General features: G+C 70.7%; 43 protein-coding genes and 1 pseudogene. 27 read left to right on the top strand and 17 right to left on the bottom strand.

The window, feature by feature from the left end; all coding sequences use genetic code 11:
- On the bottom strand, positions 1–3,631 hold a 3,631-nt coding region (locus C1J01_RS12730; protein ID WP_111179150.1), incomplete at its 3' end, for a non-ribosomal peptide synthetase.
- A gap of 328 nt (positions 3,632–3,959) precedes the next feature.
- On the opposite strand from C1J01_RS12730, the gene C1J01_RS12725 reads away from it, so the two are divergent.
- Positions 3,960–4,646 carry a FecCD family ABC transporter permease gene (locus tag C1J01_RS12725; RefSeq protein ID WP_220039879.1) on the top strand — a complete coding sequence of 229 codons (687 nt, stop codon included), beginning with the start codon at positions 3,960–3,962 and terminating at the stop codon, positions 4,644–4,646.
- Entirely contained in the window at positions 4,643–5,536 is an 894-nt protein-coding gene (locus C1J01_RS53025) for an ATP-binding cassette domain-containing protein (RefSeq protein WP_111179148.1), read from the top strand. Before C1J01_RS12725 ends, C1J01_RS53025 begins: the two co-directional genes overlap by 4 nt.
- Before the next feature lie 15 nt (positions 5,537–5,551).
- Here C1J01_RS53025 and C1J01_RS12715 read toward each other — a convergent pair whose 3' ends face one another.
- Positions 5,552–5,860, bottom strand: a complete 309-nt coding sequence (locus C1J01_RS12715) for a hypothetical protein (protein WP_111179147.1) — start codon at positions 5,858–5,860, stop codon at positions 5,552–5,554.
- A gap of 292 nt (positions 5,861–6,152) precedes the next feature.
- Positions 6,153–8,717: an ATP-binding protein gene (locus C1J01_RS12710; RefSeq protein WP_181448720.1), complete on the bottom strand. Its 2,565-nt coding sequence runs from the start codon at positions 8,715–8,717 to the stop codon at positions 6,153–6,155.
- 218 nt (positions 8,718–8,935) lie between these two features.
- Here C1J01_RS12710 and C1J01_RS12705 point away from each other — a divergent pair, with 218 nt between their 5' ends.
- On the top strand, positions 8,936–9,292 hold the full coding sequence (locus tag C1J01_RS12705) for a hypothetical protein (protein WP_111179145.1): 357 nt from the start codon (positions 8,936–8,938) through the stop codon (positions 9,290–9,292).
- A gap of 76 nt (positions 9,293–9,368) precedes the next feature.
- On the opposite strand, the gene C1J01_RS12700 is transcribed toward C1J01_RS12705, so the two are convergent.
- The 5 genes from C1J01_RS12700 to C1J01_RS12675 all read right to left on the bottom strand — a co-directional run bounded on the left by C1J01_RS12700 (position 9,369) and on the right by C1J01_RS12675 (position 13,559).
- On the bottom strand, positions 9,369–9,998 hold the full coding sequence (locus C1J01_RS12700) for a cysteine hydrolase family protein (RefSeq protein WP_111179144.1): 630 nt from the start codon (positions 9,996–9,998) through the stop codon (positions 9,369–9,371).
- Between the two features lie 93 nt (positions 9,999–10,091).
- Positions 10,092–10,790, bottom strand: a complete 699-nt coding sequence (locus tag C1J01_RS12695; protein WP_111179143.1) for an SDR family oxidoreductase — start codon at positions 10,788–10,790, stop codon at positions 10,092–10,094.
- Positions 10,791–10,982: 192 nt separating this feature from the next.
- Positions 10,983–12,047: an LLM class flavin-dependent oxidoreductase gene (locus tag C1J01_RS12690; RefSeq protein WP_220039878.1), complete on the bottom strand. Its 1,065-nt coding sequence runs from the start codon at positions 12,045–12,047 to the stop codon at positions 10,983–10,985.
- A 92-nt stretch (positions 12,048–12,139) separates the two neighbouring features.
- Complete coding sequence (locus C1J01_RS12685; RefSeq protein WP_111179142.1) at positions 12,140–12,703, bottom strand: NADPH-dependent FMN reductase; 564 nt, start codon at positions 12,701–12,703, stop codon at positions 12,140–12,142.
- A gap of 433 nt (positions 12,704–13,136) precedes the next feature.
- Positions 13,137–13,559, bottom strand: coding sequence for a winged helix-turn-helix transcriptional regulator (locus C1J01_RS12675; protein WP_111179140.1), 423 nt, complete (start codon positions 13,557–13,559; stop codon positions 13,137–13,139).
- 119 nt (positions 13,560–13,678) lie between these two features.
- On the opposite strand from C1J01_RS12675, the gene C1J01_RS12670 reads away from it, so the two are divergent.
- A complete protein-coding gene (locus C1J01_RS12670) occupies positions 13,679–14,893 on the top strand; it encodes a serine/threonine-protein kinase (protein ID WP_181448719.1) in 1,215 nt (404 codons plus the stop codon).
- Between the two features lie 40 nt (positions 14,894–14,933).
- Here the strand turns inward: C1J01_RS12670 and C1J01_RS12665 are convergent, their stop codons facing one another.
- On the bottom strand, positions 14,934–15,398 hold the full coding sequence (locus C1J01_RS12665) for a winged helix-turn-helix transcriptional regulator (protein WP_111179138.1): 465 nt from the start codon (positions 15,396–15,398) through the stop codon (positions 14,934–14,936).
- Positions 15,399–15,858: 460 nt separating this feature from the next.
- On the opposite strand from C1J01_RS12665, the gene C1J01_RS12660 reads away from it, so the two are divergent.
- The gene (locus C1J01_RS12660) at positions 15,859–16,299 is read left to right on the top strand and encodes an ester cyclase (RefSeq protein WP_111179137.1); all 441 of its coding nucleotides are present in this window, start codon (positions 15,859–15,861) and stop codon (positions 16,297–16,299) included.
- A gap of 40 nt (positions 16,300–16,339) precedes the next feature.
- Here C1J01_RS12660 and C1J01_RS12655 read toward each other — a convergent pair whose 3' ends face one another.
- Positions 16,340–17,347: a LacI family DNA-binding transcriptional regulator gene (locus C1J01_RS12655; protein ID WP_111179136.1), complete on the bottom strand. Its 1,008-nt coding sequence runs from the start codon at positions 17,345–17,347 to the stop codon at positions 16,340–16,342.
- Positions 17,348–17,501: 154 nt separating this feature from the next.
- Here C1J01_RS12655 and ureA point away from each other — a divergent pair, with 154 nt between their 5' ends.
- From ureA to C1J01_RS12575, 16 genes are all read left to right on the top strand, one after another.
- Positions 17,502–18,197, top strand: coding sequence for an urease subunit gamma (gene ureA, locus C1J01_RS12650; RefSeq protein WP_111179135.1), 696 nt, complete (start codon positions 17,502–17,504; stop codon positions 18,195–18,197).
- Complete coding sequence (locus tag C1J01_RS12645; RefSeq protein ID WP_111179134.1) at positions 18,194–19,867, top strand: urease subunit alpha; 1,674 nt, start codon at positions 18,194–18,196, stop codon at positions 19,865–19,867. Before ureA ends, C1J01_RS12645 begins: the two co-directional genes overlap by 4 nt.
- A gap of 29 nt (positions 19,868–19,896) precedes the next feature.
- Positions 19,897–21,525 (top strand): amidohydrolase, encoded by a 1,629-nt coding sequence (locus tag C1J01_RS12640; protein ID WP_111179133.1) that lies wholly within the window; start codon positions 19,897–19,899, stop codon positions 21,523–21,525.
- Positions 21,526–21,535: 10 nt separating this feature from the next.
- Entirely contained in the window at positions 21,536–22,921 is a 1,386-nt protein-coding gene (locus C1J01_RS12635; RefSeq protein ID WP_111179132.1) for an APC family permease, read from the top strand.
- 57 nt (positions 22,922–22,978) lie between these two features.
- On the top strand, positions 22,979–23,161 hold the full coding sequence (locus C1J01_RS12630) for a twin-arginine translocation signal domain-containing protein (RefSeq protein ID WP_111179131.1): 183 nt from the start codon (positions 22,979–22,981) through the stop codon (positions 23,159–23,161).
- A gap of 552 nt (positions 23,162–23,713) precedes the next feature.
- Entirely contained in the window at positions 23,714–24,412 is a 699-nt protein-coding gene (locus C1J01_RS12625) for a hypothetical protein (RefSeq protein WP_111179130.1), read from the top strand.
- Positions 24,413–24,523: 111 nt separating this feature from the next.
- Positions 24,524–25,297, top strand: coding sequence for an IclR family transcriptional regulator (locus C1J01_RS12620; protein WP_111179129.1), 774 nt, complete (start codon positions 24,524–24,526; stop codon positions 25,295–25,297).
- Positions 25,294–26,022 carry an IclR family transcriptional regulator gene (locus C1J01_RS12615; protein ID WP_111179128.1) on the top strand — a complete coding sequence of 243 codons (729 nt, stop codon included), beginning with the start codon at positions 25,294–25,296 and terminating at the stop codon, positions 26,020–26,022. Before C1J01_RS12620 ends, C1J01_RS12615 begins: the two co-directional genes overlap by 4 nt.
- A 151-nt stretch (positions 26,023–26,173) precedes the next feature.
- Positions 26,174–27,547 (top strand): MFS transporter, encoded by a 1,374-nt coding sequence (locus C1J01_RS12610; protein WP_181448718.1) that lies wholly within the window; start codon positions 26,174–26,176, stop codon positions 27,545–27,547.
- Positions 27,548–27,657: 110 nt separating this feature from the next.
- Complete coding sequence (locus C1J01_RS12605) at positions 27,658–28,095, top strand: carboxymuconolactone decarboxylase family protein (protein WP_111179126.1); 438 nt, start codon at positions 27,658–27,660, stop codon at positions 28,093–28,095.
- On the top strand, positions 28,092–28,835 hold the full coding sequence (locus tag C1J01_RS12600; RefSeq protein WP_111179125.1) for an alpha/beta fold hydrolase: 744 nt from the start codon (positions 28,092–28,094) through the stop codon (positions 28,833–28,835). The genes C1J01_RS12605 and C1J01_RS12600 overlap by 4 nt, the downstream gene beginning before the upstream one ends.
- Positions 28,836–28,899: 64 nt before the next feature.
- Positions 28,900–29,778, top strand: a complete 879-nt coding sequence (locus C1J01_RS12595) for an NAD(P)H-binding protein (protein ID WP_111179124.1) — start codon at positions 28,900–28,902, stop codon at positions 29,776–29,778.
- 11 nt (positions 29,779–29,789) lie between these two features.
- A complete protein-coding gene (locus tag C1J01_RS12590; protein WP_220039877.1) occupies positions 29,790–30,761 on the top strand; it encodes a 3-hydroxyacyl-CoA dehydrogenase in 972 nt (323 codons plus the stop codon).
- Positions 30,758–32,269: an NAD-dependent succinate-semialdehyde dehydrogenase gene (locus tag C1J01_RS12585; protein WP_111179122.1), complete on the top strand. Its 1,512-nt coding sequence runs from the start codon at positions 30,758–30,760 to the stop codon at positions 32,267–32,269. Before C1J01_RS12590 ends, C1J01_RS12585 begins: the two co-directional genes overlap by 4 nt.
- Positions 32,269–33,510, top strand: a complete 1,242-nt coding sequence (locus C1J01_RS12580) for an iron-containing alcohol dehydrogenase (protein WP_111179155.1) — start codon at positions 32,269–32,271, stop codon at positions 33,508–33,510. The genes C1J01_RS12585 and C1J01_RS12580 overlap by 1 nt, the downstream gene beginning before the upstream one ends.
- Positions 33,507–34,286: an SDR family NAD(P)-dependent oxidoreductase gene (locus C1J01_RS12575; protein ID WP_111179154.1), complete on the top strand. Its 780-nt coding sequence runs from the start codon at positions 33,507–33,509 to the stop codon at positions 34,284–34,286. Before C1J01_RS12580 ends, C1J01_RS12575 begins: the two co-directional genes overlap by 4 nt.
- 72 nt (positions 34,287–34,358) lie before the next feature.
- Here the strand turns inward: C1J01_RS12575 and C1J01_RS12570 are convergent, their stop codons facing one another.
- Positions 34,359–34,679: a hypothetical protein gene (locus tag C1J01_RS12570; protein WP_146615570.1), complete on the bottom strand. Its 321-nt coding sequence runs from the start codon at positions 34,677–34,679 to the stop codon at positions 34,359–34,361.
- A 258-nt stretch (positions 34,680–34,937) separates the two neighbouring features.
- Here C1J01_RS12570 and C1J01_RS12565 point away from each other — a divergent pair, with 258 nt between their 5' ends.
- Positions 34,938–36,236 (top strand): MFS transporter, encoded by a 1,299-nt coding sequence (locus C1J01_RS12565; RefSeq protein ID WP_111179120.1) that lies wholly within the window; start codon positions 34,938–34,940, stop codon positions 36,234–36,236.
- A gap of 182 nt (positions 36,237–36,418) precedes the next feature.
- Here C1J01_RS12565 and C1J01_RS12560 read toward each other — a convergent pair whose 3' ends face one another.
- Positions 36,419–37,111, bottom strand: a complete 693-nt coding sequence (locus C1J01_RS12560; RefSeq protein ID WP_111179119.1) for a TetR/AcrR family transcriptional regulator — start codon at positions 37,109–37,111, stop codon at positions 36,419–36,421.
- Between the two features lie 53 nt (positions 37,112–37,164).
- Here C1J01_RS12560 and C1J01_RS12555 point away from each other — a divergent pair, with 53 nt between their 5' ends.
- Positions 37,165–38,313, top strand: a complete 1,149-nt coding sequence (locus tag C1J01_RS12555) for an FAD-dependent oxidoreductase (RefSeq protein WP_111179118.1) — start codon at positions 37,165–37,167, stop codon at positions 38,311–38,313.
- Between the two features lie 519 nt (positions 38,314–38,832).
- The gene (locus C1J01_RS12550) at positions 38,833–39,609 is read left to right on the top strand and encodes a maleylpyruvate isomerase family mycothiol-dependent enzyme (RefSeq protein WP_181448717.1); all 777 of its coding nucleotides are present in this window, start codon (positions 38,833–38,835) and stop codon (positions 39,607–39,609) included.
- Between the two features lie 168 nt (positions 39,610–39,777).
- On the opposite strand, the gene C1J01_RS12545 is transcribed toward C1J01_RS12550, so the two are convergent.
- Positions 39,778–40,419, bottom strand: coding sequence for a TetR/AcrR family transcriptional regulator (locus C1J01_RS12545; protein ID WP_235854402.1), 642 nt, complete (start codon positions 40,417–40,419; stop codon positions 39,778–39,780).
- Positions 40,420–40,769: 350 nt separating this feature from the next.
- Here C1J01_RS12545 and C1J01_RS12540 point away from each other — a divergent pair, with 350 nt between their 5' ends.
- Positions 40,770–41,261 (top strand): FAD-dependent oxidoreductase, encoded by a 492-nt coding sequence (locus C1J01_RS12540; RefSeq protein WP_111179116.1) that lies wholly within the window; start codon positions 40,770–40,772, stop codon positions 41,259–41,261.
- Positions 41,262–41,437: 176 nt separating this feature from the next.
- On the opposite strand, the gene C1J01_RS49775 is transcribed toward C1J01_RS12540, so the two are convergent.
- Both C1J01_RS49775 and C1J01_RS12535 read right to left on the bottom strand, forming a co-directional pair.
- Positions 41,438–41,578 (bottom strand): hypothetical protein, encoded by a 141-nt coding sequence (locus C1J01_RS49775; RefSeq protein ID WP_181448716.1) that lies wholly within the window; start codon positions 41,576–41,578, stop codon positions 41,438–41,440.
- Positions 41,579–41,718: 140 nt separating this feature from the next.
- Positions 41,719–42,327, bottom strand: a complete 609-nt coding sequence (locus C1J01_RS12535) for a TetR/AcrR family transcriptional regulator (protein WP_235854401.1) — start codon at positions 42,325–42,327, stop codon at positions 41,719–41,721.
- 119 nt (positions 42,328–42,446) lie between these two features.
- On the opposite strand from C1J01_RS12535, the gene C1J01_RS12530 reads away from it, so the two are divergent.
- Together C1J01_RS12530 and C1J01_RS12525 are read left to right on the top strand one after the other, a co-directional pair.
- Positions 42,447–43,361, top strand: coding sequence for an NmrA/HSCARG family protein (locus C1J01_RS12530; RefSeq protein WP_220039875.1), 915 nt, complete (start codon positions 42,447–42,449; stop codon positions 43,359–43,361).
- 135 nt (positions 43,362–43,496) lie between these two features.
- Positions 43,497–44,225, top strand: a complete 729-nt coding sequence (locus tag C1J01_RS12525; protein WP_220039874.1) for an LLM class flavin-dependent oxidoreductase — start codon at positions 43,497–43,499, stop codon at positions 44,223–44,225.
- Between the two features lie 89 nt (positions 44,226–44,314).
- Here C1J01_RS12525 and C1J01_RS12520 read toward each other — a convergent pair whose 3' ends face one another.
- Both C1J01_RS12520 and C1J01_RS12515 read right to left on the bottom strand, forming a co-directional pair.
- Entirely contained in the window at positions 44,315–45,244 is a 930-nt protein-coding gene (locus C1J01_RS12520; RefSeq protein ID WP_235854400.1) for an SPFH domain-containing protein, read from the bottom strand.
- A gap of 79 nt (positions 45,245–45,323) precedes the next feature.
- Positions 45,324–45,624, bottom strand: a pseudogene (locus C1J01_RS12515) (FAD-binding oxidoreductase); the annotation flags it as partial.

The raw sequence follows: 45,624 nt of genomic DNA, 5'->3' as shown, positions 1-45,624 counted from the left end.
CCCCGGCCCCGGCCTCGTGCCCCACCGCCCCCGGCCTACCGGGCGACGACCCGATCCCGTCCCCGACCTCGTGCCACGCCGGGCCCGGCGTGCCGGGTGGTGACGCCTGGCCGGCCCCGGCGTCCGGGTCCGGTGTGTCTGGTGGGGCGTCGGGCCGTGCCGGGGTCGGCGTGCCGGTCGGGGTCGGCTCGGAGGGCAGGACCGGCAGCTCGATGAGCGCGCCGTCGGTGGCCAGCCGTTCGCCGAGCGTCAGGCCACCGGCCGCCGCCGCGCGCAGTCGCTCTGCCCAGCCCCCGGCCGCGGCCATGGCGCGGGCCGGGGGCAGCGTCCCAGCGGCGATCCGCAGGGTGATCTCCAGGCCGTCCTCGGCCGCCTCCCTGATCAGCGCGGCGAGGTCCCGCTCAGCAGCCCTCGGGCCAAGCGTCGCGGCAGGCGGCGCGGCCGCCACAGGTGGCAGGGGCGGCGCGGGTGCCGTAGGCGGCGCGGCCGTCTGCCGCTGGTACGGGTTCGGCAGCGCCTTGTAGTCGATCTTGCCGTTGTCGGTGAGGGGGAACTCGTCCACGAGCACGAACCGGCTCGGCACCATGTAGTCGGGCAGGCGCTCGCGCAGGCAGGCGACGATCTCCTCGTCGGCGGGCGGCCGCGCGGGGTCGGCCGCGGCCACGTACGCCACCAGCCGCGGCCGGTCGTCGGGGCCGCGCACCGACAGCGCCACCGCGTGCTGGACGCCCGGCACCCGGCGCAACGCCGATTCCACCTCGCCGAGCTCGATGCGATGCCCGCGGATCTTGACCTGGCGGTCCATCCGCCCCAGGAACTCGATGGTGCCGTCGGAGCGCCAGCGTCCCAGGTCGCCCGTGCGGTACAGGCGCCCGCGCAGGACCGGATCGGTGATGAAGCGCTCTTCGGTCTGCCGTCGGTCACCGACGTAACCACGCGCCAGCCCGTCCCCGCCGATGTGCAGCTCACCGGCCCGTCCCACCGGGCACGGGCGCGCCTGGTCGTCGAGGATGTGGAAGCTCTGGCCGGGCAGCGGGCGGCCGTACGGGATGCTCGCCCAGGACGGGGACACCTCGCCGATCGGGTGGCAGATCGACCAGATCGACGCCTCCGTGGCGCCGCCCAGGCTGATCACCTGGGCCTCCGGCGCCAGGGCACGGATGCGGTCGGGCAGCGTGACCGGGATCCAGTCACCCGACAGCAGGACCAGCCGGAGCGGCGCGAGCGCCCGGCGGGCCCGGTCCGGGTCGATCTCGGCGTACTCGACGAGCATCTCCAGCAGCGCTGGGGCGGTGTTCCACACCGTCACCCGGTGACGCTCCATGAGGTCGAGCCAGTGGCCGGGGTCGCGCCCGCGGGCGGCGTCCGGCAGGACGAGCGCGGCGCCCGCGCCCATCATCCCGAAGAAGTCGTGGACGGAGAGGTCGAAGCTGAAGGCCGACAGTGCCAGCACGCGGTCCTCGGGGCCGACGGGGAACCGTTCGGTCATCGCGTCGATCGTCGTGCGCGCGGCCCGGTGCTCGATGCCCACGCCCTTGGGCCGCCCGGTCGAACCGGACGTGAAGATCACGTAAGCGAGGTCGTCCGCGCGCGGCCGGCGCACCGGTGCGGACCGCTCCTCCTTCTCCAGTTCGGGCAGCCGGTGCACGGTCACCGTGCCGGGCCAGGCGGCAGGCCCGCCGTCCACCGGCACCAGGGCGTGGCGAATGCCCGCCTGCTCGCAGACGGAGGCGATCCGGCTCTGCGGCCAGGACGGTTCGACCGGCACGTATCCCGCGCCACTCGCGCAGACGCCGAGCAGGGCGACCACCTGGTCGACGCTCTGCGGGAAGGCGACCGCGACGAGATCGCCGGGGCCGACGCCGAGCGCGGACAGGACGGCGCCGATCCGCTCCGCCCGTTCGGCCAGCTCTCCATGGGTGAGGCCGCCGCCCGTGGCCAGCAGCGCCGCCCGCTCGGGCATGGCGCCGGCCGTGGCACGCAGGGGATCGGTCAGGAGGGGCCCCACGTCGCTGCGGCCGTTCAGCGGCTCGTCGGCCAGGAACGACGGATCCCAGCCGAGCGCGGGGTCGTGCCAGGAGCCGGGTTCGGCGGCCAGGCGGCGCAGCAGCCGGTGGTGCGCGTCCCGCATGCCCTCGACGAAGCCGTCGGCGAACAGCCCCTCGACCGCGTCCCAGCAGATGCGCAGCCGGCCGTCCTCGTCGTGGACGATGTGGTCGAGCGCCACCTGAGGGGTCTGGGAGACGCCGAAGACCTCCTCGCCCAGCCAGCCCGCGGGCGAGCCCTCCGGCGTCAGGCCGATGCCGCTGGTGAAGACCACCGGATGGGTGGGGGTGAGGCCGGCGGGCGTCGCGGTCTCGCGCATCACCTCGATGGCGGAGACGGCACGGTGCTCCAGGTCGGTCCAGAAGCGCCGGTTGACCTGGCTCGCGAACTCCTCGAATCCCTTCCAGCGCCGCAGGTCCGCCTGCGGGAGCTCGACGAGCACCGTCGTGGTGAAGTCGCCGACCACGTGCGTCAGCTCGGGATCGTCGGGGCGGTCGAACAGCGTGGTGTTCAGGCAGAACGCCTCGTCGGCGCCCCACCGGGCCAGCACCAGCCCGAACGCGGCCAGCAGCACCCCCGTGGCGCTCAGCCCGCGCCGCGCCGCCTGCTCCTTCAGCGCTCGCCATTCCCCGCCGTCCAGCTCGGCGTACGTACGGGTGAAGCGGTGAGCGTGCACGTGCGCCAGGTCCTTCGCCCACGGCAGGCGCGGGCCGGGCGGCAGCGACGCGGCCCGCCCCCTCCAGTACTCCAGGTCGTGCTCCCGGCGTCGCGCCTCACCGGGATCGGCCTGCCGGCGGCGGACGACATCGGCGAAGGTCGTCGGCACGGGAGCCGGCTCGGCGTCCGGATCGGCGACGAGCCGCCCCCATTCGGACACGATCTGCATCCACCCGGTCATGTCCAAGGCGAGGATGTCGGTGCCGAAGAAGATCCGGGTACGGCCATCGGGCAGGAAGGCCGCCCGGAGGTCGAACAGCGGCCACCGGTCGGCGGGGCGCACCTGGTGGGAACATTCGTGCCGCAGCAGGCGCAGGCGCTCGCGCACCTCGTCCCGTCCGGCACCCCGCAGGTCGTCGACGGCGATCTCGTACGGGCCGGCGTCCGGCAGGACGTGCTGGCGTCCCTGCCGGTCGACGGTCATCCGCAACATGGGATGGCGTCGCACCAGCCGGTTCCACGCCTGCGCCAGGCGCGCAAGATCGGCCTCGGGATCGTCCGTCTCGCGGTCGTACTCCCGGTAGTAGTACGTGGCGACGCCACCCAGCGGGAAGGCCGGATCCCTGCCGATCCAGTACGCGGTCTGCAAGGGCGTGAGGGGGAAGCCCTCCTCTTCGGCCGTTCCTTCCGGGTCAGCGATGCCCGCCGCGACGGTGCGGACCGTCGCCGCCCCGAGAAAGGCCGTCATCGGGAGGTCAAGGCCGAGGTCGCGCAGCCGTCGGCGCAGCCGGACGGCCGTGAACGACTCCAGTCCCAAAGCGGTCAGCGCGGTGTCGGCGGCCACTTCCGAGGCCGGCAGTCCGAGGACCTCTGCGACGAGATCCGTGACGTCCTCGACGGATACAGGGGAGGGGGGCGCTTCCGGCATGGGTCTCCTTCGGATAGACGCACGAACAGCCAGTCCCACTCAGATGTGCAGTGATAATCATTATCATGTTCTTTTGCCCGGCTCCATAGCCTGCGCCCGTTATCACCCGGTTTGGCGGAGATGTGTCGGTTGGCGCCGAGGCCCCCGCGTCGGGTGTCGGGCATCTCACACCGCGAGCGGCTCGTGGATCGGCTGGTGCCCCATGAGTATGATTTTGACAATCATTTCCGTTCTGCGTCGAATGTGGTCCATGTCGGAGGAAGTAGTTTCTGCTGCCCGGGCTCCAGGGGCGGCGCCGTCCCGTGGGAGAGCGGTCACCAGGCTCGCCGTGGTTCTCGGTGGGCTGGCCGCGCTGCTGCTGCTGCCCGCGGCCGCGTTCGCCGGCGCGCTGATCACCGTGGTGGCGATCTACGCGATCGCGGCGACCGGCCGGGGCCGCGGCATGGCCACGGTGCTGCTGGTCGGGATCGCGCTGAACGCGCTGCTCGGCGCGGTGGTCTCGGCGCTGGTGGCCAACGCCCTTGACGAGCAGTCGTTACGGGGGATCGTGTTCTGGCTGCAGGGCGACCTCGACGCCCGCACATGGCAGCATGTCAGCCTCGTCCTGCTGCCGGTGCCGGTCGGTATCGCGGCCACCCTGGTGTTCGCCCGGGATCTGAACGTCATGCTGCTCGGCGACGACGCGGCCCGTACCAGTGGCGTGAACGTCGCCCGTGCCCGGCACGTGCTGCTGGTGCTGGCGTCCCTGCTGACCGGGGTGGCCGTGGCGGTCAGCGGGGTGATCGGCTTCGTCGGGCTGGTGGCCCCGCACGTGATCCGGCTCGTGGCGGGGCCGGACCATCGGCTGCTGCTCCCGGCCGCCGCGCTGCTGGGGGCGATCTTCCTGGTGTCGGCCGACACCGCGGCCCGGCTGCTGCTGGCCCCGGTCACGCTGCAGGCCGGGGTGATCACGGCCTTCGTCGGCGCGCCTGTCTTCCTGCTGCTGGTGCTCTGGTCCCGAAGGAGCACGCCGTGATCGTGATCGACGACGTACGGGTCCAGATCGACGGAGCGGTGCTGCTCGACGGAGTCGACCTGACCGTGCCACCCGGGCGGATGCTGGGCCTGGTCGGTCCGAACGGCGCCGGCAAATCCACGCTGCTGCGGACCATCGCCGGTCTGCGACGGCCCACCGGGGGACGGGTGCTGCTGGACGAGCGGCCCGTACACACCCTGCGACCTCAGGCGCTGGCCCGCCGGATCGCGTATGTGCCGCAGGACACCGCGCTGTCGTTCCCGTTCACCGCCTACCAGGTGACGCTCATGGGACGGCACGCGCACGGCGAGCAGGACGCCCAGGCGGTGCTCGCCGAGGCCGGCATCCCGATGATCGCCATCACCAACAACTGGGGCACCTTGGAGGAGGTCAAGCAGAACCTCACCCTGCTCGGCCGGGCTCTCGGCACGGAGGCCAAGGCCGCCGAGATCACCGCCGAGCTCGACCGGCGCGCGGACGCCGTGGCGGAGCGGATCGGCGCTGTCACCGACCGCCCCAGCGTGGCGATCCTGTCCAACCAGGCCGGGCGGCCGTTCATCAACACCGCCGACGTGCTCACCTCCGACCTGGTCAAGCGGGCGGGCGGTGACCTGGTCGCCGACCGGATCGGCCTGGGCGCCACCGGCCCTGTCGCCGCCGAACAACTCATCGCCGCCGATCCCGACGCGATCCTGCTCGTGGACGTCACCGGCAAGGGCCGCGCTTCCTACGCACCGCTCCTGGACAACCCGGCCGTGGCCGACCTGGCCGCCGTCCGGGACGACAGGGTCAAGCTGCTGCCGGCCCGGATCAGCTACGGAGTGGGCGGCGTCCACCTCGCCGACGGCCTGGAGGAGATCGCCCGCTGGCTGCACCCCGAAACGTCCTGACGAGACCGGACCGTTCTACCGGTAGGTCGCGGACGCCTGGTACATGGAATACACGGCCGTCACCGAGGTGGCCAGAATCTCGTAGTTGAACGCCCTGAGGAGCTGGGCTTGATGGTACAGAGCGAGTTCGGCCGCTTTCCTGTCCGCGTACAGACTCGAATTCCACGTGCAAGAGGGATGACAGGCCAGCGCGGCGGAACGCGCCGGGGTCGTGGACGTCGTGGGCGTCGCGGTCGCCGCACCGGCCGTCGACGGGACCACGACCGCGCCGGCGACGCCCGCGGTGAGCAGAACGATCCCGGGGACGGTGAGTCGTGCGCGCATGGCAGATCCTTTCGCTCGATGCATCCTGCGACGGATGGTCAATGGTGAGTTTCAAGGTGATCTGGGCCGGCCTCGGCCGGGCGTGTACCAGAGCGCCCACGCTCCCGCCATGATCGCCCCACCCGCCGGTAGGAGACCACTGTGCATCGCCGGAAGACGGGGTTGACAGGACGCATGGCGGACATTCGCTGGACATTCGCTTCTGGCCGCTGGACGGGGTGCCGGGAAATGTCAGGTCAACGTTCCGGACCGGGGTGTCAGCGTCCCCCCGCCGACCCCATGCCCTGGAAGGTCAGCGGCTGCGACCGTCTCCGGACGCCGTCGCGAGATCCGCCATGTGGGCGCGGATGCCGGCGACGTCGACACCTGGTTCGTCGGTGTGGTCGGTGCCGAGCTCGGCCAGGATGGCCAGGGCCCGGGACCAGTGGTGACGGGCGTCCTCGTGCCGACCCAGCGCGGCGTGGGCGTGGGCGAGGCCGTCGTGGGCACGGGCCTGGTCGCCCGGCTGGTCCAGGTCCGCGGCGAGCTGCAGGGCCTCGCGGTGGCTGTCGATTGCCTGGTCGTGACGGCCCTGCTCGTGCCGCAGCCGGCCCATGCCGTGGATGGCCTCGTACTGCCAGTTGCGGTTGCCTATCTCGCACGCGAGGTCGAGAGCCTGCTCGTAGCAGGCATGGGCCTGCTCGTACCGCCCGCCGATGCGGTGCATGTCGCCCAAGGAGATGAAGCCGTCGAGTTGGCCGAGCCGGTGCTCGGTGCCGTTGGCCAGTTCCAGTGCCCGGGTGAACCGGTCTGTGGCCAGTTCGTGTTCGTCGCGACCGAGATGGAGGTGACCCAGCGCGAGAAGCGCGCGCACCTCGCCGGTTCGGTGGCCGATCTCCCGAGCGATGTCCAGAGCCTCGGCCAGAGCGTCCGCCGCCTCGCCGTGCCGTCCCACCATCCGGTGGATGTGCCCGCCGCCGATCAACGCGTCCAGCTGACCGGTGCGGTGGCCGACCGCTCGGGCGATGACCAGCGCCTGCGCGAAGTTCTCGATCGATCGTTTGTGATCTCCATGGACGGCGCGCAGCAGGCCGAGGGTGTTCAACGCCCGCAGTTCTCCCGAGGGGTGCTCGATGGCGCGGGCGATGTCCAGGGCGCGCAGGTTGTCGTCGATCGCGGTCTCGTAGCGGTTCTGCCGGTGGCGGATCTCGCCGAGCGCGAGGAGAGCCTCCATCTCTCCCGTACGGTCGGCGGTGGTGCGGGCGGCCGCGAGCGCCCGTGTGCCGAGGGTTTCGGCCTCGGCGTTGCGGCCGCGGATGCGCAGGCACCGGTGCAAGGTGGCCGACAGGTGCCGGATGTGCCGCACATGGCCATGTTCGGCCGCGTACTGGGCGAGGGCCAGCAGGTTGGGCAGCTCCGCCTCGAGCCATTCCTCGGCGTCGGCCGGCGCGGGGGAGGGCGCGTCACCCGGCGGAAGACGCGGCCGCATGTCGGCCTCGTACGGGTAGAGGTGGTCCATCGCCGTCGTGGTGGCCCGGCTGTAGTGGTCCAGCAGCCGGGTCACCGCGGCGTGCCGTTCGGCCTCCGGTTCCTGGCCGGCCAGGGCGGCGGCATGAACCCGGACCAGGTCATGAAACCGGTACCTTCCGGGAACCGGCTCTTGCAGGAGGTTGCCCTCCAGCAGCCGGTCCAGCAGGCCGGATGCCCGGACCACGGAGGTGCCCAGCAGCGCGGCCACCGCGTCCGAGGCGATGTCCGTGCCAGGGTGCGACCCGAGCAGCCGGTACGCACGCTGCTCAGCGAGGGCCAGCCCGCGACAGGAGAGATCGAGCGCCGCGGTGACGCTGCGGTCCCCGGCGTGCAGCTCGCTCAACCGGCGCCGATGCTCCTCCAACCGTGCCAGGAGATGCGCCACGCTCCACGCCGGATGCGCCTTCAGCCGGGCTGCGGCCAGCCGGATCGCCAGCGGCAACAGCCCGCATCGCCGGGCCAGCTCTGCCAGCGCCTCCGGCGGCTCTCCGTCGACCCGCTCGGGGCCGGCGGTACGCACCAGCAACGCGACCGCTTCCGCCGGCGGTAGCACGCCGACCGACATCGTGCGCACATCGTCCAGACCGACCAGCCTCCGCCGGCTGGTGATCAGGACCAGGCAACCACCCGCGCCGGGCAGCAACGGCCGTACCTGCGCCTCGTCGGCGGCGTTGTCCAGCACGATCAGCATCTTCCGATCCGCCAGCACGCTCCGGTACAGGGCCGCCCGGTCCTCGGCGTGCCGGGGGATCGACTCTCCCGGCACGCCCAGGGCCGTCAGAACCCTGGCCAGCGCTTCCGCCGGATCGACCTGGGGCATCCCGTGCGTGTATCCGTGCAGGTCGATGAAGAGATCGCCATCGGGAAACCGGGGGGCGAGCCGGTGTGCGGCGTGCACGGCCAGCGCGGTCTTCCCCACGCCCGCCATGCCGTCGATGGCGGTGACCACCACCGTGCCCGGCGTGCTCAGATCACCGACGTCGTCAAGCGTCGCCAGTTCGTGTTCCCGCCCGACGAACGCCACCGCGTCGGCGGGCAACTGCCGTGGCGGCACCCGTACGGGGCCCGGGCTCTCCGGGGCGTCCTTGGCGGCACGTGTCAGCATCGCCAGCTCCGCATCGTCCAGACGCAGCGCCTCGGCCAGCAACCGCACGGATGTGCTGCGCGGCCGTCGCAGCTCGCCGGTTTCCAGCCGGCCGATGGTGCGGGCACTGAGGCCCGCCTGTGCCGCCAACTCCTCCTGGGTCAACAACGCCCGCTCACGCCAGGCGCGCAACAACCCTCCGAACGTCGTCGGCCATTCCTTCGCAGTGTCGGCGTTGGCAGCGTCACGTTCTTCTGAGGGCATCAACGCGTCTCCGATGTTCGCCGCTGTGAAGGCCATTGTCATACGCCGAAGAAGCGCGGCAAAAGCCGTGCCGCCGATCGGCGGAACGGAGTCGCGACGAGGTCTAGGCCGTCAATGACGCTCGAATGTCCGGCTGCTGTCCTGGGCCGTTCCACGCGCTGATCCCATGATTTCTCGTAAGAGAAAGGGGCTTCATGCGAAGACAGCTACTCACGGCTGTGGCCGGCGCCGCGCTCGCCACAGGACTGGCCGCGGCGCCTTCGAGCGCGGCCACGGCGGCAACGGACACCACGCCGATCGTCAAACCCCTCATCAACCAACGGCCGTGCAACTCCAATGAGCTGCCGCGCCAGATCTGGCTGTATCCGCCGCCGAGCAGCATCTGGCCGACACGGTGTTACGGCGGGACGGTCGGCACCATGTCCCTGGGCACTTTCCCGGTGCAATGGCTCTCGTCAGGGGATTACACGGGCACCATCGAATGTGTCAACGGCCTCGTCTGGCATTTCAATCCAGGCGAAGATCGCCTGCTGAACACCTCATGCGTCCGGCTCACGATCCGTCACGGGAGCTGATGCCGCCACGCCATCCTGAAGCCCGAGCCGGCGTTTCCCGTCATGGCCGGCTCGGACTTCAGGTCTCCGGTCGGTTTCATGCGCGTGTCCCCACGAACGCGGTGGTGAGCTCCTCGGTGGTGGTGATGGCGTGGGCGAAGGTGGGGCCGTTCAGCTCGTGCGCGGCGTGCATCATCTCGGGGAGGAACGCCGCGGTGGCGTCACGCACGAGCGTGACGTGGTAGCCGAGTTCCATGGCGAATCGGCCGGTGGACTCGACGCAGGTGTTCGCCAGCAGGCCGACGAGCACGACATGGGTGATGCCGTGCTGCTTGAGCTGGAAGTCGAGGTCGGTGTTGGCGAACCCGCTCTGTGCCCAGTGCTCCCGGGCCACCACGTCGCCGGGCCGCGGCTGGAAGTCGGGGTGGAACTCCCCGCCCCACGTTCCGCGGGCGAAGCTGTGCCGCTCCATGATGGCGCGCTGGGTGGGGTTGGGGTGATCCCAGGTCTCGTAGTCGCCCGGCTCCCAGCGACGATGCGGCACGATCATCAGACGCATGCCGGCCTCCCGGGCGGATGCGATCACAGCGCGCAGGTGATCCAGCAGTCCGACCTGCCGCGCCACACGCTCTACGCGCGGCCAGATCTTGCCGCCCTCGGACAGGAAGTCGTTGTAGGGGTCGACCAGCAGCACCGCCGTGTGGCGGGGGTCGTACGCCTGGGACATGGCTCCTGCTCCTTGCTTCGGACGGCAAGTGCAGGATTGTTCTCATCGTTCACGGAGTCAAGAAAGCGCTGGTCAAATGCCACTTTGCGGGAATCAGAGAGCGGACGGCGCTCCGACCGGCTTCGACAGCGCCGCCTTGGCGCTCCGGCTCTGCTCGTCGGCCAGCACCTCGAATCGGTCACGGATCAGCGCGTCCATGGTCAGCTCGGCCACCGTGTCCGCACTGATCTTCGGCGCGTCGGTCCAGGCGCTGAGATCCGTGTCCACGAAACCCGCATGCACCCCGACCACCAGGGTTCCCTGCCCGCGCAGCGCCTTGCGCAGGGCGTCCGTCAGTGACCACTGGGCGGCCTTGGAAGCCGCATACCCGGGGAACTGCGGCTGACCGACCCAGGACGCCACCGAGAGCATGTTGACCAGGGCTCCACCACCGTTCCGGGCCAGGATGGGAGCGAAGGCCCGGGCCACCGCCCAGGTGCCGAAGTAGTTCACCTCCATCGCCTGGCGAGCGCCGTCGAAGGCGCCCTCCATCAGCTTGGTGCTCGCACCACCGACCCCCGCGTTGTTGATCAGAATGGCGACGTCACCCGCGGCGGCCGCGGCCGCCGCGACGCTCTCGTCGTCGGTGACGTCCAGGCGCACGGGAACGACGTCGGCATCCGGCACGCTCGCCGGGTCGCGGACGCCGACGTAGACCTTCGCCGCGCCGTGGTGGACGAGTGCGCGGGCGAACGCGCGGCCGATACCGCGATTTCCGCCCGTCACCAGGGCGACTGATCCCGTGATTCTCATGTTTCTTCCTCGTCGTGCAGGCGTCATGCCCGATCGCCGGGCTGAACGGCATCCCTTGCGGGCCGGCTCGAACCGTTCGCCCGGCACCGATGCACCGCGGTCATCCTAACCTCTGAGTTTAGTTTTGCAACTCAGGTGGGCGTGCCGGCCTGGCCCGCGCCCAGGATGCCGATGGTGCGAACGTCGGCGTCGTCAGGAGCCGACCGGGTCCGAGGCGAGCAGCTCGCGTACGCGCGGGGCGACCTCGCGGCCGAGCAGCTCGATGGTGCGGGCACGGACGTCGCGAGGAAGGTGCATGATGTCGTACTTGAGATCGAAGCGGCTCAGGCGGAGGTCGCGGGCCATCCGGGCGATCTTGCGGGCGACCGTGTCGGGTGATCCGACGAACAGCGCGCCGTTCTCGAGTTCGGCTTCGTACCGCTCCCGGCTCGGCGCGTAGAAGCCGCGCTCGGCCGCGAGCGCCGCGACGACGGGCTGCCAGTACGACCACCAGGTCTCGACGGCCTCCTCGTCGGTGTCCGCGACGAGGCCGAGCGAGTGCTGACCGATCGGCAGCTCGGAACGGCCGAAGCGTTCGAGCGCCTTGAGGTACAGCGCGACGTTCCTCGCGAAGCGCTGGGGCCGTCCGCCGATGACGGCCATCATGAGAGGCAGGCCGTGACGGGCGGCGCGCACCACGGAGTCCGGGCTGCCGCCCACGCCGACCCAGGTGGGGATGCCGCCCGGCCGCATGCGGGGGTGTAGCCGCTGCCCAGTGAGGGGCGGTCTGACCGTCCCCGACCAGGTCACCTGCTCCTCGCGTTCGAGCCGCAGGAAGAGGTCGAGCTTCTCCTCGAACAGCCGCTCGTAGTCGGCCAGGTCGTAGCCGAACAGCGGGAAGGACTCCGTCGCGGAGGCACGCCCGAGCACGATCCGGGCGCGGCCGTCGGACACCGCGTCAAGGGTGGAGAACTCGTGGTACAGCCGGACCGGGTCGTTGGTGCTCAGCACGGTCACCGACGTGCCCAGCCCGATGTGTCCCGTGGCGGTGGCGATCGCGGCGAGGAGCACCGGAGCCGCGGAATCGTTGTGCCCGTCCCGGTAGTGCTCGCCCACGCTGAAGACGTTCAGCCCCACCGCCTCGGCGAGCCGGGCCTCCTCCACGAGCAGGCGCACGGTCTCGGCATCGCTGAGCACGCGTCCACCGTCCGTCGCGACCTCTCCGAACGAGTTGAGCCCCAGCTCGAAATATGGATGTTCGATCCTGCCGACGCTCACGGTTCCTCCTGCTCTGTGGTGTTGCCAACTGATCGACGCCGACGGTGCCGTGCCGGCCGGGCGTGTGTGCGGGAAGTCCCGGCCGGCACGGGTCAGGCGGCCTGGCGGAGCGGGGCCAGGGCCCGGCTCCAGGAGATGACCTCGTCGAGCATGGTCGTGAGGGCCGCCACCTGGTGATCGCCGGCTGCGAGCTTGCTGAAGTCGCGGAAGTCGGTGAACAGCGACAGGGCCACGTTGGTGCGCACGGCGGCGAGCTTGAGCTCGCCGCCGATCAACCGCAGGTGCTCCGCCGCGCGGGCGCCCCCGACGCTCCCGTAGGACACGATGCCGAAGGCTTTGTGGTTCCACTCGGCGAACAGGTAGTCGATGGCGTTCTTCAGCACACCCGAGGTGGAGTGGTTGTACTCGGGCGTCACCATGACGAAGCCGTCGTAGGAGCCGATCTTGGCGGCCCACGCCTTGGTGTGCTCGTTCTGGTACTGGCCGTAGGTCGGCGGCATGGGCTCGTCCAGGTGCGGGAGCGGGTAGTCCAGCAGGTCCACGAGCTCGAAGGCGGCGTCGGTGCGCCGGGAGGCGTGCTCCAGCACCCAGTGCGCCACCTGTTCGCCGTTGCGGCCGGGGCGGGTGCTGCCGAGGATGATGCCGATGCGGGTCATTGCGGGGTCCTTTCAACAGGATGTGTGCACGGCGGTACGCACGTGCGAGAAGGGTCGCCGGGGAAGCCCCGGAACAGGGCAGGGGAGCATCACGTGGCGAAGTACGCGGCACGACGGCTCGCCGTTCCGTAGGTGATGCCGTCGGAATCTGGAGAGCCCCGTCGTCCCGAAGATGTTCGGGGCGGGCCTCGCGGTTACTCACCTCAGCGAGGGCTCGGCGGGAACTCTGGGTCACCTGCCCGATCGGCAGGTCATCGCTGAGCGGCGATCGGCTCAGCGGATGGGCGAAAACATACTGATCATCTCCCGTACGTGCGCCGACGGCCTCGAGCAAGGCTCGCCGTCGGCCTCAGTGACTTACGAGTACTGAGTACACGCCGGTGATCGGTAACTTCAACTGAACCCTGGTCACATCGGGTGAACCGACCAGGGCTCAGTCGAGATCGTCGGTGTTGTGGCCGGCCGCCACGTCGAAGGCGTGGCGGTTGGCGCGGATCGTGTCCTGGTTGTCGGCCGCCCACCGGGCGAGCACCAGGACGGGCTCGGTCAGGGTGCGTCCGAACGGGGTGACCTCGTACTCGACCCGGGGCGGGACCTCGGGGTAGATCTCCCGCCTGACGAGCCCGTCACGCTCCAGGCTGCGCAACGTCAGCGTCAGCATGCGGCGGGAGATGCCGGGCGCCGTGCGCAGCAGCTCGGTGAAGCGCATCGGCTCCTTCTCGAGCAGCCCGATGAGGATCAGGCTCCACTTGTCACCGACCCGGTCCAGTACGGACCGGAGAACATCGGGGTCGTGCTCAGGGCATGTCCTGTCCAACGAACGCAGCACCCTGTCCGCCTCGGTCTGGTGCGACATGGGCTCCCCCCTCCGTCACCCGAAGGTGACCAGGTCACATTGCTGTTACCGGTTATCGAAGAGTACATCTGTAACCAAAAGTAACTTTCGGAGGAGCCCCGCTCATGCACGATCTTCCTGTGCCTGACCCCGGAGACCCGGCACACGTCAGTGGCTATCAGGTGGTGGCACGGCTGGGCCAGGGCGGCCAGGGCGAGGTCTTTCTCGGCGAGTCACCCGGTGGGCGGCGGGTGGCGATCAAGATGTTGCACTCGTCCTTCGCGGCCGACTCCCACATCAGGGAACGGTTCCGCTGCGAAGCGGAGATCGCACAGCGGCTGGCCACCTTTTCCACGGCCCGCGTGCTGGAGACCGGCTTCACCAGGGAGCGTCCGTACATCATCAGTGAGTACGTCCCGGGGCCGTCGCTGGAGACGTTGGTCAAGGAGGGTGGGCCGCGGAGCGGCAGCGGGCTGGAGCGGCTGGCGGTCACCACGCTGACCGCGCTGACCTCGATCCACGCGGCCGGGATCGTGCACCGCGACTTCAAGCCGAGCAACGTGATCATGGGCCCGGAAGGTCCCGTGGTGATCGACTTCGGGATCGCGTTCGCGCTGGACGCGCCCACCTGCGCAACCGGGCCGGTGGGCACGCCGGCGTACATGGCGCCGGAGCAGTTCGACGACCAGCCGCTCACTCCCGCCTCCGACATGTTCTCGTGGGCGGGCACGATGGTCTTCGCGGCGACCGGCCGACCCGCGTTCTCCGCCGGTACCGTGCCGGCGACGCTCAACGCCGTTCTGCACGCCGAGCCCGACCTGTCCGGCGTGCCCGCCTCGCTGCGCCGGCTGGTGGCGGCCTGCCTGACCAAGGATCCGGCGGCCCGTCCAACGGCCGTGGAGGTGCTGTGCGATCTCGTCGGCGGCGACCGCGTGCCGTCATCAGCCGTCGGCGGCACCGTGCCCGATGCCCTGCCTGCCGGTCGGCACCGTCAGCGGTATCGTGTCGCCGCGCCCGGCGGCAACCCTGGGCGCGCCCGGGCGCAGGGCAGGCATGCGGTCTCGCCGGCTTTCGCGGCCACGGCGCCCGCCGCTCCCGCACGATCGAGGGCCGATCGCCGGCGTCGCGGCGTCGCGGTGTTGAGCGCCGGCGCGGCCATGGCGGCGACGGTCGGCACGCTGCTGTTCTCATCAGCGCTCGGCAGCCCGGCGGACGCACAGGACCGCTGGACGCGCGGTTCCGTCACGCCGCTGACCTGCGCGAGCGGCGGTTCTGCCGCTCATCCGCGCGGGCAGGCCCCGGGCAGTTGTGCCGAGGGGAGCGGCCCAGGTGGGGCGGTGCCGTGGGCCCCATGAGGCCGTCAGGTGTCCTCACCGAGGCGTTCAGCGACCGGCCTCAAGGGCGGACGTCGAGAAGGACGTCCGCGCCGGCCACCTCGCGGCCGGCGCCGTCGACGAACGCGACGCGCACCGGCTCGCCGGTGGAGCGGGCCCTGCGCAAGGCAGACGGCCCGGCCGACCGGGCACGGTGGACGTCGCCCCACTGCTGCAATGCGCCCAGCACCACCCGCAGATCCGCGCCGGCCTTGGTGAGGTGGTAACTCTCCCGCTGCCTACTGCCGGGCTCCCGGTAGGTGAGGGTTCGCAGCACCCCTGCACCGACAAGGGTCTTCAGCCGGGCGCTCAGGAGATTGGGAGCGATGCCCAGGGCGTCCCTGATCTCCGCGAACTTGTGCCTGCCCTGGAAGATCTCACGCAGGATCAGGAACGTCCATCGCTCTCCCAGGACCTGCAGGCTCCGTTCGATCGAGCAGGTCGGCTCCTCCGCGGGGGACGAGCTCTTCTGATGGACGGTCATCATGCCCCCTTCTACCGATGAATATTGTTAATGTACTCAGGTGTGCACGCGCGAGCACATCGTCGCCTGTTCCTGCAGAACAGAACGAGGCGGGAATCGTGTCCCCGGGTTTACCCCTCGCTCAGGGATCAGCTTGCCGTGGGTGACGATTTGGAGGGCGCTTGGCAGCGCCGTTCCTCTTGTTGCGCGGAGACTGAAGGGAGCGATGAAGCCGTCGGGCGAAGACGCGAGGCGGTGGCGGGGATTCTGGTCCGCGCGTACCAGCCGGCCACCCGACCGAGTGCAGAGGAACGATCGCGACCATGTCCCATCGTGAGGACCCGCGTCCGCGCGGCCGGCGGCCGATCAACCGGGCCGGGTCGCATCACGCCCCGGTCCACGACATGGAGCTGTACGGCCGTACGTTCCGCGCCCCCATGACGTCCGCTCAGTACTCGACCCGCTGGGGGTGTGAGCCGTGTCCATGTACTGGGATCTGAAACACCGGCTGGCCGACGCGGTCAACGCTCACGACGTGCCGGGTGTGCTGGCCTGCTACAGCCGGGACGCCGTCTATGTCACGCCGTGCGGCGTCGCGGAAGGGCACGACCAGATCAGATGGATGTACGAGCAGCTCTTCCGGGCGTTTCCCGACTTCCACGCGGCAGCGTGGTTCGAGCTCGGTGACTGCGACAACCCCGCCGTCACGGAATGGACCTACACCGGCACCCATGACGGGCCGTTCCTGCTACCGGACGGGCGGGAGATAGCGGCGACGCACCGCCGCATCACGGTCCGCGCCACCTGCAGCGCCCACGTCACCGAGGGGAAGATCGACTCGCACCGCGAGTACTACGACCAGCTGGAACTGTTCAGCCAGCTCGGCTTCGGCCTGCTGGAGCTCGACCGCATCCCCGCTCCATGACACCTGTCCGCGCGCGGCGGCCTGTATGCCGGCGGCTCGGTCACCTGCCCGTCGTCGGTGATGTGCTGGCCCGGACCATGAGTTCGAGGGGGAGGACTTCCACCGCGCCTGCCGCGATGGTGCCGGCGAGCAGGTCGGCGAGCATCTTCGCCGCCCGGCGGCCCATCTCGCGGGGGGCGATGTCGATCGCGGTGATGGGTAAGGGCAGGCCGCGCAGGGAGGGGCTGTCGACGTAGGAGGCCACGAGCAGGTCTCCGGGCACGTGGCGTCCATGCTGGAAGGCGGCCTGCACGGCGCTGTTCGCGCCGCCGTCGGGGACCGAGATGATCGCGTCCACGCCCCCCGGCGCTCGCAGGGCCTCGGCCACCGCGCGGCTGACGTCCTGGGGTTCGCAGACGAGCGGCACGTCGTAGATCAGCGGCTTCCGGCCGGTCTCGGCGCACCAGGCCTGGTAGGCGACGCGGACGTCCAGCCCGAACGAGGTCTCCTCGCCGGGGCAGAGCAGCGCGATCTGAGTGCTGTGGTGAGCCAGGTGGTCGAGCAGGGTACGGGTGCCCGCCACGTGATCTGACTCGATCCGGCCCGCGTGCCGGGCGCCCGGCGTCAGGTCGCGCTCGCAGGTGACGACCGGCACGCCGAGGCCGGTCAGCGTCTGCAGCATCGGGTCGCCGAGCACCGGATCGGAGACCACCACACCGTCGAGGTGAAGCGACGGTGTGCGTCCGAGGCCCCGCGTGGCGGGGATGAGCGTGAGCGCCAGGTCGTGCGCGAGGGCCTCCTCGGCGGCGCCCATGGCGACGTCCATGTAGTACTCGAGACCGATGGTCCGTTCGGGGAAGTACAGGCCGATGGCTCCTGTGCGGCCGCTCCGCAGGTTGCGGGCACTCCGGTTGGCGACGTAGCCCAGGTCGCGGGCGATCGCGGCCACCCGCTCGCGGGTCGCCGCGGGCAGTCGGCCGCGCCCGCTGAGGGCGTCCGACACCGTCGTCGTCGACACTCCCGCCGCACGGGCCACGTCGCGCAGGGTGATCAGTCGAGGCGCGTTCATCAGGGTTCACCGTACTTCGGCGGGCCGTCATGCCGTGCCCGAGGGGTTCGGGGCGAATTAACAGGAACGTTTCTTCACTCCATTGCAGGAACGTTCCTGCACATGTTCTAATCGCACCCACCTCGCTGATCCCCCAGTCCTGGAGGCGATCGTCGTGCACCTCACTCCTTCGGAACGTGATCGGCTGCTGCTGTTCACCGCGGCGGAGCTGGCTCGGGCACGCCGGGCCCGCGGGCTGCGGCTGAACGTGCCCGAGGCCACCGCGCTGATCGCGGACGCGGTGTGCGAGGCGGCGCGGGACGGCCGGCGGCTGAGTGAGGCGATCGCGGCCGGCCGGTCGGCGCTGACCCATGACGACGTGTTGCCGGGCGTGCCGAACGTGGTCACCGAAGTGCAGGTCGAGGCGGTCTTCGACGACGGCACCCGGCTGGCCGTGGTCACCGACCCCTTCGGCCCGGCGGCGTTCGATCCGTCGGGGCCGGGTGCGCTGCTGCCCGGGCCGGCGCGTCCCGAGCCGTACGGCGACGACGTGGTGACGGTGGAGGTCACCAACACGGCGGCGGTGCCGATCAGCGTCACCTCCCACTTCCACTTCTTCGAGGTGAACCTGCGGCTGCGCTTCGACCGTGCCGCCGCCTACGGGCGGCACCTGGCCGTACCCGCGGGAACGGCCGTGCGGTTCGAGCCCGGCACGACCACCGCGGTGCGGCTGGTGCCGATCGGCGGCGCACGCGTGGTGGTCGGCTTCGCCGGTCTGGTGGACGGGCCGCTGGACGCCCCGGGCGCCCGGGAGGCGGCGCTGGAGCGGGCTCGTGCCTGCGGCTACCTGGTGACGGAGGAGCCGGCGTGAACGGCAGGGACTACGCCGCGGTGTACGGGCCGACGACCGGGGATCGGGTGCTGCTCGGCGACACCGGGCTGGTGGTGGAGGTCGAGGCGGACGCGCAGCGGTACGGCGAGGAGTTCCTGGCCGGGTTCGGCAAGACCGCCCGCGACGGCCTGCACCTGAAGGCGAGCTCGACCCGCGACACGTGCGACCTGGTCGTCTCCAACGTGCTGATCCTCGACCCCCTGCTGGGGGTGCGCAAGGCCTCGATCGGGATCCGGGCGGGCCGGATCACCGCGATCGGGCGGGCGGGCAACCCCGACACCCTCGACGGGGTCGATGTGGTGGTCGGCACCGGGACCACGATCGTCAGCGGGGAAGGCCTGATCGCCACCGCGGGAGCGATCGACACCCACGTGCACCTGATGTCCCCCCGTGTGATGGAGGCGTCGCTCGCCTCCGGGGTGACCACGATCCTCGGCCAGGAGTTCGGCCCGGTGTGGGGGGTCGGAGTGAACTCGCCGTGGGCGCTGCGGACGGCGTTCGCGGCGTTCGACGCCTGGCCCGTCAACGTCGGATTCCTCGCCCGAGGCTCCTCGTCCCGGCCGGAGCCGCTGGTCGAGGCGCTGGTCGAGGGCGGCGCCTGCGGGTTCAAGGTGCACGAGGACATGGGCGCGCACACCCGGGCGCTGGACACCGCGCTGCGGGTGGCCGAGGAGCACGACGTGCAGGTGGCGCTGCACACCGACGGCCTGAACGAGAGCCTGTCGGTACGCGACACCCTGGCGGTGCTGGACGGCCGGACGATCCACGCCTTCCACATCGAGGGATGCGGCGGCGGGCACGTGCCCGACGTGCTCAGCCTGGCCGGGCAGCCGCACGTCATCGGCTCCTCCACCAACCCGACGCTGCCGTTCGGCAGGGACGCCGTCGCCGAGCACTACGACATGATCGTCTCCTGCCACGGCCTGTCCCCGGAGCTGCCGGGCGACGCGGCGATGGCCCGCGACCGGATCCGCGCGCAGACCATGGGCGCCGAGGACGTGCTGCACGACCTCGGCGTCATCCCGATCACCTCCTCCGACGCCCAGGGCATGGGCCGGGCCGGGGAGACGGTCCGGCGGACCTTCGCCCTGGCCGCCAAGATGAAGGCCGAGCGGGGCGCCGAACACGACCGCCACGACAACGCGCGCGTCCTGCGTTACCTGGCCAAGCTGACCGTCAACCCGGCGCTCGCGCACGGGCTCGGCCACGAGGTCGGCTCGCTGCGGCCGGGCCTGCTCGCCGACATCGTGTTGTGGGAACCGGCCCGGTTCGCCGCCACCCCGCAGCTCGTGCTCAAGGCCGGGTTCCCCGCCTGGGGCGTGACGGGCGACCCCAACGCGGCGGTGGACCAGGCGCAGCCGCTGGTCCTCGGCCCGCAGTTCGGCGGCCACGGCGCCGCCCCGGCCGAGCTGTCCGTCGCCTTCGTCAGCCGAGCCACCCGCGACCTCGGAAAGGACCGGCTGCCCACCCGTCGCCGCCGGGTCGCCGTACGCGGCACGCGCGGCATCGGCCTGCCGGACATGGTGCTCAACAGCCGCACCGGTCAGGTCGGCGTCGATGCGCGCACCGGTGCGGTCGACCTGGACGGTGAGCCCATCAGCTCCGCACCGGCCGAACGGGTGTCCCTGTCCCGCCTCTACTTCCTCTGACCGACCCTCTCCCGGAAGGCGCACACCGAGTGACCCCATACGCGAGTCTCGTCATCACCGGAGCCGACGTCTGCACCATGGACGCCGCCCGCAGCTGGTCCGACGCGGTGGCCGTACGCGGGGACCGGATCGTCGCGGTGGGCGGGCGGGCCGTCCGCGAGCTCACGGGCCCGCGCACCAGGGTGATCGAGGCCCGCGGCGGGATGGTGCTGCCCGGCTTCCAGGACGCGCACGTCCACGCACCGTTCGCCGGCCGCAACCGGCTGAACGTCGACCTGAACGACCTGGTGGGCCGGCGGGCCTACCTCGATCGCATCGCCGCCTACGCGGCGGACCACCCCGACCGGCCCTGGATCGTCGGCGGCGGCTGGGCGATGGAGTACTTCCCCGGCGGCACGCCCCGCAAGGAGGACCTCGACACGATCGTGCCGGACCGGCCGGTGTTCCTGTTCAACCGGGACGTGCACGGCGCGTGGGTGAACTCCGCCGCGCTCGCGGTGGCCGGGACCACCAAGGACACCCCGGACCCCGCCGACGGCCGGATCGAACGCGACCCGCGGACCGGCGAGCCCACCGGCACCCTGCACGAGGGCGCGGCGTACTCCTTCAACGACCGCCACGTCCCGCTGCCGAGCCGGGAGGAGTGGGAGGCCGCCATCCTGAACGCGCAGCGGCACCTGCACTCCCTCGGCATCACCGGCTGGCAGGACGCCTGGGTCACCCCGGCCACGCAGGACGCCTACCGCTCCCTCGACTCCTCCGGCCGGCTCACCGCCCGCGTGGTGGGAGCGCTGTGGTGGGACCGGCACCGCGGGCTGGACCAGATCCCGGAGTTCCTCGGCCGGCGGGAGACCGGCACGGCCCGGTTCCGCCCCACCACCGTGAAGATCATGACCGACGGGGTGATGGAGAACTACACGGGCGCGCTGCTGGAGCCCTACTGCGACGGCTGCGGCGGGCACACCGGCAACCACGGCCTGACCTTCGTCGAGCGCGACCTGCTCACCGCGGCGGTGACCGAACTCGACCGGCTGGGCTTCCAGGTGCACCTGCACGCGATCGGTGACCGGGCCGTGCGCAACGCGCTCGACGCGGTGCAGGCCGCCAGGACCGCCAACGGCGCCGGCGACCGCAGGCACCACATCGCGCACCTGCAACTCGTCCACCCCGACGACGTCCCCCGCTTCCGCGAGCTGGGCGTCACGGCCAACCTCCAGGCGTACTGGGCCCAGCTGGAGCCGCAGATGGAGGAGCTGACCGTGCCGTTCCTCGGCCGGGACCGGGCCGACCTGCAATACCCCTTCGGTGACCTGCTGCGCTCCGGCGCGACGCTGGCGATGGGCAGCGACTGGGCGGTGACCACCGCCAACCCGCTGGAGGAGATCGAGGTCGCCGTCACCCGGATCGACCCCGAGAACCGGGACAACCCGCCGTTCCTGCCCGAGCAGGCGCTGCCGCTGCGGACCGCACTGGCCGCGTTCACCGCCGGCTCCGCCTACGTCAACCACGACGACGAGGCCGGCACCATCGCCGTCGGCAACCGCGCCGACCTGACCGTGCTCGACCGCAACCTCTTCACCCGCGCCGCCGGCCCTGTCGGCGACGCACATGTCGACTACACCATCGCCGCGGGGTCCGTCGTGTACGAACGCCCCTGAGGAGGCATCGATGTCCAGCCACCCCCCAACCCCGGCCACCACCCCACATCTGCAGCGCGTGCTCGGCATGCCCGCGCTGGTCCTGTTCGGCCTGGCCTACATGGTGCCGCTCACCGTGTTCACCACGTACGGGATCGTCACGGAGATGACCGCCGGGCACCTGCCCGGCGCGTACGTCGTCACCCTCACGGCGATGTTGTTCACCGCCTACAGCTACGGGCGGATGGTCAGGGCGCATCCGTACGCCGGCTCCGCCTACACCTACACCCAGAAGTCGTTCGGCCCGCACCTGGGCTTCATGACCGGCTGGGCCCTGCTGCTGGACTACGTCTTCCTGCCGATGATCAACTACCTGGTGATCGGCATCTACCTGAACGCGGCCTTCGCGTCGGTCCCGGCCTGGGTCTGGGTCATCGCCGCGATCGTCCTGGTCACCGGGCTGAACGTGCTGGGCATCCGGATGGTGAGCCGGCTGAACTTCGTCCTGATCGGGATCCAGGTCGTGTTCGTCGTGGTGTTCCTGGCCGGCGCCGTGCGCGCCGTCGCCGGCGAACCGATGCCGTCGATCACCGAGCCGTTCTTCGGCGCCGGCACCGACCTGGGGATGATCCTCGGCGGCGCCGCGATCCTGTGCCTGTCCTTCCTCGGGTTCGACGCGGTCTCCACGCTGTCGGAGGAGACGCACGACCCCCGCCGGCGGATCCCCCGGGCGATCATGCTGACGACCCTGGCGGGCGGTGTCCTCTTCGTCGTCATCTCCTACGCCGGCCACCTGGCCTTCCCCGACTGGCGGTCGTTCACCGACGCGGACTCGGCGGCGCTGGACGTCATGCGGCACGTCGGCGGGGCCCTGCTGGCCGCCTTCTTCACCGCCGCCTACATCGCCGGCTGCTTCGCCTCGGCGATGACCTCGCAGGCGAGCGTGTCCCGCATCCTGTACGCCATGGGCCGCGACGGCGTGCTGCCGCGGCGGTTCTTCGGCTACGTGCACCCCAGGTTCCGCAACCCCGTCCGCGCCAACCTCGCGGTCGGCGCGCTGTCGCTGGTGGCGCTGTTCATCAGCCTGGAGCTGGCCTCGGCGGTCGTCAGCTTCGGCGCGCTGGTGGCGTTCTCCTTCGTGAACCTCTCGGTGATCAAGCACTACGTCGTGAACGAGGGCAGGCGCACGCCGCAGGACCTGGTCAAGTACGGCGTCGTGCCCGCCATCGGCGTGCTGCTCTGCCTGTGGTTGTGGACCAGCCTGTCCGGCATGACGTTCGTGGTCGGGCTGTCCTGGGTCGCCGCCGGGTTCGTCTACCTGCTCGGGCTGACCCGGATGTTCACCCGTCGCCCGCCGGAACTGCGCCTCAGCGAGGTCGAGCCGGAGGTCGAAGCCCCGGCCGCCACCCAGTCCTGACCGCACGGGGAGCGATGAGCGCGGAAGCATTCTGGCTGGTCCGACGAGGAACTGGGGATGCGGAGCGGCATCACCCGCCGCGACTTCCTGGACGGGATCGCCGTCGCAGGCGGCGCGCTGGCCCTCGGCGGCCTCATCGGCGGCGGCACGGCCGCGGCCGCCACCGGTCCAGGAAAGAGTCACGGCCGGGGGTACTACCCGCGACCGCAGGGCCAGGATCCTGCTGATCGACCCGCATGACGACTTCGGCGGCCACACCAAGCGCAACGAGTTCACCGTCGGCGGCAAGACGATCATCGGTTACGGCGGGTCGCAGTCCATCGACACCCCGAGCTCGTACCCGCCGGAGGCCAAGCAGCCCCTCACCGACGTCGGCATCGACGTCGAGAAGTTCCACACCTACTTCGACCAGAGCTTCTACGCCGACCACGGCGCGGGCGGGCGTGCCGTGCTGGAGCACCCAGGGGCTCGGCCTCGACACGAGCGGCGGCCCGTGGCCCGGCGTGGCCAAGTGGTGCGCCCGGATGTGGGGCGCGACGGACCCGTACATCTTCCACTTCCCGGACGGCAACGCCTCGGTCGCCCGCGCGCTCGTGCGCCGCCTCATCCCGGGCGCGCTCCCCGGAAACTCCATGGAGGACCTGGTCACCTCGCGGTGCGACTACGCGCGGCTCGACAAGCCCGGCAACCGGGTCAAGATCCGCCTGAACAGCACGGCGGTCCGCGTCGCCCACACCGCGGGGGGGCCGTTCGGTCGAGGTCCAGTACGTCCAGGACGGCAGGCTCAGGCGGGTGCGGGCCGGCGGCGTCGTCATGGCGTGCTGGAACGCGATGATCCCGTACATCGTGCCCGAGCTGTCGGACGAGCAGAAAGCAGCCGGCCACGAGGCCGTCAAGTACCCGATCATCTACGCGAACGTCGCCCTGCGGAACTGGAAGGCGTGGGCCAGGCTCGGCATCAACTCGATCAGGTTCCCGCACGGTTTCTGGTCGAGCGCGTCACTGGACTTCCCGGTCAGCATGGGCCGCCACTACCGGTTCTCCGCCGACCCGGACGAGCCCATCGTGGTGCACTTCGGCACCGGGCTGACGCAGGAGGGCCTGGCGAACCCGCAGGACGCCGCCCGGGCCGGCCGGGCCGCCCTGGCCCGCATGCCGTTCGAGGACCTGGAGCACAGCATGCGCACCGCGCTCGCGGACGTGCTGACCCCCGGCGGCTTCGATCCGGCGAAGGACATCGCCGGACATCGCCGGACATCGCCGGACATCGCCGGGATCACCGTGAACCGCTGGGCGCACGGCTACGCCCGCTACAACATCCTGCCGTGGGACGCGGACGCCTGGCCACAGCGTCCGACCCCCGCCGACATCATCGGCACGCCGGTCGGCCGGATCACCGTGTCGACGACCGACCAGGCCGACCACGGATTCGTCGACGGAGCGATCGAATCGGCCTATCGAGCGGTGTCCTACCTCGCAGCTCTCCGCTAGACGGCCGCGGGTCAGCCATGGAAGCCAGAGCGTGCTCACGTACCGGAAGCTCCGCCCGCTCGGTAAGAACAACCACCCGAGGATCAGCCCGGCTTGTGAGAATATGTGGCCATGGAGGCCGTTGACCGCCCAGGACTGGAAATCATCTGGAAGGCCGATGCACTCGTACGCGTGCTCAGCCGCGACGGTGAGGCCACCGTCGCGCAGCTCGCTGAGGCGGTGAACGAGCCGTTGAGCTCCACCTACCGATTGCTCGCCGACCTCAAACAGATCGGCTGGGTGGAGCGGGGCTCCAAGCGCGGTCTCTACCGGCTCGGCCTCTTTTTCGTGCGCATCGGCGGGCTGGCGGAGGACTTCGTCGACGTCCGCGAACGCGCCATCCCCCATCTTCGCGAGCTGCGCGCGGAGACGGGGGCGACGACGTACCTCTGCGTGCGCCGCGGCCTGACAGGCGTGTGCATCGAGCGACTCGAGGGTCCCGGCGTCCACGCCCTCAACTTCCGGGTCGGCGACTCCCTCATGCTCAACGTCGGGGGAGCGCCGAAGGCGCTGCTGGCCCACCTGCCGATCGAGGAGCGGCAGCTCGTCATGGCCGGGCTCGCGGCGCTTCCCGGCGAGCCGCGGGGGCCGCTCGGCGGGGCTCTCGACGACGAGATCCACCAGATCCGGGCCCGCGGTTGGGCGGAGTCCGACGGCGACGTGACGGTCGGGATCGCCGCGATCGGCGCGCCGGTCTTCAACCACCGGGGCGAGCTCGAGGCCGCCGTGTCCATCGGCGGACTCCGCTCCCAGGTGCTCGATGTGCCCGAGAACGGGCCTCGCGTCGCCGCCTGCGCGGCAGCGGTCAGCCGATCACTCGGCTTCGGCGGCGAGGAGGTCGCGTGAGCGGGGCCGCGCCGATGCGCGTACTGGCGAACGCGACGGATCTCATCGAGTTGCTGGCCGGCGAGGGCGCCCTGCCACTCGTCGACGTCGCCACCCGGATCGGGGTGCCGCGACCGAGCATCTATCGCCTCTGCGAAGGGCTCGCCGCCGTCGGCATGGTGGAGCTGCTGCCCGACTCGAGAGTGCGGCTCTCGACGCGGTGGCTGGCCCTCGCCGACGCGGCCCGCGCCGGCATGTCGGAATGGCGTGGTGTGCCGGAGGTGCTGGCGCACCTCGTCGAACGCACCGGCCAGACGGCCTTCCTCAGCGTCCCGTACGGATCGAGTGCCCTGTGCCTCGACTGGTGCCAGGGCCGGGGGATCGACGTGCTCGCCTACCGGCCGGGAAGAACGATCCCGCTGCACGTCGGCGCGGCCGGCCGGACGTTCGCGGCATACGGTGTGCCGCTGCCCGAGGGCGATCTGAGGCGACTCACCGAGAAGACGATCACCGACCCCGACGAGCTCGCGGCCGACCGGGAGCGGATCCGGCGCGATGGCTACGCGCTGTCCGAGGAGGACGTCACGGTCGGCATCGGCGCCCTCGGCGTGCCGATCCTGGCGCCCGACGGCACGCTGCGCGGCGCGCTGTCGCTCGGCGGACTCGTGGAGGACGTCCGGAAGCACTGCGACGACTTCGTCGCGGAGTTGCGCGCCGGTGTGGAGCGGCTGTTGGTGGTGCCGTAGCCAGATTCGCAAAATTCTTACTTGGCGGACGATGTGTTCATCTGCTAGGACTGTGTCCCAAGGCACATCCTTGCCGGAACACCGTGCGCACGTCGGTCGATATAGGGGGCAACTCCGGCGGAGCCTCACGGACGAGGTTGGAGGAAGCCCAATGGCTACCGCTGCACCATCCAGCACCACCACAAGCAATCAGACACGCCCCGGCGCGAAGCGCTCGACCGTCTCGGCCGTCTTCGGCAACTACATCGAGTACGTCGACTTCGGCTCGTACGGCTTCATGGCCGCGATCATCGGCGCGAACTTCTTCCCAGGAGACGCCTCGGCGCAGCTGCTGTCGTCGCTCGCCGTCTTCGGCGTCACCTTCTTCTTCCGCCCCTTCGGCGGCTTCCTGTGGGGCTACGTCGGAGACCGCTACGGCCGCAAGAACGCGCTCGTCTGGGCGATCGCCCTCATGAGCCTGTCAACGGCGCTCATCGGCGTGCTGCCGAACTATGACGCGATCGGCATCGCAGCCCCGATCCTGCTCGTCGTCCTGCGTTCGCTCCAGGGCGTCTCGATCGGGGGCGAGTTCGCGGGCGCCGGAACGTTCATCACCGAGACCGCACCGTCCAACCGCCGGGGCGTCTGGTCGAGCTACATCTCGGTGAGCGCCGCGCTCGGCACGCTGACCGCGAGCACGCTTGTGCTCGTCCTCACCGTCTCACTCACGTCCGCGCAGATGGCGTCGTGGGGTTGGCGCATCCCGTTCCTGCTCGCCCTGCCGATCGGCGTCGTAGCGCTCATCATGCGGGCCAAGGCCGTGGAGACCGAGGTCTTCGTCAAGCTGAGGGAGAAGGAGAAGGCGCCGATCAACCCGTTCAAGGGCTTCGGCAAGGAGGAAGTGAAGAGCATCCTCATCGTCGCCGTCTTCGCGAGTGCGGCGGGGCTCGGCATCTACTACTTCTTCACGTACTTCAACGTCTTTCTCAGCGCCACGGTCGGCCTCAGCAGCTCCACGGCGATCGGCCTCACCGCGATCGGCCTGATCCTCTACTCGGTCATGTGCCCGTTCGCCGGCCTGATCGGCGACCTCTGGGGCCGCAAGAGGCCGTTCGTCATCTCGCTCATCTGCATGGGCCTGGTCGCGGTGCCGGTCTTCATGCTCCTTCGCGCCGGCATCGTCGCGGCCATCGCCGGCCTGATCCTCTTCGGCCTGGCGCAGTCGGTCGTCAACGTGACGACGTCCGTCGTGCTCGCCGAGATGTTCCGCGCGAGGTCCCGCATGAGCGGTGGTGCGATCGGCCACAACATCGGCCTCGCCCTCGTCGGCGGCACCGGGCCGCTTGTCGCCGCCGCCCTCGTCTCGTCGACGGGCAACCCGCTGGCGCCCGGCTTCTACCTCGGCGCGGTGGCCCTCCTGGCCGGTGTGATCACGTGGATCTTCCTGCCCGAGACGGGCAAGCGGTCGATGTTCTCCGACGAGAGCGCGTCGCTCAAGGCGCAGGAGCTCGAGCTGGGCGGTTCGACGACGCCCGCTGAGGCCTGAGGCGTTCGCCACGCATGGTGTCGGCCGCCTCTTCCGGCAGGGCGGCACCATGCCGTCAGGAGCCAGGGGACGGTTCGTCCCACCGCCTACGAAAAGGGAAGACCAACGACATGAGTGACACGACAGGCGGCAGCGCCCTCGAAAGGGGGATGCGACTGCGCCGTCAGGTGCTGGGGGCACGCCACGTCGACGCGAGCGGAGGCTCCGACCCCGAGGCCATGACCCCGCTCCAGCGGATGATCACCGAGTTCGGCTGGGGCACGGTGTGGGCGCGCGAGGAGCTCGCCCCGCAGCAGCGCAGCCTCATCACGGTGGCCATGCTCATCGCACTCAACCGCCCGCACGAGCTGCGCGTCCACGTGAGAGGGGCGCTGCGCAACGGCCTGACGGAGGCCGCCGTCCGCGAGATCGCCGTGCACGCGGTCGCCTACTGCGGATTCCCGGCCGCGATCGACGCGAGCCGGGTGATCGAGAACGTCATCGAGCAGGTGCGCGCGGAAGCAGACTCAGGGCCCGATGGCTCGGAGCCGCCTGAGGCGGAATCATGACGCATCCGCAGGCCGCACCGGTCGTCCTGCTGCACCCTGTCGCGCTCGACGCGCGCGTCGCCGACTGGCTCGACGTGCCCGATCTCCAGGCCCTCTCACTCCCCGGCACGGGCGCCCCTGCTGCCGGCGCCACCCGCCCGCCCGGGTCCCTCGTCGAGCTCGCCGACTGGGTCGCCGGACGGCTGACCCAGCCCGTGCACCTCGTCGGCTGTTCGCTCGGCGGGATGGTCGCCATGCACGTCGCGCTGCGACACCCCGGCCTCGTGCTCTCCCTCCTGCCCGCGTTCACCACCGCTCGGACCGACAGCCACGCCGTCCTGGCGAGGGCCGAGCACACGGAGCGGGTCGGCGCGCCGGCGCTCGTGAGCGAGACGCTCGAGCGGTGGTTCACCCCTGAGGCGCTCACGGCGACGCCACGTCCCGCGCCGATCGCGTACGCCGCCGAACGTCTGCGCGCGGCCGACACCGTGGCGCTCGCCGCGACGTGGCGTGCGATCGCGGACCATGACGTCCAGGACGACCTCGGACGCGTCGGCGTGCCGACGACCTTCGTCGCCGGCCGGCACGACCGGTCGGTGTCGCTCGAGTCCGTGCGAACGGCGGCCTCGCGGGTGCCAAGGTCCCGGCTCGTCGAGACGGACGACGCGCACATGGGCCTGCTCGAACAGCCGGGCCGGTTCTCGTCACTCGTCCGGACCCACGTCAAGTGGGCAAGTAATTCTCATGTAATAGATGTCTAGTCCGTCACGTGGTAGAACCGTCTCATCGTTCGTGAGCTCCGTCAGTCACTCCAAGGAAATCCACATGTTCAGCGAAGAACCCTCCGGCCTGATGGCGGTCACCGGTGCCACCGGCGCGCTCGGGTCACGAGTCGCCGCCCGTCTGGCCCAGCGTGGCGTGCCGATGGCCCTCATCGCCCGCGACCCGTCCCGTCTGCCGGCGCTCGCCGGCGCGGAGCACCGCGGGCCGGCCCACTACGGCGACGACGCCGCGATGCGTGCCGCGCTGGAGGGTGCGCGGACCCTGTTCCTCGTGTCCGGCGGCCTCTCCCCACGCCGGTTCGAGGAGCACGCGTGCGCCATCGATGCCGCCGTGGCCTGCGGCGTGCAGTACATCGTGTACGTCTCACTCGTCGGCGCGGCCGAGCACGCGACCTTCGCCCACTCACGCGACCACTGGCAGACCGAGCAGTACCTCGCCGCGAGCCCGGTGCGCTGGACGGTCCTGCGCCCCTCGATCTACGCGAGCATGCTCACGGCCCGGGCCGACGAGCACGGCGTGATCCGAGGGCCGGCCGGCGACGGGCGGTTCGCCGCGGTCGACCACGACGACATCGCGGACGTCGCGGCGGAAGTGCTCGCGTCGGGACCATCCGGTCCGCGCGACGTCGACGGCGCGATCCTCGAGGTCACCGGGCCGGAGGCCGTCACCATGGGCGAGGCCGCCGAGCAGCTCACCCGGGCCACGGGGCGGCACTACGTGTACGAGCCGGAATCGGTCGAGGACGCCATCGCATGGCGCAGCCGCACCGACGACGCCCATGAGGTGGAGCGCTGGGTCTCCTGGTTCCAGGCGATCGCCAAGGGCGAGTTCGGCTCGCTCACCGACGTCGTCCCCGCCTTCACCGGCCACCGCGCCATGACCATCGAGGAGAGCGTGGCCCGCAGGCAGGCACGGCGATGAGCGCCCCAGCCGTGGGAATCGTCGGTGCCGGGAGCATCGGCCTCGCCATGGCGGTGGTCTTCGCCGGGGCCGGGAGCCGCGTGCGGATCCACGAACCGTCGAGCGAGATGGCCGCGAGCGTGCCGTCCCGGCTCGACGAACGTCTCCGGCTCCTGCTGGAGGCCGGTCTCCTGGCAGAGTCGCCCGCCGACGTCGCGGCGCGGGTCTCCGTGGGGGCCGGCCTCGCGGCGGCGATCGGCGACGTCGACCTCGTGTTCGAGTGCACGCCGGAGGATCTCGAGATCAAGCGCGCGGTGTTCAGGGACATCGCCGCCACCGCGCCCCGCCACGCGATCCTCGCCTCCACGTCCTCGGCGTTCGGGGCCGGCGAGTTCGCCGGCGAGCTCGCCGGGCGCGACAGATGTCTCGTGCTGCACCCGGCCAACCCGCCCTACCTCATCCGCGTCGTGGAGGTCGTGCCCGCGCCGTTCACGGGGGAGGACGTCGTGTCCCGCGCCACGGAGCTGTTGCGGGCGGCGAACCTCATCCCGGTGGTGCTCGGCGCGGAAGTGACGGGCTTCGTCTACAACCGCCTGCAGGGCGCCGTGCTGCGGGAGGCCTACTGCCTCGTCCGCGACGGCGTCATCGACGTCGAAGGGCTCGACACGATCGTGCGCGAGGGACTCGGGCTGCGCTGGGCGGTCGTCGGCCCCTTCGAAACCGCCGACCTGAACACCCGCGGCGGCATCGCCGCCCACGCGGTCCGCCTCGGACCGGCCTACGAGCGGATGGGAGCGGAACGGGGGCAGCACGACCCGTGGACGCCCGAGCTCGTCGCGGAGGTGACCGCGCAACGCCGGGCGATCCTCCCGCTCGACGAGTGGGAGGACCGCACCATGTGGCGTGACCGGCGGCTGGCCGGCTTGCGGCACCACCTCGACCAACAGAACGAACGCCGTCTGTGCCGCGCGCCGGCGGAGTCGACAGGAAAGGAACTGGCATGACCGAAGCCACCCTGGAGGCGCCGCGCGGCGTCGGCCGGCGGACGACGCGAATTCACGGGCACGACGTGCCCACCGGCATACACATCGGGGGTAGGTGGGTCGACCTCGACGCGACGTTCGAGGTGACGGACCCGGCGACGGGCTCGGCCTTCGCGATGGTGTCCGACGCGTCCGAGACCGAGGCCCTGCAGGCGCTCGACGCCGCGGTGAACGCACAGCACGCCTGGGGGTCACTGAACCCGCGCCGACGGGCGCGCCTGCTGCGCGACGCTCACGACCTCGTGCGCGAGCGGGCCGATGCGTTCATCGACGTCATGGTCGTCGAAAGCGGCAAGCCGCGCGCCGAGGCGGCCGCCGAGTTCGAACTGTCGGTGGGCTTCTTCGAGTGGGCGATCGAACAGGTCGGCCACCTGCACGGCGACTTCGGGCCCGGCTCCAACCCCGGCTACCGGGTCGTGACGTCGCTGCAGCCCATCGGGCCCAGCCTGCTCATCACACCCTGGAACTTCCCGATGCTCATGGGCGCCCGCAAGATGAGCGCGGCTCTCGCGGCCGGGTGCACGCTCGTCGTGAAGTCGGCGCAGCAGACCCCGTTCACCATCGCCCTGCTGGTGCAGGCGTTGCAGGACGCCGGTGTGCCGGACGGGGTCGTCAACCTCATCCACACGACGCGTTCTGACACCGCCTCCACGGCCCTGCTCGCCGACCGGCGCCTCAAGAAGCTGAGCTTCACCGGCTCCACCGCGGTGGGGGCGCACCTGCTGACGCTCGCCGCGCAGCACATCACGCACTCGTCGATGGAGCTCGGCGGCAACGCGCCGTTCATCGTGCTCGATGACGCGGACGTCGACCTCGCAGTGCGCGAGGCGGTCGTCTGCAAGTTCCGCAACGCCGGTCAGGCGTGTGTCGCGGCGAACCGCATCATCCTGCACCGCGACATCGCCGACGAGTTCACCGCGAAGTTCACCGCGGCGGTCGAGACGCTCAAGGTCGGCCCGGGCTTCGCCGACGGTGTGCAGATGGGACCGATGATCTCGGCCCAGCAGCGGCAGCGGATCGACCAGCTCGTGCGGGGTGCGGTCGCGGAGGGGGCGGAACTCCTCACGGGCGGCAAGGCCGTCCCCGGTGAGGGGTTCTTCTACGAGCCGACGGTGCTGCGCGGCGTCGATCGCTCGTCGCGGCTCTCGTGCGGCGAGTTGTTCGGCCCCGTCGCGGTGCTCTACACGGTCGACTCGGTCGCCGAGGCGATCGAGTTCGCCAACGACACCGAGTACGGCCTGTCCGCGTATCTGTTCACGCGCGACATCTCGCGTGCCGTCCGCATCGGCGAGGAGCTCGAATGCGGCATGGTCGGGGTGAACCGCGGCATCATGGCGGACCCGGTGGCGCCCTTCGGCGGCACCAAGGCCTCCGGCCTGGGCCGCGAGGGCGGAGACCAGGGCGTCAAGGAGTTCCTCGAGGCCCACTACATCGCGCTCACCATCGACGACGAAAGGGCGCAGTGGTGATGTCCCGCAACGTCAACCTCACCGGCTTCGGCGTCGTCCGGCAGCCGCAGACGATTCTGTTCGGACCCGGCGAACGACGCTCGATCGCCGGAGCCGTCGCCGCCATCGGCAACCGGGCGCTCATCGTCACCGATCGGCGGATGGAGCAGAGCGCCGAGTTCGCCGAGATCCTCGAGTCGCTGGCCGAGCGAGGCGCCGACGTGTCGGTCTACGCCGACGTCGAGGCCGAGTTGCCGCGCACCAACGTCGAGGACCTGCTCGCCAGGCAGGACGGGCGCACGTTCGACGTCGTCGTCGCAGTCGGCGGCGGGAGCTGCCTTGACATGGCCAAGGTCGCGGCGGTCATGCTCACGCACGGCGGCTCCGTGTCCGACTACTACGGCGAGTTCAAGGTCCCCGGGCCGACCGTGCCGATCGTCGCCGTTCCCACCACGGGTGGCACAGGCGCCGAGTCGACCTGCATCTCGGTCGTCTACGACCCCGACCTCAAGATGAAGGTGGGCATCGCGAGCCCGTACCTCGAGGCGACCGTCGCGGTGGTCGACCCCGTCTTCACCCTGACATGCCCGCCCAGCCTCACGGCCGCCACGGGAGCCGATGCCCTTTCGCATCTCGTCGAGGCGTTCACCGCTCGCTCGAAGAACCCCGAGCCCGGCACCCAGGACCGCTACGTCTACGTCGGCAAGAACGTCCTCACCGACGAGCACTGCCGGGTCGGCATCCGGCTGCTCGGCACCTCGCTCGAGCGGGTCATGGCGGCTCCGGACGACCTTGAGGCGCGCAGCGACACCATGCGGGCCGCGCTGCACGCGGGGCTTGCCATCAACACGACCGGCACGGCGGGCGCGCACGCCCTTCAGTCGCCCATCGGGGCACTCACCCACACTCCGCACGGGTTCGGCGTCGGTACCCTGCTGCCGTACGTCATGCGGTTCAACCTGCCGGAACGCGTTCCGGAGTTCGCGGAGATCGGGCGGCTGCTCGGTGTGGCAGACGCCACCGCCGACGACATCGACCAGGCCCACGCCGGCATCGAACGCATCGACGAGATCCTGCTGGCCATCGGCGTGCCCGGCGACCTCGCTGAGCTCGGCCTCGACGCCGACGCCATTCCGGAGGTCGCCGCCCAGGCGATGCTGGCGACCCGCCTGACCGCGAACAACCCACGCCCGCTCACAGAGGAGTCGATGCGGCTGATCCTCGACAAGGCATTCAAGGGAGATCGGTCGTGGTGGTCATGAGCCGGGCGTATCTCGACATCTTCTCGCTCGCGGGCAAGCGTGCGATCGTCACCGGCGCCGGCCGCGGCATCGGACAGGCGATCGCCGTCGGCATCGCCGGCGCGGGTGCGAACGTCGCACTCGTGTCGCGCAGCACGGCGCAACTCGAGGAGACTCAGGCGCTCATCGCCGAGGCCGGGGGAACCTCCCACGTCGTCGCGGCCGACCTCACGTCGACCGAAGAGGTGGTACGGCTGGCCGACGCCGCGGAGGCGGCCCTCGGCGGGCCGACCGACATCGTCGTGCACTCGGCGGGCACCCAGCACCGCGAGGCGGCCGTGACCTTCCCGCTGGACGCCTGGCAACGGGTCATCCAGGTCAACCTCACGGCGCCGTTCCTGCTCAGCCAGGAGATCGGCCGCCGGCAGATCGCCGCGGGACGCCCTGGTAACCACGTGTTCGTCGCCTCCCTTACGAGTGTCCTGGGCCTGCCGGACCTCGTCGCGTACAACGCCGCGAAGTCCGGACTGATGGGCGTCGTGCGGGCACTCAGCCGCGAATGGGCCAACCAGGGCATACGGGTGAACGGCATCTCGCCCGGCTACGTCGAAACGGCGATGACGAAGGACCTCTTCGCCGACCCCGAGCGCCGGCAGAAGCTGCTCGACCGCATCCCGACGGGCCGGTTCGGCACACCCGAGGAGCTCGCGGCGCCGACCGTCTTCCTGGCGTCGGACGCGTCGGCCTACATGACCGGTCAGTTGCTCATCATCGACGGGGGATGGGCAGGAGCATGAGCGAGGCCGGCACCCTGGACGTGCACATGCCTGTCTGCGCACGTCCGTGCAGTTCGAACGGCATGTGAGCATTCACGGCGTACGCCGCCGAGCCCGGCTCGGCGGCGTACGCCCGCCTCCGCTGAGACCCGAGGCAGGCTCGCCGGTGGTCGGCTGGGTGGCCGGCCGCGCGGAGACCATCCCGTAGAGGCGGCTCCAACGGACGTGCGGATTGACCGCCACGACCGTGGCATCCGCCGCGCGCCCCTGTTCCATGACCTCGGCGGGCAGGCCGTTCGCGCAGTTGACCGCCGGCGCTCCGGTCGTCTCGGCCGCGAGCCGTAGCGCCTGGCCGACGGCCTTCGCCGAGGAGAGATCCAGACCGAGCGGGTCGAGCAGGCTCCCCAGTGTCATGGCGGCCATGGTCACGCCCTCAGACAGGCGTGACACCAGGAACGGGAGATCGGGTCCCCGGCATTGTTTCACTTGCGGCTTTCCCGCACTGTTGACAGACGGGCACGGACACCTACATTGCCGTCATGGACGCCATGCTGCGTGCTCGGCCTCCAACACGCAGGGCACCCCTGCGAATCCGCCCTGGTGGCGCTGGAGCGCGCCACCAGACCCCCCGAGCAAGGAACGGAGTCCAACGTGACAGGTGAACCACGCTCCATGACGCGCGACGACCGCAAGGTCCTCGCCAGCACCCTGGCCGGCACCACCATCGAGTGGTACGACTTCTTCATCTACGCCCAAGCCGCCGGCCTGGTGTTCGGCCCGCTCTTCCTGGCCCCGGTGAACGAGCAGGCCCCCGGCCTGGCCACGCTCATCTCGCTGGCCACGATCGGCATCAGCTTCCTGTTCCGGCCGCTCGGCGCGATCATCGCCGGCCGGTACGGCGACCGGCTGGGCCGCAAGCGCATGCTCGTGCTGACCTTGCTCCTCATGGGCGTGGCCACCACCCTCATCGGCCTCCTCCCCACCTACGAGACGATCGGCGTGGCGGCGCCCGTCGCCCTCATCCTCCTGCGCGTCCTGCAGGGCTTCTCCGCGGGCGGCGAATGGGGCGGCGCCGCCCTGCTGTCGGTGGAGCACGCGCCACGCGAACGCCGCGGATGGTGGGGCGCGTTCCCCCAGATCGGCGTGCCGATCGGCCTCATCCTGGCGACCGGCGTCCTGTGGATCATGAGTACGGTGACCACGCCGGAGCAGTTCCAGGCGTGGGGGTGGCGGGTGCCGTTCCTGCTCTCCCTGACCTTGATCATCATCGGCTACCTGGTGCGGCGGGCCGTCGAGGAGAGCCCCGTGTTCAAGGAACTGCAGCAGCGCACCAAGACCTCCTCCGCGCCGCTGCGTGACCTCTTCCGGAGCAACACCAAGAACGTCGTGCTGACCGCGCTGATCTTCGTGGCCAACAACGCCGCCGGCTACCTCCTCATCGCCTACTTCATCAGCTACGGCACCACCACACTGGGCCTGCCCCGGCCGTCCGTCCTGCTCGCCACGGTGGTCGGGTCGGTCGGCTGGCTGGTCTTCACCCTGTACGGCGGGGTGCTGTCCGACCGGATCGGCCGGGTCCGCACCTTCCAGATCGGCTACGCGCTCGTGTTCGTCTGGATGATTCCGCTCTTCCTGCTGATGGAGACCCGCAGCATCTGGCTCTTCACGGTGGCGATCATCGTCCTGACCATCGGCCTAGGCCTGTCGTACGGACCCATGTCCGCCATGTACGCCGAGATGTTCCCCGTCTCCGTGCGCTACTCCGGCGTGGCCATCGGCTACGCGCTCGGCGCCATCCTGGGCGGCGCGTTCGCCCCCACGATCGCCGAGGCCCTGGTGCAGAGCACGGGCTCCGCCCTGTCCGTCGGCGCCTACATCATGGTGCTCTGCGTGATCTCCCTGGCCGCCGTCACGGCGGTCAAGGAACCCAAGGGCACCGATCTGGGGCTGACCCACCAGCCGATCGCCTGACGACACCCGGTCGCTCGCGGCTCCGGGCACCCGGAGCCGCGTCTCCGGCTGAAAGTGGAGATGATCACCTCCTCGCCGATGTGCGCCGTTCCAGGTCGCCTCGATGGCGTCATATGGGTAAGAGAGCTTGCCCTTGAACCAGTCGAGCAGGTGAGTGCGACGTCACCTGGAAATCCTGAGCGTCACGCCGGCGGCCGGGCGAGTTTGGCGGCCACGGCGTCGAGGACCCAGTCCAGGCCGGTCGCGAAGGACGTCTCAGCATCCACATCCGTGCCGTCGTGAACGACCTTGGCCAGCATCGGGAAGCGGCCCGTGGCCAGCATCCTCATCACATGCGGTCCGGAGGCGCGCTGCCAGTCGCGCTCGGACAGGCCCGTGGCGCGCTCGGCCCGCAGGTGCGCGATCTCGCGCCTGATCGCGCCGGTGAGGTAGGCGCTGAGGGTCTCCACGGCGTGCATGACGGTGTCGAGGTCGGCGAGGCCGTCGAAGGGGGCCAGCGTGGCCTCGGTCACGGCGAGGGCGTTCGGGCCCAGGGTGGGACGGCCGCCGAGCAGGTCGGCCAGCCATTCGTGACGGAGGGCGGCCTGCCTGGTGCGGTGGGCGCGGACGCGCAGCACCTCCCGCCAGTCGCCGGGCAGCTCCTCGGGCAGGATCTCGGCGTGGACCTCGTCCACCATGAGGTCGAACAGCTCCTCCTTGGTGGAGATGTATCCGTACAGTCGCATCGGGCCGACGTCCAGCCGGGCGGCGACCTTGCGCAACGACACCGCCTCCAGCCCGCCCTCGTCGGCGAGCGCGATGGCGGCGGCGACGATTCGTTCCCGGTCGAGCGGCGCAGGGCGAGTCGGCGGCTCCGGCCGGTCCCACACAGTCATGGATACATCGTAGTGTTGCGATACACCGTATTACCAAAATACAGTGTATCGACATGAGACATCGTATCGCCGTGATCGGAGGCGGCCCCGCCGGGCTTACCTTCGCCCGCGTCCTGCACCGCCACGATCACCCCGTCACCGTCCTCGAACGCGATCCCGCACCCGACGCCCGTCCTCCGGGCGGCACGCTGGACCTGCACGAAAACCTGGGCCAGCTCGCGCTGAGCAAGGCGGGGCTGCTGGCGGAGTTCCAGGCGCTGTCCCGTCCCGAGGGGCAGGCCATGCGCATCCTGGACACGGACGGGACGGTGCTGCGCGACTGGCAACCCCTTCCGGACGACCGGGCCAATCCCGAGATCGACCGCGGGCAACTCCGTGACCTGCTGCTCGGCTCCCTGGACGTTCAGTGGGGGCGGGGCGTGACCGAGGTGGTGCCGGCGACCCGGGATGGCGTGCTGGTCCATTTCGCGGATGGGCGGCAGGAGACGTTCGACCTCGTGGTCGGCGCGGACGGCGCCTGGTCCCGGGTCCGCCCGGCGGTCTCGTCCGTGACGCCGCACTACACCGGCGTCACCTTGGTCGAGACCTCCCTGGACGACGTCGACACCCGCCACCCCGACCTCGCCCGGCTGATCGGCGACGGTTCCGTGGCCGTGTACGGCGTGAACCGCGCCCTCGTCGCCCAGCGCAACAGCGGCGGCCACGTCAAGGTGTACGCCCAGTTCCGCGCGCCGCTGGACTGGCACACAAGCCTGCATATGGGCGTGAACCGGCGCGCGGGCCTGGACCTGTCCGACGTCGAAGCCGTGCGATCGAGTTTGCTGACTCTGTTCGACGGCTGGGCCGCTCCCGTCCTCGACCTCCTCCGCCACGGCACCGCTTTCGTCCACCGCCCCCTCTACGTCCTGCCCGTCTCCCACACCTGGGCCCACGTCCCCGGGGTGACGCTGCTGGGCGACGCCGCCCACCTGATGCCCCCATTGGGGCTGGGCGCGAACCTCGCGATGCTGGAAGGCGCCGAACTCGCCGAGTCCGTCGCCGCCGCCCGCGGCGATCTCGACGAGGCCGTCCGCGCCTTCGAGGAACGGATGTGGGCACGGGCCGGCAGGTGGGCGAAGATCACGACGGCCGGTCTGGAACGCCTCGTAAGCCCGGACCCCACCGAAGCCCTCGCCCTCTTCGACGAAGTCCAACCATCCTGACCGCCGAACGCGAGAGCACCAGCAACCCGCCACGGCTGCACGGCACCGCCGCGGTTCTTGAGTGAGTCGGGTTACCGCCACCAGGCGGTCCGAGGCAGACCCTCTGATCGAGCCTGGCCCATGATCGGTTTGGAAGAACCTTCCATATCGCGGGTCGGAATCCCGGTGCCGGACCGCAGCGGAGCGGGTGGGCCACGGGCGTGCAGGACGACCGGTAGGCGCTGCCGGCTCCGGCGGGGGCGCCGATCTACGCGCTGACAGAGAATACGGCGGGTGCCGACGGGCACACCGCTGCGGGCCACCCCCTCAGTGCGCGCACTCAGACCCGGATCGCCGGCGGACGCCGGCCAACACCCCCGCGCCTACGCCCGCCATCGGCTAACGATGTGGCCTTTCGGTTTGCTGTCGGATGTCATTCACGACAGTCGAACGCAACCACGGCACCCTGTTTTCCGGCATAGTGCCACACATGTGGCCCGCGAGCTTCGGGAAGATCGCAAAGCACTTGGAGGTGCAGCGATGGACACATCCGCGTATTTGAAGGCCGTTGTCGAGCAGACGAGCACGTTCGCCGATTGGGTGCACGGCAGGGATGCGGCGGCCCCGGTGCCGACATGTCCGAAGTGGACGCTGGCCGATCTGGTCGACCATGTCGGCGGGACACAGCGTATGGTCGCGATGCTCGTGGGCGAGCAGATGACCGAGCCGAGCAGGGCGTACGCCGGCTACGTTCCGGGTCCGACCGATTCGGGCCAGTGGCGCGCCTGGCTGAGCGACGGCGCGGCCGAGGCGAGACAGGCGTTCGCATCGGTCGCCGATGACACGGCGGTGTGGGATCCGTCGGGCGGCGCCGCGGGCGTGCCGTTCTGGTCGCGTCGGCTGTTCGGCGAGGCTTGCGTGCATCGTGCGGACGCGGCTGCGGCGCTCGGCATGCGGTACGAGCTGGCGCCGGAGCTTGCCGTCGCGGCCATCGAGGACTGGCTGGACGTGATGACGTCCCGCGGCTATTGGGACAACAGGCCAGGCTTCGCCGATGCGATGCGCGGGCGCGGTCAGACCCTGCATTTCCACGCGACCGACGCGCCCGGGGAGTGGGTGGCACGCCGGGAACCGGACATGGTCGTGCTGGAGCGCACCCACACCAAGGCGGACGTCGTGGTACGCGGCCCAGCCGTCGAGCTCCTGCTCGTGATCAGCAGGCGTCGCCCACTGGATGCGGCTCCTGCGCTGGAGTTGCAGGGGGATCGGGCGCTGCTCGACCACTGGATCCAACACATGGACTGGGTCACCGGCTGACCCACGCTTGGATGCAGCCTCGCGCCCAGAGAGCTGAGGGATGCACCCGCAAAGCGACCCGTTTCCTACGGCAAGTGCCTTCCCGCAGGGCCACCATGTAACAAAACGCCGTGAGAGGCGAATGCGGGCCCCTCGTGCGTCAGCCTGAGACTGTGTGTAGCGAACTGTTCAGGTGACAGGGTCTGTGGGGGCGGGGGCGCCGGGGCCGGCGAGGCCGTGCAGGAGCAGGCTGGTCAAGGTGTCGATGATCTCGTCGTCGGAGGCATGCGGAGCGCCAGGTCCGGCCGTGAGGACGGCGTAGCCGAACATCGAGAGCATGGCGCCCATCGCGGCGGCCACGAGCGTGGGGTCGCCGGGGAGCGGGTGTCCCTGTTCGCGCAGCCACTCTAGGTGGTCGCGGAAAGTGTCGGTCTCGGCGGTCAAGGTGGCCCACGCCCGGCCGGAGGCGGGGTTGTCGGCCATGACCGACTGGAGGCGGGCCACGATCACCGGGAGATGCTCGCGGTGGGCGCGCCAGGCGACGGCCAGATGCCGGCGCAGCTGATCGTGATCCGACAGGTCATGGTCGCGCGGGTGTTCCCAGGCCGCGACCTCGGCGTCGGCTTGCTGCTCCAGGTCGGCCATCAGGGCTTGGAGCAGTTCCTCCTTGCCGGCGAAGTGGTCGTAGAACGACCCGGTGGCACGGCCGGCCGCGGCCGTGATGTCTGTGATCTTGGTGTTCAGGTAGCCGCGCTCCATGAACAGCCGGCGCGCGGCGTCTTTGAGGGCGGTCTGGGTCTCGGCCGCCTTGGCCTTGCGTACCCCGCTCACGGGCCCCTCCTCGAAGACGTGGTTGACAGCAGAAGCAGCCCTGCGGGGACGGTCGGTTCGTTCCTGAGCCTGGCGAGCAACGGACTGAGGGCCCTCGACTCGCTCGGCTGCCTGGCAGCGGTCCAGCAGGCGGGCCGGCAGGTGGCACGCCAGCGATTGTGGGCCGAGACCGGCAAGCTGCTGGGCGACACCCCACGCGGACGGCTCGCCGACGACTCGCTGATGAGTGTCACGCTGATGCGCGGCCACTTGGTGGAAGTGTTGCGCGCCCACGCGGTCCGGGCCGGAGCGCAGATCATCACCGGGCAGCGCCTGGTGGGCGCGGTCACTCAGGGCCGGACGGTCCGCGCGTGCCGGATCTGGAGGCGGTCGACCTGGACCTCCTCCAGCGGCTCTACCGGCACGAGCAGATGCCCTCCGCCGTGCTCGCCGCCGCGACCGATTGGCACCGGCCCACCCTCATGCACGTCCTGCCCGAAGTGCCGATCTGGCACAGCGACCGCATCGTGCTGATCGGCGACGCCGGCCACCCGGTCGGTGCCGGGCAGGGCGCGTCCATGGCGATCGAGGACGCCGTGGTCCTGGCTCGCGCGCTCGAGCACGCCGACGTCGCCGCCGCCCTGGGGGGCTATGCGCGGCAGCGGCGGGCTCGCATCGCCAAGATGGTGAAATCCGCCAGCGCCAACCGTGACGCCAAGACCGCCGGTCCTCTCGCACGTCGGCTGCGCAACCTCTTCATGCCGGTGGCGCTACGGCTCTTCTACGAGCGCGGCACGTCCTGGCTGTACACCCACGACGTCACCGCCGGATGGCAACAGGCGGCGGCAGGCGGGGGCAGATGATGACCACGCCCGTGTCCGTCCCGGGATCGAGGGGTTGAGGAGGAAGGCGGTGCCGGGATGGAGCGGTCGCTTCGTTGTACCGTCCTGCGGCCAGCGGTTCTGGCGCTGGGATCAGGTGGTGAACGAGGTCGGCACGGATAGGTTCCGGTTCCAGGTCGCGGCGTTCCAGAGGTCCATCATCGCGGAGTGGTCAGGCTGCAGGGCGGTGACCGGATGGTGCGGGCCGTCAGCCGGATGAGGGACTCGGCGTAGCCGGCGCGGACGGTGACCGCAGCGAGGGAGTCGAGGAAACGCTCGACTGCGGCCGTGGTCGTCACGCCAACGGTCTCAGGATGAACGTCACGATGGACACGGAGCAGCCGCCTCCCGAAAGGCGATGTGACAGCCGAGTCGCCTGCGCGACGGCGGGCGCCGAGCTGGGCTTGGGTGACGCGTCGGCAGCCGGTGTGACAGACGTCTAACGCCCCGCTGGTTCTGCCGCGGAGTGTATTCCGGTCAGCGCGAGAGTGAGCAGCCGGTCGGCCTGGTCCGCGCCGTCGGGCTCCTGCTCGACGGCCAGGGAGATGGCGTTGACGAGTTTGAGCAAGTCCGTGATGGTGACGTCGGGTCGTGCGGCATTCGCCTCGCGGGCGTGGTGCAGCAGGTCTGCTCCAGCGCTGGTGATCATGCTGTGGCAGGTGCCGCCCAGGGTGGGATCGCCGTCATGGGATCCCTGCATCAAGGCGGTGGCCAGGCCGCGGTTGGACACGGCGTGCCTGGCGACGGCTCGGAGCCAGGTCGACAGCGCGTGTCCGGGGTCGGGGTCGGCGGCCAGGTCGGCGGCGGTGGCGCACAAGGCCTCGACCTTGTCGCGGAAGACGGCCTCCAGCAGTCGTCGCCGGGAAGGGAAGTGCCGGTGCAGCGTGGCTGAGCCCACCCCGGCGCGCCGGGCGATCTCCTCCAGGGACGCCTCGGCGCCGTGCTCGGCGATGGCCTCGGCGGCCGCGGCCAGGATGCGGTCGTAGTTGCGGCGCGCGTCCGCGCGCATCGGCCGCGTGGGCGAGGCCGTACGGCTGTCTGGCGGCATGTGATCTCCGGCGGGCTTGCGAAAACGGGGTGGCCCTCCATATCGTACTCATCCGAGAACCGGAGGGCCACCCCAGTTAGGTGGGTGGCTTCCGCATGCCTATCGTCGGGAGACACATCGTGAGGACCATCGTGGTGATGGGGGCTACCGGCCTGCAGGGCCGGGCCGTGACGGCGCGGCTGCTCGCCGACGGCTGGCGGGTACGGGCGGTGACGCGCGATCCGGACGCCGCGCCGGCCCGAGCGTTGGCGCAGGCGGGCGCCGAGGTCGTCCGCGCCGAGATGGACGACATCGCCTCGCTCGTCGCCGCGGCCGAGGGCGCCTACGGCATGTTCAGCGTGCAGCCCACCGTCGGCTCCCCGGGCACTCCGGCGCGTTTCTCGGCCGAGGACGAGGTCCGCTGGGGCCGCAACGTCGCCGACGCGGCCCACGCCGCCGGTGTGCGGCACCTGGTCTACGCCTCGCTCGCCGGCGCGGGCCGCCACAACACCGAAAGGCTGCCGCAGAACACGATCAACAAGTGGCGGATCGAACAGCACATCACCCGGCTCGGCCTGCCCGCGACCTTCCTGCGCCCGGTCTCCTTCATGGAGAACTACACCGGCTCCTACCACCTGCACGACGGCACCGTGGCCGCCGCGTTCGCCGCCGACGTGCCCCAGCAGATCATGGCCGTCGACGACGTCGGTGCCTTCACCGCCCTGGCCTTCGCCCAGCCGGGCGACTGGATCGGCCGCGCGGTCGACCTGGCCGGGGACGAACTGACCCCCGTACGGATCGCCGCGGCCATCTCCGAAGCCGTCGGCCGGCCGCTGCCGTACGTCCAGATCCCGATCGAGGTGATTGCTCAGGCGGGTGAGGAGTACGCCTTCGCCTACACCTGGCTCAACGAACGCGGTTATCGCGCCGACGTCTCCTTCGCCCGCGCCCTTCACCCTGGCCTGATCGACCTGCGCACCTGGCTGGAGCGCACGGGCGCAGCCCGGATCGCCGGCTTCCTGGCCGCCCAGGACACCGCCGAGCAGGACCGATGAACGCGCTCGACCTCGGACGGGTCGGCATCTGGGCGGGCGAGATGGACCGCTATCCCGCCGTCGCCTTGCGCCGGGCGGCTGCCGTCATCGAGGATCTCGGCTATCCGGCCCTGTGGTTTCCCGAGACGACCGGCCGTGAAGCGATGGCCCAGGCCTCCCTGCTGCTGTCGGTCACCCGGCAGACGGTCATCGCCACCGGCGCCGCCGGCATCCACGCCCGCCGACGCGATCACTGCCGCGGCTGCGCAGCGCACGCTTGCCGAGGCCTTCCCCGGGCGGTTCCTGCTCGGCCTCGGCGTCGGCCATCCCGCCTTGGTCACCGAGGTGCGCGGCCGTCGCTTCGGCCCGCCGGTGGCGACCATGCGCGCCTACCTGGACGCGATGGACACCGCCCCGTTCGGCCCGCCGGTCCCCGCACCGCCCAGGGTGCCGGCCACGCTGGGGCCGAAGATGCTCCAGCTCGCCGCCGAACGCGCGCAGGGCGCGCACCCGCTGGGCATGCCGGTCGAGCACACCCGCCAGGCCAGAAGCCTGCTCGGGCCGCAAGCGCTGCTGGCGGTCACCCAGCTTGTCGTCCTGGACCCGTCCCGTGCCCGCGCGGCCGAGTTGGCCCGGGCCTACGCGGCCGACGCCCTGCCCAACCGGCTCGGGCTGCTACGCGACTTGGGTTTCGACGATGTCGAATCCCTTCCCGGACGGCTGGTCGACGCTCTGGTTGCCACCGGCGGGCCCGAGGACCTCGCTCGGCGGGTCGCGGAGCATCTCGACGCCGGTGCGGATCACGTCAGCCTGCACGTGCTGACGGCCACACCAGATGAGCCGCCATTGCGTCAATGGCAGGAGCTGGCCGCGCGGCTGCTGTGAGCGCGCTGCTGATCACGCTCAACCGGCCCAGCCGGGCGAACCGCCGAGGTCCACACGTTCCCACAAAGGGGACAGCCCGGCCCACGCCCTCAGGCGTCCTGGTGGCGCGCGGTCTCGCGCGTGTCGAGGTACCTGGCGAACTCGTCGGACGGCGGCAGTTGCGGCGTGGTGTGCCGGCTCTCGTCGGGCGTCTCCCGCCGCGCCTGCGCGGGCACGTCCTCGCCGGCACGATCTTTGGCCCGTCCGGCGGCACGATCGGCGGCACGATCGGCGGCATGGTCGAAGAAGCGCAGCAGTTCCACCGGCAGCGGCATGACCAGCGTGGAGGTCTTCTCCGCCGCCACCTCGACCACCGTCTGCAGCAGACGCAGCTGAAGTGCGCCCGGCGTACGCGCCATGATCGCGGAGGCGTCGGCCAGCTTCTGCGCGGCCCGCAACTCACCGTCGGCGGTGATCACACGGGCGCGGCGCTCCCGCTCGGCCTCCGCCTGACGCGCCACCGAACGCTTCATCGAATCCGGAAGCGTCACGTCCTTGATCTCCACCCTGTCGATGTGGATGCCCCAGCCCAGTGCCGGGCTGTCGATCATCAGCGCGAGCCCCCTGTTGAGCTCCTCCCGGTTCGACAGCAGATCGTCGAGATCGCTCTTGCCGATGATGGAGCGCAGCGAGGTCTGCGCCACCTGCTCCACCGCGAACAGGTAGTTCTGCACCCCGACCGCGGCCCGCAGCGGATCCTGCACCTTGAAGTACGCGACCGCGTCCACCCGGACCGAGACGTTGTCACGGGTGATGCCCTCCTGCGTCGGCACCGGCATCGTGACGATCTGGGTGTTCACCTTCTTCATCCGGTCCACGAACGGGATGAGAAAGGTGAGCCCCGGCCGGCGGATCTCGCTCTGGACCCTGCCGAAACGGAACACCACGCCACGCTCGACCTGGTTGACGACCCTGACGCCGCCGAACACGGCCAGGAAGGCGACGATGACGAGGAAGCCGAGGATGATGCTGGTAACCACGATGGCCTCCCTCCCTCTTACTCCGAGCGTATGCCTATTCGAACACGAAAGCGGCAAACGGCCTCGAAAACCTCGATTCTCAGGCGGTGGCCTGGTCGAGCAGTTCGAGGAGGTGGTGGTACACCCGGGCGGTGGCGCGGGTGAGGCCGAGCTCGCAGGTGCGGTTGAGCGAGGCGTGCGCGGCGAAGTCCCCGGCCTCGACGGACAGGGCTTCGGCGCGGGTGGCGGAGGCGGTCAGTTCGGGGTGGAGCAGGCCGCGGTCACCCGCGAAGGCACAACACTGCCAGCCCTCCGGAACCACCACGTGGTCGGCGACGGCCTGGGCGATCCGAGAGATGGCCGCGTCCAGGCCCAGGCGGGTGGACGAGCAGGTGGGATGG

Source organism: Nonomuraea aridisoli (assembly GCF_003236395.1).
GTDB lineage: Bacteria > Actinomycetota > Actinomycetes > Streptosporangiales > Streptosporangiaceae > Nonomuraea > Nonomuraea aridisoli.
This window is presented reverse-complemented; position numbering and strand designations above follow the sequence as displayed.

What these genes read in the sequence shown, in the direction of transcription:
- C1J01_RS12620 (WP_111179129.1), top strand. Translation starts at nt 24,524, where the DNA reads ATGGAGGCCGTTGACCGCCCAGGACTGGAAATCATCTGGAAGGCCGAT.
- C1J01_RS12585 (WP_111179122.1), top strand. Translation starts at nt 30,758, where the DNA reads ATGACCGAAGCCACCCTGGAGGCGCCGCGCGGCGTCGGCCGGCGGACG.
- C1J01_RS12655 (WP_111179136.1), bottom strand. Translation starts at nt 17,347, where the DNA reads ATGAACGCGCCTCGACTGATCACCCTGCGCGACGTGGCCCGTGCGGCG.
- C1J01_RS12550 (WP_181448717.1), top strand. Translation starts at nt 38,833, where the DNA reads ATGGACACATCCGCGTATTTGAAGGCCGTTGTCGAGCAGACGAGCACG.
- C1J01_RS12695 (WP_111179143.1), bottom strand. Translation starts at nt 10,790, where the DNA reads ATGAGAATCACGGGATCAGTCGCCCTGGTGACGGGCGGAAATCGCGGT.
- C1J01_RS12555 (WP_111179118.1), top strand. Translation starts at nt 37,165, where the DNA reads ATGAGACATCGTATCGCCGTGATCGGAGGCGGCCCCGCCGGGCTTACC.
- C1J01_RS12675 (WP_111179140.1), bottom strand. Translation starts at nt 13,559, where the DNA reads ATGTCGCACCAGACCGAGGCGGACAGGGTGCTGCGTTCGTTGGACAGG.
- C1J01_RS12605 (WP_111179126.1), top strand. Translation starts at nt 27,658, where the DNA reads ATGAGTGACACGACAGGCGGCAGCGCCCTCGAAAGGGGGATGCGACTG.
- C1J01_RS12560 (WP_111179119.1), bottom strand. Translation starts at nt 37,111, where the DNA reads ATGACTGTGTGGGACCGGCCGGAGCCGCCGACTCGCCCTGCGCCGCTC.
- C1J01_RS12685 (WP_111179142.1), bottom strand. Translation starts at nt 12,703, where the DNA reads ATGACCCGCATCGGCATCATCCTCGGCAGCACCCGCCCCGGCCGCAAC.
- C1J01_RS12635 (WP_111179132.1), top strand. Translation starts at nt 21,536, where the DNA reads ATGTCCAGCCACCCCCCAACCCCGGCCACCACCCCACATCTGCAGCGC.
- C1J01_RS12575 (WP_111179154.1), top strand. Translation starts at nt 33,507, where the DNA reads ATGAGCCGGGCGTATCTCGACATCTTCTCGCTCGCGGGCAAGCGTGCG.
- C1J01_RS12630 (WP_111179131.1), top strand. Translation starts at nt 22,979, where the DNA reads ATGCGGAGCGGCATCACCCGCCGCGACTTCCTGGACGGGATCGCCGTC.
- C1J01_RS12710 (WP_181448720.1), bottom strand. Translation starts at nt 8,717, where the DNA reads ATGCCCTCAGAAGAACGTGACGCTGCCAACGCCGACACTGCGAAGGAA.
- C1J01_RS12565 (WP_111179120.1), top strand. Translation starts at nt 34,938, where the DNA reads ATGACGCGCGACGACCGCAAGGTCCTCGCCAGCACCCTGGCCGGCACC.
- C1J01_RS12570 (WP_146615570.1), bottom strand. Translation starts at nt 34,679, where the DNA reads ATGACACTGGGGAGCCTGCTCGACCCGCTCGGTCTGGATCTCTCCTCG.
- C1J01_RS12595 (WP_111179124.1), top strand. Translation starts at nt 28,900, where the DNA reads ATGTTCAGCGAAGAACCCTCCGGCCTGATGGCGGTCACCGGTGCCACC.
- C1J01_RS12700 (WP_111179144.1), bottom strand. Translation starts at nt 9,998, where the DNA reads ATGTCCCAGGCGTACGACCCCCGCCACACGGCGGTGCTGCTGGTCGAC.
- C1J01_RS12665 (WP_111179138.1), bottom strand. Translation starts at nt 15,398, where the DNA reads ATGATGACCGTCCATCAGAAGAGCTCGTCCCCCGCGGAGGAGCCGACC.
- C1J01_RS12535 (WP_235854401.1), bottom strand. Translation starts at nt 42,327, where the DNA reads ATGCCGCCAGACAGCCGTACGGCCTCGCCCACGCGGCCGATGCGCGCG.
- C1J01_RS12610 (WP_181448718.1), top strand. Translation starts at nt 26,174, where the DNA reads ATGGCTACCGCTGCACCATCCAGCACCACCACAAGCAATCAGACACGC.
- C1J01_RS12715 (WP_111179147.1), bottom strand. Translation starts at nt 5,860, where the DNA reads ATGCGCGCACGACTCACCGTCCCCGGGATCGTTCTGCTCACCGCGGGC.
- C1J01_RS12580 (WP_111179155.1), top strand. Translation starts at nt 32,269, where the DNA reads ATGTCCCGCAACGTCAACCTCACCGGCTTCGGCGTCGTCCGGCAGCCG.
- C1J01_RS12660 (WP_111179137.1), top strand. Translation starts at nt 15,859, where the DNA reads ATGTACTGGGATCTGAAACACCGGCTGGCCGACGCGGTCAACGCTCAC.
- C1J01_RS12600 (WP_111179125.1), top strand. Translation starts at nt 28,092, where the DNA reads ATGACGCATCCGCAGGCCGCACCGGTCGTCCTGCTGCACCCTGTCGCG.